The 49,250-nt window shown below is 44.7% G+C and carries 67 protein-coding genes and 1 pseudogene; 32 read left to right on the top strand and 36 right to left on the bottom strand.

What is annotated here, in order from left to right; translation table 11 throughout:
- Positions 1-192 precede the first annotated feature (192 nt).
- The 4 genes from Q0389_RS11190 to Q0389_RS11175 all read right to left on the bottom strand — a co-directional run bounded on the left by Q0389_RS11190 (position 193) and on the right by Q0389_RS11175 (position 3,220).
- Positions 193-753, bottom strand: a complete 561-nt coding sequence (locus tag Q0389_RS11190; protein ID WP_298694188.1) for an outer membrane beta-barrel protein — start codon at positions 751-753, stop codon at positions 193-195.
- 366 nt (positions 754-1,119) lie between these two features.
- Positions 1,120-1,416 (bottom strand): DUF4242 domain-containing protein, encoded by a 297-nt coding sequence (locus Q0389_RS11185; RefSeq protein WP_298694185.1) that lies wholly within the window; start codon positions 1,414-1,416, stop codon positions 1,120-1,122.
- Positions 1,417-1,517: 101 nt separating this feature from the next.
- Complete coding sequence (locus Q0389_RS11180) at positions 1,518-2,756, bottom strand: cytochrome c peroxidase (protein WP_298694183.1); 1,239 nt, start codon at positions 2,754-2,756, stop codon at positions 1,518-1,520.
- The gene (locus tag Q0389_RS11175) at positions 2,753-3,220 is read right to left on the bottom strand and encodes a doxx family protein (protein WP_298694180.1); all 468 of its coding nucleotides are present in this window, start codon (positions 3,218-3,220) and stop codon (positions 2,753-2,755) included. The genes Q0389_RS11180 and Q0389_RS11175 overlap by 4 nt, the downstream gene beginning before the upstream one ends.
- A 157-nt stretch (positions 3,221-3,377) precedes the next feature.
- Between Q0389_RS11175 and Q0389_RS11170 the strand changes: the two genes are divergently transcribed.
- From Q0389_RS11170 to Q0389_RS11150, 5 genes are all read left to right on the top strand, one after another.
- Entirely contained in the window at positions 3,378-4,745 is a 1,368-nt protein-coding gene (locus Q0389_RS11170; protein ID WP_298694179.1) for a hypothetical protein, read from the top strand.
- Between the two features lie 13 nt (positions 4,746-4,758).
- Positions 4,759-5,256 carry a DsrE family protein gene (locus tag Q0389_RS11165; RefSeq protein ID WP_298694177.1) on the top strand — a complete coding sequence of 166 codons (498 nt, stop codon included), beginning with the start codon at positions 4,759-4,761 and terminating at the stop codon, positions 5,254-5,256.
- A 63-nt stretch (positions 5,257-5,319) separates the two neighbouring features.
- Positions 5,320-6,411 carry a cache domain-containing protein gene (locus Q0389_RS11160; protein WP_298694176.1) on the top strand — a complete coding sequence of 364 codons (1,092 nt, stop codon included), beginning with the start codon at positions 5,320-5,322 and terminating at the stop codon, positions 6,409-6,411.
- Complete coding sequence (locus tag Q0389_RS11155; RefSeq protein ID WP_298694175.1) at positions 6,408-7,070, top strand: response regulator transcription factor; 663 nt, start codon at positions 6,408-6,410, stop codon at positions 7,068-7,070. Before Q0389_RS11160 ends, Q0389_RS11155 begins: the two co-directional genes overlap by 4 nt.
- Positions 7,057-8,295, top strand: a complete 1,239-nt coding sequence (locus tag Q0389_RS11150) for a HAMP domain-containing sensor histidine kinase (protein WP_298694174.1) — start codon at positions 7,057-7,059, stop codon at positions 8,293-8,295. The genes Q0389_RS11155 and Q0389_RS11150 overlap by 14 nt, the downstream gene beginning before the upstream one ends.
- On the opposite strand, the gene Q0389_RS11145 is transcribed toward Q0389_RS11150, so the two are convergent.
- Both Q0389_RS11145 and Q0389_RS11140 read right to left on the bottom strand, forming a co-directional pair.
- The gene (locus Q0389_RS11145) at positions 8,251-9,057 is read right to left on the bottom strand and encodes a sulfite exporter TauE/SafE family protein (RefSeq protein ID WP_298694173.1); all 807 of its coding nucleotides are present in this window, start codon (positions 9,055-9,057) and stop codon (positions 8,251-8,253) included. The two genes, Q0389_RS11150 and Q0389_RS11145, sit on opposite strands and share 45 nt — an antisense overlap.
- The gene (locus Q0389_RS11140) at positions 9,054-9,497 is read right to left on the bottom strand and encodes a MarR family transcriptional regulator (RefSeq protein WP_298694172.1); all 444 of its coding nucleotides are present in this window, start codon (positions 9,495-9,497) and stop codon (positions 9,054-9,056) included. The genes Q0389_RS11145 and Q0389_RS11140 overlap by 4 nt, the downstream gene beginning before the upstream one ends.
- 130 nt (positions 9,498-9,627) lie before the next feature.
- On the opposite strand from Q0389_RS11140, the gene Q0389_RS11135 reads away from it, so the two are divergent.
- Positions 9,628-9,870, top strand: a complete 243-nt coding sequence (locus Q0389_RS11135; RefSeq protein ID WP_298694170.1) for a DUF2798 domain-containing protein — start codon at positions 9,628-9,630, stop codon at positions 9,868-9,870.
- 26 nt (positions 9,871-9,896) lie between these two features.
- On the opposite strand, the gene Q0389_RS11130 is transcribed toward Q0389_RS11135, so the two are convergent.
- From Q0389_RS11130 to Q0389_RS11100, 7 genes are read right to left on the bottom strand one after another with little or no spacing between them, the layout of a single operon-like run.
- Positions 9,897-10,514, bottom strand: a complete 618-nt coding sequence (locus Q0389_RS11130) for a hypothetical protein (protein ID WP_298694168.1) — start codon at positions 10,512-10,514, stop codon at positions 9,897-9,899.
- The gene (locus Q0389_RS11125; RefSeq protein WP_298694166.1) at positions 10,495-11,034 is read right to left on the bottom strand and encodes an N-acetyltransferase; all 540 of its coding nucleotides are present in this window, start codon (positions 11,032-11,034) and stop codon (positions 10,495-10,497) included. The genes Q0389_RS11130 and Q0389_RS11125 overlap by 20 nt, the downstream gene beginning before the upstream one ends.
- Before the next feature lie 2 nt (positions 11,035-11,036).
- A complete protein-coding gene (locus Q0389_RS11120; RefSeq protein WP_298694164.1) occupies positions 11,037-11,606 on the bottom strand; it encodes a transglutaminase family protein in 570 nt (189 codons plus the stop codon).
- Positions 11,607-12,086: a GNAT family N-acetyltransferase gene (locus Q0389_RS11115; RefSeq protein WP_298694163.1), complete on the bottom strand. Its 480-nt coding sequence runs from the start codon at positions 12,084-12,086 to the stop codon at positions 11,607-11,609.
- Positions 12,083-12,832: an arylamine N-acetyltransferase gene (locus Q0389_RS11110; protein WP_298694162.1), complete on the bottom strand. Its 750-nt coding sequence runs from the start codon at positions 12,830-12,832 to the stop codon at positions 12,083-12,085. Before Q0389_RS11110 ends, Q0389_RS11115 begins: the two co-directional genes overlap by 4 nt.
- Positions 12,829-13,443 (bottom strand): pyridoxamine 5'-phosphate oxidase family protein, encoded by a 615-nt coding sequence (locus tag Q0389_RS11105; RefSeq protein WP_298694161.1) that lies wholly within the window; start codon positions 13,441-13,443, stop codon positions 12,829-12,831. Before Q0389_RS11105 ends, Q0389_RS11110 begins: the two co-directional genes overlap by 4 nt.
- Before the next feature lie 10 nt (positions 13,444-13,453).
- Entirely contained in the window at positions 13,454-13,822 is a 369-nt protein-coding gene (locus tag Q0389_RS11100) for an FMN-binding protein (RefSeq protein WP_298694160.1), read from the bottom strand.
- A 90-nt stretch (positions 13,823-13,912) separates the two neighbouring features.
- On the opposite strand from Q0389_RS11100, the gene Q0389_RS11095 reads away from it, so the two are divergent.
- Positions 13,913-15,292, top strand: a complete 1,380-nt coding sequence (locus tag Q0389_RS11095; protein ID WP_298694159.1) for a PLP-dependent aminotransferase family protein — start codon at positions 13,913-13,915, stop codon at positions 15,290-15,292.
- 13 nt (positions 15,293-15,305) lie between these two features.
- Here Q0389_RS11095 and Q0389_RS11090 read toward each other — a convergent pair whose 3' ends face one another.
- Positions 15,306-16,271, bottom strand: coding sequence for an integron integrase (locus tag Q0389_RS11090; RefSeq protein ID WP_298694157.1), 966 nt, complete (start codon positions 16,269-16,271; stop codon positions 15,306-15,308).
- Positions 16,272-16,536: 265 nt separating this feature from the next.
- Here Q0389_RS11090 and aadA1 point away from each other — a divergent pair.
- From aadA1 to Q0389_RS11075, 3 genes and pseudogenes are all read left to right on the top strand, one after another.
- Positions 16,537-17,375 (top strand): annotated as a pseudogene (gene aadA1, locus Q0389_RS11085) (ANT(3'')-Ia family aminoglycoside nucleotidyltransferase AadA1).
- A 25-nt stretch (positions 17,376-17,400) separates the two neighbouring features.
- Entirely contained in the window at positions 17,401-17,871 is a 471-nt protein-coding gene (locus Q0389_RS11080; RefSeq protein ID WP_298694156.1) for a hypothetical protein, read from the top strand.
- A 105-nt stretch (positions 17,872-17,976) separates the two neighbouring features.
- Positions 17,977-18,321, top strand: a complete 345-nt coding sequence (locus Q0389_RS11075; protein ID WP_366887906.1) for a nuclear transport factor 2 family protein — start codon at positions 17,977-17,979, stop codon at positions 18,319-18,321.
- Between the two features lie 171 nt (positions 18,322-18,492).
- Here Q0389_RS11075 and Q0389_RS11070 read toward each other — a convergent pair whose 3' ends face one another.
- Positions 18,493-18,909, bottom strand: a complete 417-nt coding sequence (locus Q0389_RS11070; protein WP_298694154.1) for a DUF4175 family protein — start codon at positions 18,907-18,909, stop codon at positions 18,493-18,495.
- An 82-nt stretch (positions 18,910-18,991) separates the two neighbouring features.
- Here Q0389_RS11070 and Q0389_RS11065 point away from each other — a divergent pair, with 82 nt between their 5' ends.
- Positions 18,992-19,291, top strand: coding sequence for a DUF1294 domain-containing protein (locus tag Q0389_RS11065; protein WP_298694153.1), 300 nt, complete (start codon positions 18,992-18,994; stop codon positions 19,289-19,291).
- 10 nt (positions 19,292-19,301) lie between these two features.
- Here Q0389_RS11065 and Q0389_RS11060 read toward each other — a convergent pair whose 3' ends face one another.
- The 6 genes from Q0389_RS11060 to Q0389_RS11035 all read right to left on the bottom strand — a co-directional run bounded on the left by Q0389_RS11060 (position 19,302) and on the right by Q0389_RS11035 (position 24,141).
- Complete coding sequence (locus Q0389_RS11060) at positions 19,302-19,709, bottom strand: hypothetical protein (protein WP_298694151.1); 408 nt, start codon at positions 19,707-19,709, stop codon at positions 19,302-19,304.
- Between the two features lie 58 nt (positions 19,710-19,767).
- Positions 19,768-21,087, bottom strand: coding sequence for a 2-isopropylmalate synthase (locus Q0389_RS11055; RefSeq protein WP_298694150.1), 1,320 nt, complete (start codon positions 21,085-21,087; stop codon positions 19,768-19,770).
- A gap of 250 nt (positions 21,088-21,337) precedes the next feature.
- Positions 21,338-22,051, bottom strand: a complete 714-nt coding sequence (locus Q0389_RS11050) for a site-2 protease family protein (RefSeq protein WP_298694148.1) — start codon at positions 22,049-22,051, stop codon at positions 21,338-21,340.
- A 3-nt stretch (positions 22,052-22,054) separates the two neighbouring features.
- Positions 22,055-22,963 (bottom strand): DUF2167 domain-containing protein, encoded by a 909-nt coding sequence (locus tag Q0389_RS11045; protein ID WP_298694147.1) that lies wholly within the window; start codon positions 22,961-22,963, stop codon positions 22,055-22,057.
- A gap of 111 nt (positions 22,964-23,074) precedes the next feature.
- Positions 23,075-23,557, bottom strand: coding sequence for a Cys-tRNA(Pro) deacylase (gene ybaK / locus Q0389_RS11040; protein ID WP_298694146.1), 483 nt, complete (start codon positions 23,555-23,557; stop codon positions 23,075-23,077).
- Entirely contained in the window at positions 23,554-24,141 is a 588-nt protein-coding gene (locus Q0389_RS11035; protein ID WP_298694144.1) for a TetR/AcrR family transcriptional regulator, read from the bottom strand. Before Q0389_RS11035 ends, ybaK begins: the two co-directional genes overlap by 4 nt.
- A 142-nt stretch (positions 24,142-24,283) precedes the next feature.
- Here Q0389_RS11035 and Q0389_RS11030 point away from each other — a divergent pair, with 142 nt between their 5' ends.
- From Q0389_RS11030 to Q0389_RS11015, 4 genes are read left to right on the top strand one after another with little or no spacing between them, the layout of a single operon-like run.
- Positions 24,284-24,814: a hypothetical protein gene (locus tag Q0389_RS11030; RefSeq protein WP_298694143.1), complete on the top strand. Its 531-nt coding sequence runs from the start codon at positions 24,284-24,286 to the stop codon at positions 24,812-24,814.
- Positions 24,815-24,866: 52 nt separating this feature from the next.
- Positions 24,867-25,400, top strand: a complete 534-nt coding sequence (locus Q0389_RS11025; RefSeq protein WP_298694142.1) for a pyridoxamine 5'-phosphate oxidase family protein — start codon at positions 24,867-24,869, stop codon at positions 25,398-25,400.
- A 28-nt stretch (positions 25,401-25,428) separates the two neighbouring features.
- Positions 25,429-25,887 (top strand): hypothetical protein, encoded by a 459-nt coding sequence (locus Q0389_RS11020; RefSeq protein WP_298694141.1) that lies wholly within the window; start codon positions 25,429-25,431, stop codon positions 25,885-25,887.
- Positions 25,888-25,900: 13 nt separating this feature from the next.
- Positions 25,901-26,413, top strand: a complete 513-nt coding sequence (locus tag Q0389_RS11015; RefSeq protein ID WP_298694140.1) for a GNAT family N-acetyltransferase — start codon at positions 25,901-25,903, stop codon at positions 26,411-26,413.
- Between the two features lie 28 nt (positions 26,414-26,441).
- Here Q0389_RS11015 and Q0389_RS11010 read toward each other — a convergent pair whose 3' ends face one another.
- Together Q0389_RS11010 and Q0389_RS11005 are read right to left on the bottom strand one after the other, a co-directional pair.
- Positions 26,442-27,008 carry a hypothetical protein gene (locus tag Q0389_RS11010; protein WP_298694139.1) on the bottom strand — a complete coding sequence of 189 codons (567 nt, stop codon included), beginning with the start codon at positions 27,006-27,008 and terminating at the stop codon, positions 26,442-26,444.
- Between the two features lie 97 nt (positions 27,009-27,105).
- Positions 27,106-28,002, bottom strand: a complete 897-nt coding sequence (locus tag Q0389_RS11005; RefSeq protein WP_298694137.1) for a DMT family transporter — start codon at positions 28,000-28,002, stop codon at positions 27,106-27,108.
- A 125-nt stretch (positions 28,003-28,127) separates the two neighbouring features.
- On the opposite strand from Q0389_RS11005, the gene Q0389_RS11000 reads away from it, so the two are divergent.
- Positions 28,128-28,670: a YbhB/YbcL family Raf kinase inhibitor-like protein gene (locus Q0389_RS11000; protein WP_298694135.1), complete on the top strand. Its 543-nt coding sequence runs from the start codon at positions 28,128-28,130 to the stop codon at positions 28,668-28,670.
- Here Q0389_RS11000 and Q0389_RS10995 read toward each other — a convergent pair.
- Positions 28,667-29,398 carry a pirin family protein gene (locus Q0389_RS10995; protein ID WP_298694133.1) on the bottom strand — a complete coding sequence of 244 codons (732 nt, stop codon included), beginning with the start codon at positions 29,396-29,398 and terminating at the stop codon, positions 28,667-28,669. The genes Q0389_RS11000 and Q0389_RS10995 overlap by 4 nt on opposite strands.
- A gap of 177 nt (positions 29,399-29,575) precedes the next feature.
- Between Q0389_RS10995 and Q0389_RS10990 the strand changes: the two genes are divergently transcribed.
- The gene (locus Q0389_RS10990; RefSeq protein WP_298694132.1) at positions 29,576-30,445 is read left to right on the top strand and encodes a DMT family transporter; all 870 of its coding nucleotides are present in this window, start codon (positions 29,576-29,578) and stop codon (positions 30,443-30,445) included.
- Between the two features lie 4 nt (positions 30,446-30,449).
- Here Q0389_RS10990 and Q0389_RS10985 read toward each other — a convergent pair whose 3' ends face one another.
- Positions 30,450-30,725, bottom strand: coding sequence for a hypothetical protein (locus tag Q0389_RS10985; protein ID WP_298694131.1), 276 nt, complete (start codon positions 30,723-30,725; stop codon positions 30,450-30,452).
- A 294-nt stretch (positions 30,726-31,019) separates the two neighbouring features.
- Here Q0389_RS10985 and Q0389_RS10980 point away from each other — a divergent pair, with 294 nt between their 5' ends.
- The 7 genes from Q0389_RS10980 (at position 31,020) to Q0389_RS10950 (ending at position 37,489) form a co-directional block, all read left to right on the top strand.
- Positions 31,020-31,448, top strand: a complete 429-nt coding sequence (locus tag Q0389_RS10980; protein WP_298694130.1) for a MarR family transcriptional regulator — start codon at positions 31,020-31,022, stop codon at positions 31,446-31,448.
- A 6-nt stretch (positions 31,449-31,454) separates the two neighbouring features.
- Positions 31,455-32,891 carry an efflux transporter outer membrane subunit gene (locus Q0389_RS10975; RefSeq protein ID WP_298694129.1) on the top strand — a complete coding sequence of 479 codons (1,437 nt, stop codon included), beginning with the start codon at positions 31,455-31,457 and terminating at the stop codon, positions 32,889-32,891.
- Positions 32,878-35,040 carry an FUSC family protein gene (locus Q0389_RS10970; protein WP_298694128.1) on the top strand — a complete coding sequence of 721 codons (2,163 nt, stop codon included), beginning with the start codon at positions 32,878-32,880 and terminating at the stop codon, positions 35,038-35,040. Before Q0389_RS10975 ends, Q0389_RS10970 begins: the two co-directional genes overlap by 14 nt.
- On the top strand, positions 35,031-35,231 hold the full coding sequence (locus Q0389_RS10965) for a DUF1656 domain-containing protein (RefSeq protein WP_298694127.1): 201 nt from the start codon (positions 35,031-35,033) through the stop codon (positions 35,229-35,231). The genes Q0389_RS10970 and Q0389_RS10965 overlap by 10 nt, the downstream gene beginning before the upstream one ends.
- A 9-nt stretch (positions 35,232-35,240) precedes the next feature.
- Complete coding sequence (locus Q0389_RS10960; protein WP_298694126.1) at positions 35,241-36,161, top strand: HlyD family secretion protein; 921 nt, start codon at positions 35,241-35,243, stop codon at positions 36,159-36,161.
- A 99-nt stretch (positions 36,162-36,260) separates the two neighbouring features.
- On the top strand, positions 36,261-36,569 hold the full coding sequence (locus Q0389_RS10955) for a tetratricopeptide repeat protein (RefSeq protein WP_298694125.1): 309 nt from the start codon (positions 36,261-36,263) through the stop codon (positions 36,567-36,569).
- 77 nt (positions 36,570-36,646) lie between these two features.
- Positions 36,647-37,489: a peptidylprolyl isomerase gene (locus Q0389_RS10950; protein WP_298694124.1), complete on the top strand. Its 843-nt coding sequence runs from the start codon at positions 36,647-36,649 to the stop codon at positions 37,487-37,489.
- Between the two features lie 23 nt (positions 37,490-37,512).
- On the opposite strand, the gene Q0389_RS10945 is transcribed toward Q0389_RS10950, so the two are convergent.
- The 5 genes from Q0389_RS10945 to Q0389_RS10925 all read right to left on the bottom strand — a co-directional run bounded on the left by Q0389_RS10945 (position 37,513) and on the right by Q0389_RS10925 (position 42,010).
- On the bottom strand, positions 37,513-37,866 hold the full coding sequence (locus Q0389_RS10945; RefSeq protein ID WP_298694123.1) for a DUF1641 domain-containing protein: 354 nt from the start codon (positions 37,864-37,866) through the stop codon (positions 37,513-37,515).
- Between the two features lie 10 nt (positions 37,867-37,876).
- A complete protein-coding gene (locus Q0389_RS10940) occupies positions 37,877-39,067 on the bottom strand; it encodes an FAD/NAD(P)-binding oxidoreductase (RefSeq protein WP_298694122.1) in 1,191 nt (396 codons plus the stop codon).
- A gap of 92 nt (positions 39,068-39,159) precedes the next feature.
- Positions 39,160-39,843 carry a response regulator transcription factor gene (locus Q0389_RS10935; protein ID WP_298694121.1) on the bottom strand — a complete coding sequence of 228 codons (684 nt, stop codon included), beginning with the start codon at positions 39,841-39,843 and terminating at the stop codon, positions 39,160-39,162.
- 9 nt (positions 39,844-39,852) lie between these two features.
- Positions 39,853-41,322, bottom strand: a complete 1,470-nt coding sequence (locus tag Q0389_RS10930; protein ID WP_298694120.1) for an ATP-binding protein — start codon at positions 41,320-41,322, stop codon at positions 39,853-39,855.
- 1 nt (position 41,323) lies between these two features.
- A complete protein-coding gene (locus tag Q0389_RS10925) occupies positions 41,324-42,010 on the bottom strand; it encodes a MerR family transcriptional regulator (RefSeq protein ID WP_298694119.1) in 687 nt (228 codons plus the stop codon).
- 89 nt (positions 42,011-42,099) lie between these two features.
- Between Q0389_RS10925 and Q0389_RS10920 the strand changes: the two genes are divergently transcribed.
- Together Q0389_RS10920 and Q0389_RS10915 are read left to right on the top strand one after the other, a co-directional pair.
- Positions 42,100-42,906, top strand: coding sequence for a peptide deformylase (locus tag Q0389_RS10920; protein ID WP_298694117.1), 807 nt, complete (start codon positions 42,100-42,102; stop codon positions 42,904-42,906).
- A 29-nt stretch (positions 42,907-42,935) separates the two neighbouring features.
- Positions 42,936-43,466 carry a carboxymuconolactone decarboxylase family protein gene (locus tag Q0389_RS10915; RefSeq protein ID WP_298694116.1) on the top strand — a complete coding sequence of 177 codons (531 nt, stop codon included), beginning with the start codon at positions 42,936-42,938 and terminating at the stop codon, positions 43,464-43,466.
- 2 nt (positions 43,467-43,468) lie between these two features.
- Here Q0389_RS10915 and Q0389_RS10910 read toward each other — a convergent pair whose 3' ends face one another.
- The 6 genes from Q0389_RS10910 to Q0389_RS10885 all read right to left on the bottom strand — a co-directional run bounded on the left by Q0389_RS10910 (position 43,469) and on the right by Q0389_RS10885 (position 46,445).
- Positions 43,469-43,807, bottom strand: a complete 339-nt coding sequence (locus Q0389_RS10910) for a hypothetical protein (RefSeq protein WP_298694115.1) — start codon at positions 43,805-43,807, stop codon at positions 43,469-43,471.
- 3 nt (positions 43,808-43,810) lie between these two features.
- The gene (locus Q0389_RS10905) at positions 43,811-44,209 is read right to left on the bottom strand and encodes a 4Fe-4S dicluster domain-containing protein (protein WP_298694114.1); all 399 of its coding nucleotides are present in this window, start codon (positions 44,207-44,209) and stop codon (positions 43,811-43,813) included.
- A 4-nt stretch (positions 44,210-44,213) separates the two neighbouring features.
- Positions 44,214-44,591 carry a NifB/NifX family molybdenum-iron cluster-binding protein gene (locus Q0389_RS10900; RefSeq protein WP_298694112.1) on the bottom strand — a complete coding sequence of 126 codons (378 nt, stop codon included), beginning with the start codon at positions 44,589-44,591 and terminating at the stop codon, positions 44,214-44,216.
- 13 nt (positions 44,592-44,604) lie between these two features.
- Complete coding sequence (locus Q0389_RS10895) at positions 44,605-44,979, bottom strand: 4Fe-4S dicluster domain-containing protein (protein ID WP_298694111.1); 375 nt, start codon at positions 44,977-44,979, stop codon at positions 44,605-44,607.
- A gap of 3 nt (positions 44,980-44,982) precedes the next feature.
- Complete coding sequence (locus Q0389_RS10890) at positions 44,983-45,435, bottom strand: TOBE domain-containing protein (protein ID WP_298694110.1); 453 nt, start codon at positions 45,433-45,435, stop codon at positions 44,983-44,985.
- A 107-nt stretch (positions 45,436-45,542) separates the two neighbouring features.
- Positions 45,543-46,445 carry a NifU family protein gene (locus Q0389_RS10885; RefSeq protein ID WP_298694108.1) on the bottom strand — a complete coding sequence of 301 codons (903 nt, stop codon included), beginning with the start codon at positions 46,443-46,445 and terminating at the stop codon, positions 45,543-45,545.
- A gap of 110 nt (positions 46,446-46,555) precedes the next feature.
- Between Q0389_RS10885 and Q0389_RS10880 the strand changes: the two genes are divergently transcribed.
- From Q0389_RS10880 to Q0389_RS10855, 6 genes are all read left to right on the top strand, one after another.
- Positions 46,556-46,951: a NifB/NifX family molybdenum-iron cluster-binding protein gene (locus Q0389_RS10880; RefSeq protein WP_298694106.1), complete on the top strand. Its 396-nt coding sequence runs from the start codon at positions 46,556-46,558 to the stop codon at positions 46,949-46,951.
- Positions 46,944-47,174 (top strand): hypothetical protein, encoded by a 231-nt coding sequence (locus Q0389_RS10875; RefSeq protein ID WP_298694105.1) that lies wholly within the window; start codon positions 46,944-46,946, stop codon positions 47,172-47,174. Before Q0389_RS10880 ends, Q0389_RS10875 begins: the two co-directional genes overlap by 8 nt.
- The gene (locus Q0389_RS10870) at positions 47,171-47,773 is read left to right on the top strand and encodes a hypothetical protein (protein WP_298694104.1); all 603 of its coding nucleotides are present in this window, start codon (positions 47,171-47,173) and stop codon (positions 47,771-47,773) included. The genes Q0389_RS10875 and Q0389_RS10870 overlap by 4 nt, the downstream gene beginning before the upstream one ends.
- 16 nt (positions 47,774-47,789) lie before the next feature.
- Positions 47,790-48,275, top strand: coding sequence for a hypothetical protein (locus Q0389_RS10865; RefSeq protein ID WP_298694103.1), 486 nt, complete (start codon positions 47,790-47,792; stop codon positions 48,273-48,275).
- On the top strand, positions 48,272-48,499 hold the full coding sequence (locus Q0389_RS10860) for a hypothetical protein (protein ID WP_298694102.1): 228 nt from the start codon (positions 48,272-48,274) through the stop codon (positions 48,497-48,499). The genes Q0389_RS10865 and Q0389_RS10860 overlap by 4 nt, the downstream gene beginning before the upstream one ends.
- A gap of 71 nt (positions 48,500-48,570) precedes the next feature.
- Positions 48,571-49,250, top strand: a 680-nt coding sequence (locus Q0389_RS10855) for a hypothetical protein (RefSeq protein WP_298694100.1), incomplete at its 3' end; no start/stop codon positions are given.

The following is a 49,250-nucleotide window of genomic DNA, read 5'->3' as shown; positions in this document are numbered from 1 at the left end:
ATATTCTATATATTTTATTTAATTTGGTAGGAGAAGCGTGGCTTCACATGATATTTGGTGCTGCTATAGAAGTTGTTCTGCTCCTGTTTGTTATATGGTACGCATTGATGTGGCCTAAACAGTAAGCATGAGCCGGATCATACGCTAAGCGAATATAAGACTCGACTCGCTACTTCAGTTTTCTTACTCCTTTTAGTACCAATAATAATTGAGTATTAATTGAAAAGAGTCTGTGTTTACTTTTACGTCATCATCTATACGTGTTGCCAAATATGTAGCCTCTGCATGAATATGGGGATAGATTTCATATCCTACTCCCAACAAAAACGCTTTTCCATCATCAACTTTTGAATTACTTGATACTTCTGAAAACCATCCTACTCCCGCTGCTGCCATCAGATAAATGTCGGATTCAGGGGTGAGATAGTAGTTCATACCTACTCCCGTCAGACAATTTCCATAGTCATTGTTTTTTGGATCGTTGTCATAACCAAATACAAAAGAAGAGTTTCGCATTAGATAGAGAGAAAATTGATCAGTGAAACCATATCCCAGTTTAATGGAGCTGGCTAAACCGACTTCAGACTCTTTACCAGTATCCCAATCATATGCTTTTTTAAAATCTGATTGCGTTTCCGCTACTCCGAGTCCAAGAGAAATCATAAAACCCTCTTTTTTATCATCGAATGCCGATAGTGAAGAAGCGACTGCCAAACTCGCCAACAATATAGCTGTCTTAAACTTTCTTTGCATGTAAATCCTTTAAATAACGTTTTTTCCATCCAAAATATGTCATAAAAGAATGAGTTAGAAATGATCAAGCTGGAGTTTTTTGTAGATAAAAATATCTAATCAAAGTCAAACAATCATAAATTGTCATGACCTCAGGAAAATCCTCTCGCCCTATGATCGTCTTCGCCGTACCGAATATCGAAGCGCTGATGGCGGGGATGGTCGATTGATTGGAGTTTCGAAGTGATTTATCAGGATCAATCGATCGCCGATATCACCTGGCATTCCGGACTCAAGGCACGTGCCGAACTGGAACAATGCGTGGCGGGGAAACCGTTCGATAATATGAGCTACTGATTGCAAACAAAGCGGAAACTCCGCCTTGTATTATTTTCGCAGTAAATCTGCGGGTGAAATGGTGCTCACTTCGGTAATCGTATCGAACGGCAATCCTACTTTTTGATGGACGTTAAAAACCGCGCTGATACTCGGTGCCATATTGAGACAAAACGCCCGCCCTTCATTAAACCCGACGTGAATTTTGAGCGAAATCACCCCCTCTTCCTCACACGCTTTCTCATACTGCTTGTAAAACTCCGCTAACCCTTCAGGCGTGATCCCCTCTGGAAACGTACCGTTGCTTTTATCATGGGTATCCATGTAAAAATGCATCGTCTGACTCATCATAAACTCCTTGTATGAATATATCGTGGACGCTTTGACGCCCGACATTCGCAGTGTAACGTTTCAGAGCCGTCCGCGTATGTGACCGAAATCACATAACTCTATCGCGACTCCTTATCCGGCGCATCGACCGCTTTTAAAAAGGCGATTAGCTGAGTAAGCTGTTTTTCGGTTACTTTAGAGCGGCTTTGATAGGTGACCATAATTTGTACCGCCTCTTCAAGCGTCTTGACGCTACCGTTGTGAAAATACGGTGCAGTTCGTACGACGTTACGCAGCAAAGGGGCTCTGAAATATCGCCCCGGTTTCTCTTTCCCCAAAAATCCGCCCGTGTTTTTAAACGCGAATGCTTTTTCTTTGAGTATCTGTTTATCGACCCCGAAATTGGGCTCGGTATGGCAGATATAACACCCTTTCGAACTCATAATCCGATAGCTATCGGGAGCTTTATAAGCTTCGAAATACCCTTCACTCAGAAGTTCAACCTCTTTTTCACCCAACGATTTCATCAGATAAGCATACCGTTCGATATCGTTTGAAAAGTTTTGTTTTCGTCCCTCCTCGGCTAAAAAAGCCAAATACGCCGTCCGAACTTTGTTGATCGTTTTGTGATCGGTCATACTCCAAATCGGATGGTGTAAAAGCGGAAATTTCCGCATCTCCTGCCCCCCCAGACCGATTCCGTTATGGCATCCGATACATCCCTTGTCGATAAAGAGATTCAATCCTGCTTGCTCATCTTCGCTCAACGCCAGAAGATCGCCCTCTAAAAACCGATCGTACCGACCTCGGGTTGTCAGTGTGTACTCGTATGCGCTGATCGCTTCGGCTGTACGTTCGAACGTAATGTTGTGATCACCGAATGCCTGAAAAAACAGTTTTTCGTACTTTCGATCCGATTTCAGCCTCTTTTCGATCAGAGCAGGGCTCGACGCCATCTCAAACGGTGCCTGCAAAGGCCCTTTTGCCTGATCTTGCAGTGTCGAACTGCGCCCGTCCCAAAAATAGTGTTTTGAAAAGACGGTATTGAGTACCGTAGGGGTATTGAGATGGCTCGGATTTTTCTGCCCCCTGTCCCCTATTGCGGTCGATCGGCCGTCCGCTCCGCCGTGCACCGTGTCGTGACAACTCGCACAGCTGATATCGCGGTTCAGGGAAAGATTTTTTTCAAAAAAAAGTTTTTTTCCCAAAACGATCCTTGCTTCTCCCATCTTCGTGCGATCACCTTGTTCCACAAGCGGTTTTAAGCCGTGTTGCAACGCTTTTTGTCTTAGCGCTTCGTCCGCATGGACTGCCGACGTCAGCCACAACGTCACCAAAAGAAATTTGAGGGAGTTCATCGCGGCACCTCATTTTCTCTAATCTGTATGACGGTGCATTTTTCCTGCCCATCGTTGTTTTCATATTTTTTGTTCCGTGTGATGCAGATGATTGCACCCGCCGTAATGAAAACAAGATTTTTGATAATGTACTGTCCGACCAGTGTCAACGCAAACGGGGCGTTGGTAAAACATAATTCAGGAAACAAGACCAGAGGCGTAAATGTCAATACCATGTGCACCATAAAGATACGAATAATATAAGGCAAATATTTTCCGGTGATAAATCCTACCCCGATAGCCACTTCCCAGACAGCAAGCAGTTCAAGACCGGGTGGAACCAGATTAAACGTCAGTGCATCGATCGTCATTTTTGCCAACGTCTCTGCCGGACTCATTCCGGGAAAAAACTTCAGTATTCCGAACCACAAAAAATTGATTCCCAAACCTATCCGCAGTATTTTTACGGCCGTTTCGAGTTTCATTGCATCTCCTTTTTAGAGACGATTGTAAAAAAATTAGTCTATACATATCTGTGACGAAAGTCACATAAAAAATACCCTCTTTATCTCGCATAGAATCTCTTTTCATTTTCTTTTCGTTGTTTCCTTACAATTTTCCCATCTGATATAAGGAAAACGTATGAAAACTGTCTCAAGATCTACACTGCTAAGTTTGATTTTGCTCGGCTCTTCCATCGAACTCAGTGCCGCAGACTGGCTGATGTTGCAAGGTTCGGAACCCGAAACCGTAGCTCCGCAGGGCGTCATTGTCCCTAATCGCAATAAAATGCCGAAAATCTGGGGATTTGCACAGGTCAACTATAAAAGTGATTCCGGAAGCGTCGCATCCTCCGGCGGAAAAACAACGACGCCGTTTTCTCTTTTGGCGCCGAATCTCGAAGACCAATCCGGATTTAATCTGTTTCGGGCCCGTTTGGCGGTACGGGGAATGGCGGATGATGATAATATGGTCAACTATTTCATCATGACCGATTTTGGAAATAACGGCATCAACAATCTCGCCAACCATGATACAGGAACCTATCTGACCGACGCATCGGTCACCCTCAAATACGTACCGTATGCCAAACTGCGTGTCGGTCGGTTCAAATATCCCGGCAGTGAAGAGGGGATGCAGGGGGTTTATTTCTCTCCGTATATTGATTTTACGACGATGACCGATCAGGAGATGCAAGAGCGCCGGATCATCAACGCTACGGCACCGCAAACCGGTTCGGCAGCCGGAGGGGCGTCCACTGTCCACTACACCACGACCTCCGTCGACACTCCTATCGGAGCGTTCAGAGACACCGGAGCGGAAATTTTCGATACTATCCCTGTCCAAGATGCATGGACGTTTAGCTATGCTTATATGTACGGGAACGGAACCGGGATTTCCAACAGCAATACCGACAGTCAAGGGACCCATTACGGATACCTGGCTCTGGAGAAAAATTTCGGCGGAGGCAAAGGATACTATACCAATGCGATGAAATTCTACATCTGGGGTCAGGAAGGAAAACGGAAATTTATCTCCAATAACACGGCACCCGTCGAAGCGGATCGTCAGCGTTACGGGGTGGGTATGACCTACTATAACCACGGGCTGCGCTTCGAAGCCGAATACATGAAGGCAAAAGGGATGATTTACGTGGGTCCTAAAGATGTCGATGCAAACGAATTTTCTCAAGACTGGGAGTTTCAGTTCGCCACCGGAAACGAAAATAAAGCCGACGGAGGCTATGTCAATCTCCAGTATGAACTGATCCCGCAAAAATTCGAAGTTTTCGGCCGTTACGACTTCATGAACCGATTGACCAACGATGCCAAGGGGGAACGCGATTTTACTACCACGACGCTGGGGGCATCGTACCGCTTCAAAGGCCCTACACGGATCGATTTCAACTATCTGATCCGCGATGCGAAAGCACCGGGAAATGCCTCTGCCCAGAGCATACTCGACCACATGGGCAATCGTGCCGAAGTCCAAATTACCTATGCTTTTTAATCAGGAGAAAACCATGAAACTAATAAATCTACTGTTCATCGCGTTGGCGATCAGTCCGCTTCACCTTTTAGCAAACGATAAAGATGACGACGATACCGTCAAAGTAGTCTATCAATGCGACTTTCCCGAAGCGGAACGCGTCCATCTGATGCTCAATACGATCAATAACGCCGTCGAGTATTACAACAAAAACTTCATTCAGTATGAGATCGACATCGTCGCACTCGGACCGTGTCTGCAATACGTCATGAAAGATTTTAACAATACCGGATTCGAAGAAAAACCCTATATCACGCAGGGAGGGCCGACAGGGGCGGGAACACGCTCTCGGCTGAAAGCACTTCAGGTGGATGGCGGAGACAAGATCAAACTCTATGCCTGCAAAAACACTATGGATAAAAACCGTGTCACCGATCAGCAGATCGAAGATTATGCCATCACCACTCCTGCCGGAATCGTTAAAATCATCGATCTGCAACGCAGCGGCTATGCCTATATCAAGGTAAAATAAAAAAGAAGCAAAAACAGTCCGTTATTTTATTTTAAAAATTTATAATTATGGACAAAGGTTATCATGAGACTCTATCAAAAATATCTAACGCTGCTGTTGTTGATTTTGCTGGCGATGATCGTCTATTTTTACATGCAAAAAAAACAGGAGTTCGTCAATAGGATCGATATCGTCCTCATGAATCTGCTCGACAAACAAATCGAGCAGGAAAAAGCCGAAAGTTTTGCCTTTTCCTTTGCACTGGCACAAAACGAGACCCTCCAAACGGCGATTGAACGCAACGATACGGACAAAGCGACCGAAATTCTCAAACGCTACACCTCGACCCTCGAAGTATTCAGCGGTTCCAAAGTCCATGCCCAAATCGTCACCAAAGATTTCATTATCTTTGCACGTAATTGGGAAAGTACCAGTACCGGACTGAGTATCAAGGCCTACCGCCCGGATCTGGAGGATATCGTCCTGACCCAAAAGCCCCATCTCTCTTTCGAAGCCGCACGGCGTCTGGTTCTCATCGCATCGATTCCCATAGTGAAAGAGAAGCATCTTATCGGTTTTATCGAAGTGATCCAAAACTTCGATACGCTGAAAAACTACTTCGCCAATTACGATATCGATCTTTTGGTCCTAATGGATGCAAAATACCGCAATCAGGCCGTTTTACTGAAAAACAACCCCCGTATCGGCAATACGATCGTCGCCAACGACGACGCGAACATCCACCATATCGCCTACCTCCAACATGCCGGATTAAACCGGCTGTTGACGCACGGCGTACTTGAAGGCGACGACTATGTCTATTTTTCCCGTGCGATTCTCAATGCCGACGGGCAGAATATCGGTTCGTTCATCCTCGTCCTTTCGAAAAAGAAGATGAAGCTCTTCAGTGCTTTCGAAGAAGAGCTGGATACATTTTTAACCTATTCGCGAAAAGATTTATACTTTTCCCTTATCAACCGTACCCCCTCCACCAACCTATGGAACAACTATACGGCCGAGGAGCTTCTTTCACTCAAAAAGTGCGTCCATTCCGAAGACAAAACCGCACTGGAGGAGAAACTGCGAACCGATCTCGACAACTACAGCAAAGACGAGCTTATCTCTTTGCTGCTCGATACAAACTCCAATCAAAAATCCAGAGGACACATAAAATGAGATTGCTTTTACTCGAAGACGATGTTATTTTAAAAGACAGTATAGAAGAATTTTTGAGTGCGCAGAACTATACCGTCGACAGTTTCGAAAACAGCGAAGATGCCTATGACGCCGTTTTTTCGGTCGATTACGATCTGCTGCTGCTGGATGTCAATATTCCCGGAACGTTCAACGGGTTTTCGTTGCGCAAGGCGTTGGCGGACGAGAACAAAAATATCCCGACCATCTTCGTCACCTCCATGTCCAGTGCCGACGCTCTGATCCAGGGATACGCGCACGGATGCTGCGACTACATCAAAAAGCCGTTCGATCTGACCGAACTCATGCTCAGAGTCCGCCATGCCCTCAAATCCAACTGTTTCAAAACACAAGACGACATCCTCATGCTACCGGACAACTACCGCTACAACGTCACGACATATGAGCTAAGCTGCAATAATGTTCCGGTTTCGCTCAGCAAGACGGAGAGTGAGATTCTGAATCTTTTTCTGATGAACCGCAATCGGGTTCTCACTCTGGAGACGTTATATGAAAAAATCTGGGACAACAACGTGGATGCGGCAAATGCCCGCGTACAGATCAACAATCTCAGAAGAAAGCTCCCCAAAGACGTCATCAAAAACATCTATGGCTTAGGATACCGTCTTGATTGTCGATGAACAGAACTTCGTCCGCCGTTACAGCCTAATCTATACGTGCATCGTCTCTTTGATTCTGCTGGCACCGCTGTATTTTTATGTCACCCATAAGATCAATATGCAAGAGGTCCGTACCGAAGTCGAACTCAAATCGATTCAATCGCATATCATCACCGCGATGGACGCTTTCGGGAACAATCCCGAGGGAACCTTCGAATTTCCGAAATTCGCGATGTACGAATCGGGTCTGTATACCAATACGTTTTCGGTCATCTATTCGCAGATCAGAGAACCCCTCCCCTCGTATATGCCGGGATATCACAGTGACGGATTCACCCGATTTTTGATTACGGCACTTCCGTCTCAAAAATACTTTTTCGCCGATTACATTATCACGAGAACCACTATTTCGTACACCGAGATTTTTCTCGAAGCGAGCGTCATCGCATTTGGAATCATCGTCCTGATCCTTTTGCTTTCCGTCTTTTTTCTCAACAGTTTTTCCGTCCCATTCAAACGTGTCAACGAAAAACTCGATGAATTTATCAAAGAATCGATGCACGAGATGAATACGCCTCTAAGCATTATCAACGTCAACGTCGACCTTTTTAACACCATGTACGAGTCCAATAAATACCTCAGCCGTATCAAATCGGCGACCAAATCTCTGGCGACGATCTACAACGATATGGATTACCTCATCAAACAAAACCGCATCGATTATAAAGACGAAATCATCGATTTTGAGCCGTTCGTCACGGAACGGGTAGAGTATTTCGAACTTATCTGCCAGCTCAACAATATCACGCTGAATCTCTCCGCAACGACCGAATCGACACAAATCCTCTTTAATCCGACGAAGTTGCAGAGGATCGTAGACAACACCCTCTCAAACGCGATCAAGTTTTCCCATAAAAATAGCACCATCGACGTCACTATCGATAAAAACAGCGACGGTGAGATAACCCTCGCTATTCAGGACTACGGTCAGGGAATCAAACATCCCGAAAAAATCACCAATCCCTACTATCGCGAACACGAGCACAAAACGGGATTCGGCATCGGCATGAGCATCGTCAAATCGATCATCGACAAAAGCGATATTACGCTGGATATCCGATCCGCCCATATGCAGGGCTCAAAATTCACCTATACGTTCCACCGTTCACTGATGATCTATCCCGAAAAAAGGACAGAAGTCTCAGATAAAGGAAGAGAGCATTTTTACGCTCAAAGCGATCAATAAAAAAGCAAAGATTTTTTTAATCGTTCCTACCGGAAGGACATGCGCCAGTTTAACCCCTATCGGAGCCGTAAAATAGCTAAATAATGCGATCACGAAAAATGCGGGCAATGATACAAATCCCACCGTCAAATGATCGAGATTCGTGTTATGCCAACCGTTGATCACGTAGCCGAGCGTACCGCTGATCGCGATCGGAAATCCGACGGCGGCACTGGTTCCGATCGCTTTTTTGAGCTCGACGTTTTGCCATACCAGATACGGGACGGTCAGTGAGCCTCCGCCGATAGAAACCATCGCCGAAACCGCTCCGATAACCGAACCCGAAGCAAACTGCCCTGCCGGATTCAACAGAGTTCGGCTCGGTTTAGGCTTTTTGTCGATAAACATCTGCAAAGAGACGTATGCCATAAAGATCGAAAAGAACACCGCCAAATACAAAGAGCTGAGTACGGAAGCCAAAAAAGTGGCAAGAAACGTTCCGATCACTATTCCCGGAGCCATCATTTTAACGACATCCCATAAAACCCCTTGACGCTTATGGTGCGCTCTTAGACTCGAGAACGAGGTCACCACGATCGTCGCCATCGATGTACCCAGAGCCATATGCACCACTTCGCTCTGCGCCATCCCCTGCATTAAAAAAATCGCCGTCAGAGCGGGAACGATAATTCCCCCTCCTCCTATCCCGAGCAGCCCTGCGGCAACTCCGACAAATGCGCCAAGCGTTATTAACAAAATTATTGTCTGTAAATCCAGTATCATAATAACCCCTTAAGATTCTTATCTATTTTTTTTAGCGCTTCACACATAATGTACAAATCGCGCTCGTCGATCCCTTCGAAGAGATTTTCCCGTGCCGTAATACTGAGCGCTGCTAATTCGACAATGATATCTTCAGCTTTTTCAGTCACTCGAACCAAATAAGCCCGCGGATCTTCCGGATGATCTGTCTTTTCAATATATTTTTTATTTTCGAGACGTTTCAGCGTCATTGAGAGATTCGAAGGTTCCATAGATGTTAACTCGCAAAGCTGCATTTGCGTCATGCTGCCTTTATCTCCAAGAATCAGCAATATTGCCCTTTGTTCGGGAGTTATATCATACGGCTTTAATTTATCATTCATCCGCTTCCGCATTTTGTTTTTGATATTAGCAATCAAAAGTCCGAAATTGCCGCAAGCCGGCTGAATAGTTTTTTCCATCGATGATTCCTTCTTACTGAATACGTTATTATAGGACAATTTTCTTAATATTATTCAAATAATAGTTATTCAAATAACATTAAGTTGTAGCATATTATACTTTTAAAAAATTCCTTCTAGGGGCAGCGCAATGATTTCAACAAAATACCTCTTTTTCGTGCAAACGTTTTTAGTTGCTACGGTAATGACCTTTATTATGTCGTTCGCCATTTCTGCGATGAATCTCGGATTTGTCAGCGGATTTATGCATATCTGGTTGCAAGCGTGGGGTGCGGCATTCATCATCGCTTTTCCGACCTTAACGGTAGTTTTCCCTACCTTGCGTGCATTAGCAATGCGTATCGCTTCTAAAAACGACAGTTACGATGAATAAGATTCTGACTGCGATTACGGTTCCCCTTATTTCATCGCCATCATCAAGAATCCGGTAAATCCGGCATTATCCTTTCCGATCAGAGGGGAGACCTGCGCTTTCATCTCTTCGAGCAGCTTTGTGTACTTCGCGTAAAATTCATACGTCGGACGGGGTTTATAAATGATATCCTGAAGATCGAAAAACTTGATGATATCTTTGGTCGTATTGGGCTTGATGAAAAAATTATTTTCTCTATCATAGTAATAGGGGATTAATGTCACTATCGACCACTTCGCCAAACCGTAACGGGCAAGAATATCCGCCATGATTTCAAATCCCTGATCTTTTTTGCCGTACAGCAATTCATAAAGCGCTATGGAGAGCATATCCTTTTGCTCCATACTCATTTGTTTAATCATATCTCGAACTTTCGGCTTTTCGAAGAGGGAAATCAGAGTCGATTTGGAGACGATTTTGGAAAAATTTTCACCGATCTCGTCAGGATTTTGAAAACGCTCGGTGGCAAAGAGCTCTTGTACACTCTTTCCGATTTTTTCCGTATTGTGACGTTTAATGATCGGCAACAGAGCTTCATCTTCAAAGCCTTTGGGATAAAAGGCGAAAAAATTAGCTTCTGCCTCTTTAAGCTTTTCGAGGTTCATCGTATGTTTCCCCTTCTATTTTTTTCTCGAACAAACATGCATCCGCCAATGCATAGTGTTCAGGCAATCCGTCGATAGAGTCCAGTTTATAATACCCCAGATATTCAAAACCGCACTTTTGATAATGCTCTATCAATCCTCTGTTTTCACCGATCGTATCCATCCTAATGCACTTTTTGCCATGTTCACGTGCATATTGCTCCGCCCATTCGACGATACGTTTTACGAAATGGTTCCCTCTAAAATCGGAATTGGTTGCGATACGGTGGATATAGACGGCAGGATCATCGTTGCGTTCGCCCCATATCTGCGGATCGCTGAACGTCGTCGCCCAGATGCAGGCTATTTGGTCGTCTATTATGATCTTCCATTGTCGGTTTTCCCGTACTTCAGTCTCGATAAGGTCGCGTTTAAACTCCGGCCAATGGACGAAGAATTTAGACTTTTGGAAATTGGTAGCGATTGTGTAGAGTCTGAAAATCTCTTCGATATCGGCAAGCGTGCTGTTTTGAATCGTCATATTTACCCTATATCCGGGAAATGCCCGATCATCTCGTCATAGTTTTTACGTGTTTTCAACGCTTCGACGACGACGGGAAGAGGCTCTGAATACCGTTCAGGCAAATCGTATTCATTTTCGCCCAATGTAAATGCCAATCTCTCATGCGGCGGGTTAAACTGTGCGTCCACCCCCGCTTTATTGCCCCGAGCATCGACTCGATACCAGCCATACTCTTTGAGATAGACGGCATTTAACCCGTGGAGGCAGTATATCCCCTCTCTATACTCACCGCAGCTCAGCCGTTGATAACACAATGCCGTTGGAATACCGTTGGCCCGTAACAAAGCGGCAAGCAAAATACTCTTTGCATAGCACCAGCCCGTTTGATATTCAAGCACCTCGCTGGCTCGCAGCGTCGTGATCCCCTCCCCCGCATCGCCCGTGTGACGTATGACGTCGCGGACGAATTCGAAACACCGCCGTACAATCTCTGTGTAGTTTGCGCACCCTTCGGCAAGTTCACGAGCTTTTGCCGCTACTGCGGGGTGATCGAAATCGATAATGTCGCTAGATTCTAGAAAACTTTCCATTTAGATTACCGCCTTTAGTTTACGACCGCCGGAGATCTCAAACCCTTCGCGCTCATAAAATGCCAAAGTAGCATCGAACTGTGGCAATGGGGGCGTCGTTACTTCGAGACGTTTCCAGCCTCTCCCCTCACCGAATTCTTTGACGGATAGAATCAAATTTTTACCGATCTCCTGCGAACGAAATTGCGGTTTGACATAGAGTTCTGCCATCGTCCCTAACGCGCCTTCGGCGTACAGCGCATATCCCTCATATACTGTCACAAAACCGATAATAGTATTCGTCTCATTATCGATGGCGACAAATACAAAGTTCTTCTCCGTCGATATAAAATCAGCCAAACGTTCTTTGGTCTCTTGGAGATCGAAATGAAACACATCGATCCCGATTCTATCCATGATTTCCTGAAGCAATTCTCCCACCAGTACAGCCGTTTGCGCGGAATGTTCATGGGTAGCGCGTTTTACAATAATATGGTTCATACAGTTTCCAATCCGAAATACTCTTTTAGTGCACTTTCATACTCCACTTCGAGTTTTTCGAGTTTCCCATCCTCGATAAGTTTCAGCTCATCATCTACGAGGATTTTACGCCCTTGTGGGGTTTGCATGATCGCAATTTTTTTCTGTGTGAAAATCGTATCGGGGCTGGTAGCGTTGAAATAGTTCGCGAGGCTAAACTCGATCCATTCCTGCGGCTGTAATGCAAAGCCGTACAGACGCTGCCACTCCCCCTGCACCATCGCACCGAGCACGTACTCCCCATCCAGTATTTCGAGTCGGAAACGATCACCGTCCTGCACGGTTTCCCCCTCTTTGATCTCCATCGGTGCTCGCAGCGCGTATCCGCCAAATCCCGTATCACAGAGGTAGTCTCTTCCCTCGACACGAACGATCAGAACCATGTGCGTTTTGGGACGACGGGTCGGATAGAGCATCGAGCGCGCGCCCGCGAAATACCACTCGAAACCGATGGCTGTGAGTGCCATCGCAAACACGCCGTTGATCTCGTAGCAGTACCCGCCGCGACGGTTCACGATCACTTTTTTCACGATATCTTCGGGTACTAATGAGGGGATTCGACCTGATTGCACCTCGGTATTTTCGAACACGATAGTGCGGAGCTGGCACTGCATCAGCTTTGTCAATGTCGTGACATCGGTACGCACTTCCCCCTCATAGCCGATGCGGGAGAGGTAGTCGGAGAGGTTAAAGTTTTCGGCTGTCATCGAGATTCCTTGGTTTGAGTATGTTTCATCAGCGATAGGGTTTCGTGATCGATAGCACTGTTTCGCCCTTTAATCCGCTCCATCATTGCATCATGACGTTCTTGGGATAAATTTTGCCCTGCTTTGACTTTGAGGGTGATGAAATCGGGCACTATCGCGTACACTCCCGTTTTTTCCATCATCTTCGTATAGATCGGATTTTCCACATCGATCGGTTCATATCTCCCTTCGGGCTGCATTTTTTCCATTAGTGCCGTGAGTCCGAAAGCTTTTTGCACGGGATCGTCGATACGGCTCACTGTTCCGCCTGCAATCACCGAGGCGAAATACTGTGTTGCGGGACATGCCGAGCGAGTATCACTAAAATACGAGGGGATATACGCATAAGATTTGACAACCGTAAAAGAGCACTGTGTACCCTCTCCTATCGCTTCGGCCTTTCGCCCCTCAAGTGCTCCGTGAAAGTAAAATTTGCCGTCCTTATAGGCGTAATTGACCGCAACGCCATAGGGGACATTGCCGCTGATAAGCGAGAGGACGCCGTACTCGCATTCACCCAAAAACGACTCGATCTCTTTTTCATCGGTGACCTCAAATTCTGAACGTCTCATAAATAACCTTTTATGTTGTCTGATAATAATCGTTTATATCGATTTTCATCATTGCTCTTGCCCATACAAATTTATTTTTTACATCAGCGTATTCGTCACCATCAGATTGGATATTCGCTACACCGTTTATATTAAAACCGGCACCAATACCATGCAACCCTTCTACATCTGGACTCCCTACGGTCACTAATACCTTATTATTATTGTTAAGAATAGCCTCCATTGTATTCATTCCAGCGACTGGAATTATTAAATAATCGTCCTTGAGCTCCACATAAGAATTCCATGTATTTACGGCATGAGGAAAATCCTTCCCTTGCGCAATAATTGTCACAACACCTTCATTTTGAAATACGAGTTTTAGTTTTTCAGATAACATAAGATACTCCCTTAAAAAAATTATGATACTATACCGCCAATCTGCACTCTTAACAAGTGACAAAATATTTAAAATCTATGAGGTCAGTTTATGTATCTCCTCGACACCGCATCCGAAACTCCTCTGCACATCCAGCTCTACGAAGCACTCAAACACGACATCATGACCACTCTTGCCGTCGGGAGCAAACTCCCCTCGATCCGCAAAATCGCCCAAGAGTACCGCATCAGCAAAAACACCGTCGAATCGGCGTACAATCAACTCTATGCCGAAGGGTACATCGAAAGCCGTCCCAAAAGTGGTTACTATATCACTGAAGCGAACTATCAGCCGTTTGTTATGTCTGAACCAAGAGCTAAAAATAATAATCCAACCACACCGTACCTCTACGATTTTTTCCCTGCACGACAAGCAAAATCTTCTTTTCCACTAAAGCTATGGAAACGGCTATTTACCAAAGCAATTGATGAAACTCTTGATCTGGGAGGATACTCTGATGGGCAAGGAGAGTACGGTCTCAGAGTCGAGATTGCACGTTATCTCACACTCTCACGCGGTGTAGTTTGTGATTCTTCTCAAATAGTGATCAGTGGAGCATTCATCGACTCCATGAACATTCTTGCCGATCTCCTCCGTGATACTCATCCGCATTTCGCTATCGAAAATCCGGGATATGCCGTCCCCCGTACTGTATTTGAACGATTCGGTTATGACATTTCACTCATAGCAGTGGATGAAAACGGGTTGTGCATCGAGGAACTGATCCGTTCTCAAGCAAATGCAGTCTATATCACCCCATCGCACCAATACCCATCAGGTGTCGCTATGCCTGTCGCGAACCGTCTGAAACTCCTCGCATGGGCAAAAGAGAATAACGGATTCATCATCGAAGATGACTACGACAGTGAACTCACCTACCGCTCCCGCCCAATCCCCTCACTCCAAGGACTCGATACCGATGATCGAGTGATTTATATCGGGACATTTTCAAAAGCGCTCTCTCCTGCTCTACGGGTTGGCTATATTGTCCTTCCACACCGATTACTAGAAAACTATAAAGCTTTTCATGGCTATTTTTCCCGCGTCAGCCTCACAACCCAAAAAACGTTGGAACTATTTTTTAAAGAGGGTCATTGGGAACGGCATCTGAGAAAGATACGAAATCTAAACCGTAAAAAGCATGATCTTATGAAATACGCTCTCATCAAATATTTGGGAAATCAAATAGAGATTATCAGCGAGGGGGGAGGTCTTTGCATCAATATCCGCCCGACAGTTCCAATAGATTTTAACCTCTTACGCCAACAAGCAGAAAAAACGGGGCTCAAGCTCTACTATACTAATGATTGTTCCCTGATTGAATGGGATGCCATACGGATGGGATTCGGGGGGTTCGAGATGGAGGAGATCGAACCTGCGGTTAGAGCGTTTGCGGAGGTGTGGCACGGAATTTGGGTTTGCAACATATAACAAATTGCATTTTTTAAAAATCAAGCGGACTCTTAACGCTGGATTGATTTAGTTCTTTGATAACATGAGTATAAATCATCGTGGTTTCAACGCTTTTATGACCTAGCAATTCTTGAATGGAGCGAATGTCAACGCCGTTTTGTAAAAGATGCGTAGCATACGAGTGACGGAAAATATGCGATGTCACCCGTTTGTGGATCTGTGCATTCGCTGCTGCCTGACTAATATTTCTTCCAAATGTTTTATCTAAAATATGATGCCTGCGTTGAATGCCAGTGCGTGGGTCCGTTGAGATGGTTTTCATGGGAAAAAGAAACTGCCATTTGGTCTCTTTATGCGCATTGGGGAATTTACGTTCCAGCGCATAAGGCAGATAAACCGAACCGAAACCATCAGCAATATCTTTTTGATGTAGTTCTTCTACCTGCAACACCTGCATCTGCAACCGCTGTTTGATTTTTTGCGGTAGTGGTACGGTACGATCTTTGAGGCTTTTGCTGTCCCAAATATAGATTTTATTAAATCCAAAGTCAATATCTTTTATTCTAAGACTCTGCACCTCTTTCATACGCAAACCGCAACCATACATAAGATACGCCATCAGTTGATACACACCGCTAAGATTTGAAATAATTTTAACCGTCTCCTCTCGTGTCAATACCACGGGAATATGCACACGCTGTTGCGCACGAAGTGCCTGAATGTTTTGATCCTTCAATGAAATACCGAGCACCTGCGTGTATAGAAACAACAAAGCATTAAATGCCTGATTCTGTGTAGTAGCACTTACTTTTCGTTCAACGGCAAGATAAGTCAAAAACGCTTCTATCTCCGTTTTTCCCATATCAATAGGATGTTTTTTTTGATGAAAAAAGATATATCGTTTTATCCACCCAATGTAGGTTTGCTCAGTTTTCATACTATAGTGTTTTAAGCGAATTTGTTCACGAACCAAATCAAGTAGTTTCTTTTTTTGCATTGTCAACTCCTTCCAATCATACAGACATAATGTCTCTTTATTACATTTTTCATCTGATAGCAGGACATAATGTCTGCATATCAAAATCAACATGACATATTCACAGAAATAATTTTAAGAAAAACAGCATATAATATGTAAAAATGTGTCAATTTGTAAGATTTAGCTTGATTTTTTTTAATAGGTGGACATTTTGAATGTCTGATTATCTTATGAATTTCTGGCAAAATAGTATATTTTGGGTATGAATAAATAGTTAAACATCATGAGGGAAGTGGTGATCGCCGAAGTATCGACTCAACTATCAGAGGTAGTTGGCGTCATCGAGCGCCATCTCGAACCGACGTTGCTGGCCGTACATTTGTACGGCTCCGCAGTGGATGGCGGCCTGAAGCCACACAGTGATATTGATTTGCTGGTTACGGTGACCGTAAGGCTTGATGAAACAACGCGGCGAGCTTTGATCAACGACCTTTTGGAAACTTCGGCTTCCCCTGGAGAGAGCGAGATTCTCCGCGCTGTAGAAGTCACCATTGTTGTGCACGACGACATCATTCCGTGGCGTTATCCAGCTAAGCGCGAACTGCAATTTGGAGAATGGCAGCGCAATGACATTCTTGCAGGTATCTTCGAGCCAGCCACGATCGACATTGATCTGGCTATCTTGCTGACAAAAGCAAGAGAACATAGCGTTGCCTTGGTAGGTCCAGCGGCGGAGGAACTCTTTGATCCGGTTCCTGAACAGGATCTATTTGAGGCGCTAAATGAAACCTTAACGCTATGGAACTCGCCGCCCGACTGGGCTGGCGATGAGCGAAATGTAGTGCTTACGTTGTCCCGCATTTGGTACAGCGCAGTAACCGGCAAAATCGCGCCGAAGGATGTCGCTGCCGACTGGGCAATGGAGCGCCTGCCGGCCCAGTATCAGCCCGTCATACTTGAAGCTAGACAGGCTTATCTTGGACAAGAAGAAGATCGCTTGGCCTCGCGCGCAGATCAGTTGGAAGAATTTGTTCACTACGTGAAAGGCGAGATCACCAAGGTAGTCGGCAAATAATGTCTAACAATTCGTTCAAGCCGACGCCGCTTCGCGGCGCGGCTTAACTCAAGCGTTAGCTAAAGGAGTTTAATGAACAAAGATAATAGATTAAAAGAACTTATTATACCAATACTTATTTCTGTAATTGGGTTAGTCGGTGGACTTTCTGGTGTCTATTTAGGGGCATCATTAGATTCCAACAGTAAAAAAGAAGCTTCTCAACTAGCTTACAAACAAGAGATAATCCAGCAACGTATTAAAATAATTGACAGAACAGCAACAATATATGGAAAAGCCCCTGGCATTTCAGGTATTTGGAAGATTTATCTTAATCAGCCTGAAAGCTCCAACGAACAAATAGAGACAAGTAAGATTTTGGCAGAGTATAATGCTGAATTTAATGCTGTAATAAATTTATCAAACATATATTTTGGTCCAAAAACTCGCAAGGCTATCAAGATGATGGCTGATAAAAAGTCCCCATGGTGGAATAAAGACAGTGATTTGGTGTCAAAATATTTAGGAGCAATGGCATCTGAGTTAAAGTATGGGCTTGAATAAAAAAGCTAACAAACCAAAGGAGACCAATCAAAAACCCACGGGCGGCTTTTTGATTGCTCATTTTAAACGTTATATACAGCTATCAAATAAACAAAAAGGAATCATATGAGAATTCAAGTAACTAGCGTGGTCGAGAAATACATCGATGCTGTTCGTCGAAATGATCCAAAGAATCTCCCAATTCATCCGGAGGTGATTGGTGTCTTTCCCATGAATACGTATCAGGGTGCGGTGGCCTTCATTGAAGCCACGGAGCGGTTCGCGAGAATCGTCAAGCATATCGAAATCATTCGTCTCGTCGTCGATGGCGAACACTGCGTCGCCCTCCTCAACATCGATACAACCTTCGGAACAATTCCGTTTGCGGAGCATATTCACGTCGTAGACGGACAAATCGTATCGGTTCGTGGCTACTACGATCCGCGCCCCATGTTGGTAGGGCAAACATGAGTGTGCATGGCTTGTCGTCCAACACAAACGGTGTCGCCTAACCCTTCCCTCGTTCCCACTCTCCTGAATACTGAATATCAGGGGTCAGGTGATACCTATAACCTCTTCTAAATTGTCATTACTAGTTTTAAACATGATTTTCTTTTACAAATTTCGTATGAACTGTATGCCCTACGCATAAATTGAGAGCAAATATTGCGATCGAATCTCGGCAATGATATCCGAAGTTTGGTGCGATTTTAAGACAAGATTTTTATTGTTTTTGAGCTCGTCTTTGATATTGGCGATGGTCTCTAACGCCGACTTTTTGTCTTGTTTGTTGAGGGTATCGGAGAGCGTATCCAACTGGCTTTTAAACTCGGCTTGCTGTTGAGCGATTCTGGTCTTTCTTTTGTTGTTGCTGTTCGACTCAATTAATTTGTCAGCTTCTTGTAACAACGCTTTGGCACTCTCTAAATCGCCGCTTTCGATCGATTTTTTCATTTTATCCATCAATGCGTTCAATTGATCTTTGTCTTGTTGATAGGCATTGGTGGTAATAGCTGTGGTACTGGCGCTATTGTTGTAAGAACTGTAAACGGCTCGCATCGTCTCTCCTCTAGAATATCTCGACTGAGAAGCAAATCACATTCCTATAATCGACAATCCTTATATGCTATAATCCCCGACGATGAAAGCTTTCGTTCTTCTTTTTTTACTTTTTAATCTCATTACATTCTTTGTATTCGGATACGACAAATATTTAGCGCGCACCAACCGTCGGCGGGTGAGTGAAAAAACGCTTTTGAGTCTTGCCGTTTTCGGAGGGAGTGCGGGAGCTGTTTTCGCCCAGAAAATATTTCGTCACAAATCGAAAAAATACCGTTATCTTTTCTGGATTATTTTAACGATTCAATTTATCCTCTTTGAAGCAATCTGGTTTTTTTCCTCCGACGCTTCTCATACGCTGCAAAATTTTTCACTGATGTAATAGTCTTTCATTAAAAATCTTTATCATCTCGGATCGTAAAATTCGCAAACGCACCTTCGACACTCATCGTATTTTTATACTTTGTTGCGGTTAGTCTGACCGCTTTTGTCTCCAGATTACAAACCGCAATACGAAAATTCGATCCCATAAAAGGTTCCACAATACAGATAATATTCCCCTCTACTTCGCGTGTCGCGTGTATGATCCCCTGTAAATTATGAAAAAAATACTTAGGATAGCTCAGAGGGGTGATTTCGACGACCTCAGCATATCTTTTTTTATCCAATGTACTCGCGATGAGAGCAGCATCTTCAAAATTATCAAACTGTATGCACCAATCATCAAAAATTTTATTAAAATGATCTAGATCTTCATCCAAAAACCCGCCTGCCGGCGATTGCAAAGCATAAATACTCACTGCCTAAACCTTAATGCTAATCAAAATAAAACATTAAAGTTTTACCATATTTACCCTTTCAGCTGTTTTCATTACGTTTCATCATCCCCTCATAAATCCCAAGCACCTCGTCACTGCTGATCTCGCCGCCTCTTTTTTGAGAGATACGCTTCACCTCTTCGGCAAGCTTTGATTGTATTTCATTAGAGACTTCAATCCCGTATATCTCTTTTAACACATACGCCACGCCCCCTTTGCCCGATTGGGAGTTGATGCGGATCGTGTCGGTGTATTCGCGTCCTATATCACGCGGATCAATTGCCAAATAGGGCACTTCCCATCGCTGCATCCCCTGCTCTCGTCGATGTTCTATCCCTTTTTTGATCGCGTCTTGATGGGTTCCCGAAAATGCCGTATAAATCATCGACCCTACATACGGATGACGCTCGGTAACGCTCATCCCCGTTATGCTCGTGATACGGCTCAATATCTCATCGACTTTGTCTACTCGTAAACACGGATCGATCCCCTGCGCATAGTAGTTGAACGCCAATGTGATGATATCGACGTTCCCAGCCCGTTCGCCGTTGCCGAGCATCGTCCCCTCGACTCTCTGCGCACCTGCCAATACCGCCAATTCCGCACTCGCTACGGCGCATCCTCGGTCATTGTGCGGATGGACGCTGATGATGACGCTCTCGCGGTTCACAATGTGTTTGCCCATCCACTCGATGCGGTCGGCATAGATGTTGGGCGAACACGCTTCTAACGTATTGGGAAGATTCAAGATCATCGGATGCTCTTTGCTCGGCTGCCATGCGGTTATCACGGCATTGGAGATGTCACGGGCGAACTCCAACTCGGTCTGCGAAAAACTCTCCGGTGAATACTCGAATACTACCTCTCCCTCAAACGTCTCTGCTTCGCGTTTGATGCACTCAACACCTTGCAATGCCAACGCAATAATCTCCTCTTTGCTCCGTCTGAAAACGACCTCGCGCTGGTTCGACGCGGTCGGATTGTAAAGGTGCATAGTGATCCGCTTCGCTCCCCGTAACGCCTCGAAACTGCGAATGATATGACGCTCTATCGAGGGGACGAGGATGCCGACCGTCACATCCTTAGGGATCAATCCCTCCTCGATCAAACGACGACAAAAATCAAACTCTGTTTGCGACGCGCTCGGATAGGCGATCTCGATCTCTTTGAACCCGAACTCGATCAACGCTTTGAAATAGGCGATCTTTTGCTCGATCCCCATCGGGTTGGCCAATGCCTGATTACCGTCTCGTAAGTCGGTACTGACCCATCTCGGGGCAACGGTGACGGAGTTATCCGCCCATTCTCGTTTATCCAATTTTACCGTTGGATACGGCGTGTATTTTGTATGCGTCTGCATAGAAGTATCCTTATATGACAATAGTGATGAAAATGCCGATGTGCGGACGTGTAACGCCGCATTCAAAGCAAAACTAAAAATTTAAAAAAGGGAAAAAAAGAAAAATTACAGCAGGTTCAGCAGGAGGAGAGAGAGGCTTGCGACAGTAGCGTCGGTAATGGGATGCGAAATAGACATAGTATGACTTTTCATGGTCTCTCCTTGTTATATTGATGATGAAATTGTAACGAATAATGATACGGAATGCAAATCAGTACCCTTTTCCTAAAATTTGATGAATATTGTATGTCATAGCCGCCAAAAAGATGACCAAGGCCATATAATACAAACTGTACATCAAACGATTTTCATCACTGATCGTATAGTATCGCTTATTCTTTTCATCCTCAGGATCATAATTCCATGCCAGTTTCAATTGCGGAAAAGCCAAAATAGCCAATACAATCAACATCGGACTGGGAAAAAAGAAGAAAAAGCCTATCAATAAAGGTACTCCCAAAAACCATATTCTAGGAGTCAATACGGCACTGATCCGTCCACCGTCAAGCGGGGAAATCGGGATCAGATTAAACAAATTAATAAAAAACCCTGAATACGCCAATGCCAGTAATAAATTACTGTCATACACCCGCGATAGATAATAGACGATTAAAGCGGCAAATGTTCCCACAAACGGACCTGCAAAACCGATATATGCCTCATTTTCTACATCAACAGGTTGTTCTTTCAGAGCTATCCATGCCCCGATAAAGGGGATAAATGTCGGTACTCCAACATTCACTCCACGTTGTCTTGCAGCCATATAATGTCCCATTTCATGAATAAAAATCAATAAAACAAATCCTATCGCATACCACCATCCAAATATAAATGAATACGCAACGATAGAGATTAGCATACTGCCGCCCGTTATGAATACTTTACCAAGTTTACCTGCGGCGAGAAGTGCCAATAAGGTTTTCATCTGCTATCCGTTTAGCTCATTGGAATTGGTATCGCTCGCCTTTTGTTTGGCTTTATGTTTTTTATACCAATATCCGCCCCCGAACAATGTTATAGCAATCACTTTGCCGAATTTCACCAAAAATGCGGCAATCAATGCAATCAAACCGAGTTTTTTAGCTGCTACTCCTGTAATCAACGCAGCCAAGCCGTATTCTGCTATTTTATCCGTGGCTAAATTGACATCGCTGTACTTTTTACCGTCGCTGAAATGGAGTTGATCGATTAAAGTTTTGCTCGTCGGTTTAAGCGCTTCTACCGACGATAACGCCGTAATGAGATTCAAACTGATATACCCTTGCCGACCTAGAACGAGAGTATTGTAATTGACTCCTTCCGCTTGATTGTCAGGAACCCCTTTTGCTTTTGTAGCAACAGACCATATCACTTCATGCGAATCATTATAATACATAGGGGTCTGTACCCATCCCGCTACATCAACCTCTGGAATATGTCGCTTTGCACGTTCTTCATTAACATGTTCCGCATTTTCTTTCATATTTTGGAGCATCTCATCCGTATTCCAGTTCTTGGCATCGTCATCTTTAATATACCCGGCATCAGTATAGTTAACGGTAATAAACCACCATGTATCAGCCGATTCCGGCATGATCAAACCATTAAACCCCTCACCAACCGAATTTCCCATGGCTCGCATGATATTAGATGCTTCAGGATTTGGTATGAATACAAATTTAGCCGGCAATTCAAGCGTTGCCTGATCGAAAATCTCAATTGTCTTAGGCCCTGTTATCATGACTTTTTCAGCCGCTGAAATAGCCTGTTGCAATTCACCTTCATACGTTTCTTGACCTAATAAAGGGAATACCATTAATAAAAACATCACTACAAATCGGCTCATACGCGATTTCATTTTTTTCCTTTATTTTCAGCTAATCATAATCAATGATTAACATTTAATAATAATGAAAAATAAATATAACGTTATTGAGATAAATTTATTCTGATATTTAAGCTGATATTGTTATTTGGCTTTGGCTATATCACCTAAAATAGCAAACATCCCATCCGTCAGTTTCATCAAGTCCATAGAAGAAAGCTCGATTTCCAAACCTCTGCGCCCCGCACTGACATAGATCGTCGGGAAATGTTCAGCTGTAGCATCGATAAATGTTTTAAGCCTCTTTTTCTGCCCCAGCGGGCTAACCCCTCCGAGGATATATCCGCTGCATCGCTCAACATCCGCACCGTTTGCCATCTCTGCCTTTTTACCCCCTGCGGCTTTTGCGATATGTTTCATCGAAAGCATAGACAAGACGGGGATCACAGCCACGGCCATCTGTTTTGCGTCGATCATGACAACAAGCGTTTTAAACACCCGTTCGGGAGGAACTCCCAGTTTTTCCGACGCTTCCTCTCCGTATGAAGCACTGTAAGGGTCATGAGTATATGAGTGCAAGCGATAATCGATCTTCGCTTTCTTGGCGACATTGACGGCGGGTGTCATGAGAGGCGCTTCTCCGATTCGAACCCGCGGATATACTCGATCAACATCTCCACCGAATCAAAATAATCTTGAGGATTGCCAGATGCTTTTGCCGAGAGAAGTGCACCTTCTAAAGTCGAAGCGGTAAAAAGAGCCAACTTGGCGGTATCGCAGGCTTTTAACTCACCGGCTTCGACCGCTTTGTCAAAAATAGTTTTAAAACCCATCCGAAAATGAGCATAAATCTCTTTCATCGTCGCATTAAAATCTTCATCCACATTAGACATCTCTTGAACAATATTCGCAATCGGACAGCCCCGTTTAAAATCCCGTCCTTCGCTCTCACGTATGACGGCAAAAAAGTTTTCCAAATAACCGCCTTTGCCGTTTACAATCGACTGATAGCGAAGATCGAAACGTTCGTCGATTTTTTCACATATCGCTGCAAGCGCCATCTCTTTTTTGTTGGCGAAAAAATGGTACATAGAACCTTTATGTACCCCTGCTTTTGCCAGGATATCGTTTAAGGCTGCACCCTGATATCCGATGGAGTAAACCTCGTCGAAAGTGGCATCGATCAGTCTTTGTCGCGTATTTTCTTTCATGTGATTGCTATTACCTAAAGCTTTCCGTATCCATACGGAAGATATATAAACGTAATTGTATCATATTGCACTTGACTGATTGGTCAACATAAAGTATAATGCCACTTGACCAAACAGTCAACATCATCCAAAAGGATACATCATGCCTCTTATTCAAACCATCGCACCCGAAGAAGCCACAGGTGAGTTAGCCGAACTCTATGCAACGATCATAGCTGCACGTGGAAGCGTCAGCAACAGCGCACAGCTTTTTAGTATTTCTCCCGAATTACTGCGCCATCAGTTGTCGTTTATCGGCTATTACATGAATCATCCTACGTTATCGATGCCGCTGTTAGCCGCGATCCGTATCATGGTTTCCAGCGCTGAAGAGTGCCGGTTTTGTATCGATTTCAATACCGGAATGCTGGTCAACATGGCGGGATGGACATTGGATCAGGTCGCTGCAATGCGCCAAGACCCTAAAACTGCCAATCTGCCGGAACGCGAAGTTGCAATGCTTTTACTGGCGATCAAAGCTATCCGTCTTTCACATTCGATCAATGAGGATGATTTGAATGCTTTGCGTGCGATGGATTGGGAGGACAAAGATATTTTCGATGCAGTCAATCACGCGGCGCGGATGCTTGCCAGCGATATTATGTTAAATACGTTCAAAGTGGAGAATGACTAATCATTTATACGAAGCTTGATATACTCTTGCTACGATTAATTGGAGAAAGAATATGGGAAGCCAAAGTAGATCATTAAACGAAGATGACAAAGCCTTTATCGCAGAACAAAAGATATTTTTCATCGCCAGTTGCAGCGGTAAAGAGGTAAACCTTAGTCCCCGCGGATATGACTGCTTTCGTGTCACCGGAGACAACGAAGCGATATTTCTCGACTACGCCGGAAGCGGTAACCGTACCGCACGTGACATCGAAAACGGCGGCGAAGTAACGGTCGTATTTTGTTCCTTCGGTCCCAAACCTCAAATTCTCCGCCTCTTTTGCAAAGGAGAAACCATCGACCGAAGCGATGAAGCGTGTCGAAATCTTTTTCCCTCGGATGACTTACGCGGTATGCGACGGTTTGTCAAACTCCATATCTACTGCGTCGAGCACAGCTGTGGAATGAGTGTCCCGCTGTATGAGTTTAAAGAAGAGCGCAAAACCATCAAAGCATGGTGTGCTAGAGATGCTGACAACGGCAAAGTCGATGAATACATCGCCGATCACGCTATTCCTGCTGATCTAAGCGAGTACCGTTGGAACTGATACTGCTAGCCCTCCACTCATGGTTTCGATGGCTGGTACTTATCAGTTTAGTCTATGCCCTCTATCGCGCCTATCGAGGGTGGTTGTACATAAACCGTTTACGGTATTTGAGAACCGTGTACGCCATAACACCGCAACGATAGCCCATATCCAGCTCATCCTCGGCGTGTGGCTCTACCTCATCAGCCCTATCACCACATTTTTTATCCATCATTTTGCTGACGCTGTCCATATCCGGGAAATTCGTTTCTTCGGAATCGAACACAGCTCCACCATGCTGATCGCGGTTCTCCTCATCACCGTCGGTTCGGCACTGGCAAAACGAAAAAAGTCTGACAGAGATAAATTTAAAACCATCGCCATTTGGTTTACTATCGCCCTTTTACTCATACTCGCTGCGATTCCGTGGGAGTTTTCACCGTTGGTCAGCAGACCGTATTTACGAGGGTTTTCTCCACTACATTCAAACTATTTTTCATTCTTTTGATACAATCTCGTCCATGAAATTCGCTCACGCCAAACCAAACGACATCCCTACTCTAACCTCCCTCCTAAACCGCTCCTATCGCGGTGAGAGTTCCCGCGCGGGATGGACGACCGAAGCCGATCTCCTGAGCGGTAAACGGATCGATGAAGCAGGAGTATCGGCACTTCTAAACAATCCCGATTCGTATTTTTTTATAGCCTTCCAAGAAGAGACGATCGTTGCCTCTATCCATGCCTATCGTGAAAACAACGCCGTTCATTTCGGTCTCTTTGCCGTCGAGCCGACCATGCAAGGAAGCGGAATCGGTAAACAGCTCCTCGCCTATGCCGAAACCGAAAGTATGAAACGGTGGAAGGTTGATACGGCAGTGATGGAAGTGATAACCCTGCGAAGCGAATTGATCGAGTATTATGAACGCAGAGGCTATGTCAGGACAGGTGCGACGATCCCGTTTCCCGAATCGGGGTTATGGGAAAAAAGGGTCGATTTTCTGGAGTTTTCCGTTATGGAAAAAAAGCTGGCATAAATCTCTTACATCAACCTGCTGAAACTTTCTAAGATATCTGAGAATCTTTTTCTGCACTCTGCGGTGCAGCATTGGCTGCACTGATCATCATTTCCAAAAGAGTGGCATTTCTTGTGTTCACACCGTTTTTTTCATTCTCCTGCTTACTGTTTAAAATATCTGCGGTTGCAATTGCCTGAGCGTGGGATACATCCTTCTTGTGCTCTTCTTTCTCTTTCTCTTCAGCCGCTTTTTTGGCCGCGATCATCTCCGCAATAAGCAGTTTTCGGTAATCATTAACCACGTTATCGATATTGATGGCATATCTCGGATTGTTATCTTTTTCATTTTGCAATTTTTGGCGCAGAGTTTCAACCAGAGTTTCGATCTTCTCTGCATTCAAATCACTTAGAAATTTTGCTGCCCCTTCTCTCGATAAATGGGATTTAAACTGTGCCAGTGCCTCATCGGTGCTGTTGATTTCATCCCGAGACTGATAGGCGACTACGGGGACGAATCTATCGATAGCTTTTCGATAGTCTGCCGATATACTGGTATCGACCACACTCTCTGCAATCGGAGGATGAATCGATTTTAATGCCACAGTCACTGTCATAATGAACTCCTCTGCATAATATAAATATATACAAGCAAAATCCGTTCTCTTTTGTGATATTTCTCACTTTTGCGTAGACCAAAATAAAAAATGGTTTCTATTCTCTGAAAAAAACCGATTTCTTCGTATTAAACAAAAAGACTGCGACAAATGCGAAAAGGCATCCGATCGCCGTGGAAAGTGCCAATCCTTCGCCGTAAACGATCCAGCTCGATACGATCGCCCCGATCGGGACGATAAACATAAATACGCCGGTACGATGTGCCCCTACTTTGCTCGCGGAGAGAAAATACAATGCCGTACTGAATGTCCCCGGAACGAGTCCGATAAACACAATCGTCCACCAGAACGTGCCGTCATAAGCACCGAAATCAAACGGATGATACGGCAATGCAAAGAGCATGTTGACGAATCCCGTGATACCGAAAACAACCAGCGTATAAAACATGGGATCGGCTTGCTTCGACGCTTTTTGCGACACAATCGTCACTAACGCCCAGACGACGGCACACCCTAGGAAATAGGAGCTCTCGATATTTAAAAACGCAAACCCTTCCGTCGGAACGCGCAAGAGGATAAGCGCGCCGAATACTCCGATGGAAAGAGCCGTGATCTGACGCGTGGAGACCTTTGTTCCCAATATTCCGATCGACATCATGTACGTGAAAAGCGGAGCCAGAGCCGTCACCATCGTCCCTCCGTATCCGGCCTGTCCGTGGGACAATCCGGCGAAGAAGAGATAATTGAACAGCGATGTCAGCATCCCCGCAACGAGCATATAAAGCCATCCCGCACGATTCGTCATCAAAGGCGTTTTGAGATACCAAATTACCGGGATAATCGTAATAAACGATACGGCATAACGCCAAAATGCCGCTACTTCCGCATTGGAGTGATGAGCCGCTACTTTGCCCGCCGTCCATGCAACCCCCCAAAAGAGCATTGCGATGATCATTCCGGCATAATACCGATTCGTATTTTTTGCGTCGCCCATAGGAGGTTTGCCTTTCTGTGTAGAGTGGCGAAAGTCTATCCCCTCTTTGCTTAGAGAGCGATAGAGACTATAATAGTATTGTTAAAACGGTGTACAACCGCCTATACTTCACATAAAGGGATACCATGCGTTTACTTCCTGTCGTTTCGACTCTACTGGTGGCGGGCTGCTCCGCACTTTTTGCCGGAAATTTTACCCTTCACAGCAACGATCTCTCCGGTCAGCTCACCAAAACGCAAGAGTTTGCGGGATTTGGATGCGACGGACAAAATATCTCTCCGGAGTTACATTGGAACGACGCTCCGAAAGGGACGAAAAGCTTTGCCGTCACGGTCTATGATCCCGATGCCCCGACCGGAAGCGGCTGGTGGCACTGGGTCGTGTTCAATATCCCCGCTTCGGTGACATCTCTCCCATCAGGTTTCGGAGATACGGCTAAAAAACAGATGATTCACGCGACGCAGAGCGTTACCGACTACGGTAAAACGGGATTCGGAGGGGCCTGCCCTCCTAAAGGGGATCGCCCCCACCGCTATCTATTCACAATCCATGCCCTCGACATCGAGCATCTCGATCTGGATGAAAAAGCCTCTCCCGCATTGGCAGGCTATATGATCAACGCCCACTCCCTCGGCAAAGCGGCTATCGTCTCCTATTACGGGCGCTAATCCTCTCCCACGGGGGGAGCGTTATGCATCGGGAGATCAAACAGCAATAGTTGTGCTTCCCGATCCGTCGTGATCTCAAACGACTCTTCTCCCAGAATTTGCAGTTCGTCCCGCGCTTTTAGTGTATATCCGCACGCTTCCAGTTCGCCGCTCATCACCAATAGTAATCTTCCGTGTCCCGGTTTGCAATTATCCGAAACGAGAGTGTGTCCGATATACAGATGCGCTTTTTTGATACAGGCATCCTGACGTATCGCTAAAGAACCTTTTCGTCCGTCTCCGCTGACCAGCAATTCCCACCGATTCATACTTTCCGCATCGCATTTATGCTGTTCGTAGCGGGGGGTTAGCCCTTTAGTATGAGGATAAATCCATATTTGAAACAATTCGGTCCGATCCTGATCGGAAGGGTTGAACTCCGAATGCTCCACGCCGCTTCCCGCAGACATATACTGAATCTCGCCCGCGCTGATGATACCGTGGTTTCCTTCCGAGTCTTTATGCTCAAGCATACCGTGAGTCACGATCGTGATAATCTCCATATCGCGATGAGGATGCATGCCGAAACCGGAACCCGGCTCGATAATATCATCGTTAATCACCCGCAAAACACCGAATCCCATTCTCTCGCGGTTATGATAGTCGGCAAAACTAAAACTGAACCGACTGTGAAGCCATCCGTGTTCGGCTATTCCCCGTTCATGGGCACGATGGAGAGTCACTTGCATTCTATCCCCTTTTTATCATGGATCTATCTGCTCAACTACTGCGGATTTGGGTAATCCTATTGGATTGATTATACATTAAAAGAGACACTTCCGATCTATTCATGCTAGAATTCCCGTCATGATAATCCTACCTTACTATCACGTTTTTACACATTGTCAGATTCAAAAGCCTCTTCGATGAACGATACCCGCCGCGGCATCGGTCTGATGCTCATAGCCTCTTTTTTATTTGCTTTGACAATGGTGTTCGCCAAACTCCTCTCCCACACGATGGGATCGGTTGAAGTGACGTTTTGGCGCAATGCCTTCGGTTTGCTCCTCATCGGTGCCATGATCCTCAAAAAACCGATTAACAATATCGGAGGCAAACCCTATACTCTGATTTTTCGCGGTGTTATCGGTACGATAGCCCTATTGGCTTTTTTCTACACCATCAGCGCGACAACCCTCTCCAATGCGATCGTATATGCCAAAACCGAGCCTATATTCACCGCGATTCTCGCTTTTTTTCTGCTGGGCGAAACCCTCAAACGTAATGCCATTTTTGCTATCGGGATCGGTTTTATCGGGGTAGTATTCCTCAGCGGGATGCATTTTGATTATATCCATTTGATGGGGCTTCTGACCGGCTTGTTCTCCGCATTGGCCTATACGAGCGTACGGAGCTTGAAAGCCTACTATGACGAGCGAATCGTCGTCTTGTCGTTTATGGCTTCGGGTGTAATCATCCCCGCAGGATTGATGATACTCTCACCCTACGTCAACTCGGAAACTTTTGCCTTTGCCCTGTGCGAATTCGTAAAACCCTCAGGGATGGAATGGTTATGGATCATGTTGATGGGAGTGGCTGCGGCGTACGGACAAATCTATATGACGCGTGCCTATTTTTATGCCAAAGCGGGAATCGTCAGTACCGTCAGCTATTCGGTCGTTTTGTTCGCATCTTTATTCGGAATCATCCTCGGAGATCTTCTCCCTGCCCCGATGACGATTGCGGGGGGAGTTTTAATCATCCTCAGCGGCCTCATCCTCTCACGGACAAAATAGAAAATTACAACTTGATTTTATCGGCGATCTCATCGCCCAACTCATCGAGAGGCATCTTTTCATGGCTTTGGATGATCTTTTGTTTTTTAGTCTCGCTCTCGTTTGTATCCTGCTTGATAGGAGCGGTCTCTTTTTCTTCGACCTTTTCAATCGGTTCAGGACTTTGCGTCGTTGTATTGACGTCTGTTTTCCCCCGATTTTCCAGATATTCATCGAGAAAAAACGCTTTAAACATGATAAACGCGACGGCGGCTAATATGAAATAGACAAATAAACGCATATTATCCCTTTTTTCTATCAATAATTATATTCTTCCTATAGTAACAAATTTTTGTGAACGAAAAGGGCATTTTAGTGAACCGTTCACCATGTTTGTGTTTTTAAAAGCCATCAATTGCGTATTTTCGCTCTATCTTCATCCGTACGGATATCTTGGAACATCCCTATACTTTATACTAAATTGTTATGCTATCCATAAAAGAACAAATATACTTATCAACATAATAGTTATCATAATAACTATTTAAGGTTCACTGCTCTACAATCCCGAATATTTTTCGAGGGGGAGGATATTATGGGCTTTGCATCAGACAAGTCGATCGGCTTTTTAATAGCAAAAGCGAGAAATGTACTCAAAAACGAATACGAAAAAGAGCTGAAACCCTACTCTTTGTCGTATGCTCATCGGATCATACTGATCCGGTTGTGTGAAAAAGACGGTCTGACTCAAAAAGAACTGGCTCAGGATACCTATTTCGAACAATCCAATTTGACGCTAATGCTCAATACCCTGGAACAAAAAGGGTTGGTAGAGCGTGTCCAAAAAGAAAATGACCGTAGAGCCTATCTGATCAATATTACTCCTAAAGGGAAAAAGCTGAAAAAGCCGCTGATCCAAATGGGAGAACGTATTATGGAAAAAGCCCTAGAGGGTATAAATGAAGATCACAAAGCGGAGCTGACCGATCTGCTCCAATCGATTTATGAAAATCTACAAAAGTAAACTACAATGAAACACTTCAGTTTTATGTTCCTTGTGTTGCCGGCACTCTTAGTGACCGGATGCGTACCGGCGATCCAAAAAGCCGCCCCTATGGCAGACAATACTATCACCGACGATTTGGAAAAATCACTCACCCTTTTCAACGACTCGGACGGACACCTCGTAAGCGATTGGTGGAAAGGGTACAACGATCCTCAACTCGATACATTGATGGACAAAGCGCTCGCGAATGCTCCGACACTCAAAAGTATCGAAGCCCGCTATGCTCAGGCAAACACTATCATCGCATCCGTCGAATCGCGGAATTTGCCGCACCTCTCTGCCGATGCGAGCGTTATACGAGAACGTTTCAGTCTAAATCATATTTTCCCTGCACCGTTGGGAGGTAACTATCATACCCAATACCAACCGTCGTTAGTGCTCGATTATGATTTTGATTTTTGGAATGCCAGAAGCTCCCGTATCGCCGCCGCCAAAAATCAGGCTATGGCACAGAGAGCCTCTATCGAAGCGGCAAAAGTCGCTCTTTCTAACGCTATCTGCGCAGCCTATCTCTCCTGGAATTACGACGAACGCAAACTGGATGTTTTGCGTTCTTTGGAAAAAACGGCAGCCGAAGAGCTCAAAATCGTCCAAAAACAGCAGCGTTTGGGATTGATCGACGCGACACAGATTAATGTCCAAAAAAGTGCTCTGTCGGGAATAACGCAACGGATTGCCGAGCTCAAACGTACCGTCGAAGGGAAAAAAGAGTCTATCTGCGTTTTAGGAGGATTTCTCCCCTCCTATGCCGATACCCTCAAAGCGCCGAGTATCAACAACGCCTTCGCCGTCCCGTTGCCGAAAGAGATTCGGATGAACCTGTTAGCCCATCGTGCCGATGTCGCAATCACAAAGTACATCGCGTTGAGCAAAAGCCACTCGATCGATACGGCCAAAGCACGATTTTATCCCGACATCAGTCTCTCGGGATTGCTCGGATTCACCTCGTTTAGTTGGGCAAAGCTGTTTGATAACTCATCCTATAGCCCATCCGCCGGTATCGCACTCTCGCTTCCGTTATTGGACTGGGGAGAACGTAACGCCAACCTGCAAAACAGCGTGAGCGACTACAATGCCTCCGTCTATGACTATAACGATGCCGTTATCAAAGCGGCGAACGAAGTGGTCGTATTGCTCAAACAAACCAAACTGATCGAGTCGCAAATCGACCTCCATCACGATGATATGAATGCCAAATACGCCAATGTCTCGATCCGACGCAAACAGTTCTCACTGGGACTGAGTGATAAGCTTCCGCTTCTATCGGCAAATAAAACAGCCTATGAGAGCGAGTTGGAGGCGTTAAGTCTGGATGAGGCCAAAGCACAGCTGCAAATCGGCCTTATAAAAGCTCTCGGGGGCGGTTATACCGATGCAGGAGAGAACAATGCAAGCAAATAGTGCCTTTCTCGCCAACGTAAAAAGTTTTCCATGGCAACGGGGATTTTATGAGTGGTGGTCCAACGATGCGCCGACACTTATTTATATGGCAAAAGCGACGCTTGCAGGGCTATTGGCGTTATGGATTTCGATGACGCTGAATCTACCCGATCCGCGGACGGCAATTTTTACCGTTTTTATCGTTATGCAGCCTCAAAGCGGTCTGGTATTTTCCAAAAGCTATTACCGCGTACTAGGGACGACGGCAGGTGTGGGGATGTCTCTGGTTTTAATGGGGATGTTTGCGCAGGATCCGGTATGGTTCATCTCGTTTTTTGCCCTATGGATCGGGATTGCTACGGCTGCGGGATTTAAATACCGCAACTTTCAATCCTACGGATTCGTTTTGGCCGGATATACGATGTGTATCGTTGCCCTCCCCGTCATCGAAACGCCGCTGGATATTTTCGAAATCGCGACATCCCGTTTTTCGGAAGTTCTTGTCGGTATTATCTGTGCGACGCTGATCAGCGATATCATCTTTCCGCGCCGTCTGCTCGATTCGTTGATCGCCAGCGAACGCGAACGATTCGTCAACGTTATCACGACGTTAGCCGATCCTAGAGAGGTATTTGCACCGATCAGTGAATCAAACGGCGGAGTTGCCCGATTTTCCAGCGGGGTCGTCGGTCTAAACGCCGTCCGTATCAACAGCAGTTTTGAGAGCGGGGCCGATCAAAAAGAGCGTCAGCACTATCAGCATCTGAATCATCAGTACATGAACCTCTCGACGACGTTTCATTCACTAAAAAGTATCCTCACGGCGATTAAAATGCGTGGAGGAAAAGAGGCGTTTGCGACCTTGGAAGCGTTATACGAACCTATCGCAACGGCGCTAAAGACCCTCCCCGCTTCGCCGATGACACCTGAGGAACTCGAAGGTGTCGTACAAAAGCTCTTGGAAGTCAAAAACACGATTCAAGAAGATTTTGAGACCAAATACGCCGCGATCCGTGAAACGATGGATGAAGAGTGGGAGGATCAATTCACCTCCGCAGGGTATCTGATGATCCGTTTGCTCGATGAGCTCCACAGCCATTGTGCCACCTATCTCTCGCTTCTCAAACACCGTATGTCGGGAAAAACATCGCTGGAACTTAGCCGTGCGGTACGGTTCTCTACCCACACCGACAATGTCCTCGTCGGACTGGCCGCTTTACGCGGAAGCGGAGTGTTGTTAGTGACCATGATGTTCTGGATTTGGACGGCTTGGCCGTTTGCCACCTTGACGATCACCTTGGCGGTCGTTATCGGATTGCTTTTGGGAACGTTGCCGAGTCCGCTGGACGGTGTCGTCAACTTTTTCAAAGGGGCGGTACTTGCCCTGATGCTGGCAGCTTTGTACGATTTTTATCTGATACCGCAATACACCTCGGACATGCTGACCCTGAGCTTGTTGATCGCTCCGGTTCTAGCCTTTGTAGGGTGGATGACAACCAAACCGAAACTGGGGATTTTCGCATTCGGATTCGTCTTTATGTTTATGAGCCAATGCGCCCTCGATCCGTATTACAAAATCGAGCCGACCAAATTTATGGAGGCGTCCTTGGCGTCGCTCATCGGGATTATGTTCGGCGGATTAGCCTATCTATTGGTCAATTTCTGGTCGTGTTCTCTGACACAGCAGCGTGTTGCGAAGATTCTACGCCGTCAGATCGTCAATCTATGCGACGGATCGATCGGTGTGGAACGCAGTGCCCTGGAGAGTACCGGACGCGATCTGGTTCAACAGTTCTCGACCCAGGGGCGTTTGAATATGCGTTCAAGCCGTCTTGTGTATGAGTGGCTCCTCTCGACACTGGAGATCGGACGGGCAATTTTGGCCATTCGTCGAAGTCAGCAACGGCTGTACAGCCATTATCGCCATCCGAAAATCGAGGCGTCGCTACTGTGCATCAAAAGCTTTTTCGATGCTCCGTCTCTAGAGCTGAGAAAGACGCTGCTGCAAAGTCTCTCGGAGACGATCCGAATGCTGCGCAATGAAAATATACCGACGGAGAATATACAAATGAAACGGATGAAAAATTTGATCACCGAACTGGCGCTCATCCATACCGTTTTGCAAAACGATCTCTCTTTACCGATCGCTACGGAGGATTCATGCCGTTAGATATCACTTTGTTCGGTATCCAAATGCCGACGTTGCTTCCTATCTTCGTCGTTACGGCGATATTGCAGATTTTATTGGATCGGTTGATGTCGGATGCCGGCGTGTATCAGCATGTATGGCATCCGGGGCTGTTTCGGACGGGAATTTTCGTCTGTTTGTTCACCATTCCGTGTTTAATGATTTACCGTTAAGGAAATATTATGAATAAAAATAACCGATATACGAAGCTTATCCGCTACGTCATTACTTTTTCAGTCGTCTCTTTGGCCGTTTTTCTCGGTCTGATGCTTTGGCATAACTATATGAACAGCCCATGGACACGTGACGGGCGCGTCCGCGCCGACGTCGTCATGATCGCCCCGGATGTCAGCGGACTGGTCTCACAGGTAAACGTCGTCGACAACCAATTCGTCCACAAAGGGGATATCCTCTTTGAAATCGACAAAGAGCGTTTCAAACACGCCCTGCATGCCGCCGAAGCAATTGCGCAAACGCGCAAAGCCGAATACGACATGAAAAAACACCAGGCCGCGCGCCGCAACGCCGCCGATAACGACGTCGTTTCCGCCGAAAACCGTGACGATACGTCGTTCGATGCCCAAATGGCGTATGCCAAATATCAAGAAGCAGTCGCACAGGTCGAAACGGCGAAACTCGATTTGGAACGTTCCAGCGTACGCGCTTCGACGGACGGATGGGTTTCGAATCTCCTCCTTCGTAAAGGAGATTATCTCGATGCCGGAGAAAAACACATGGCGATTATCACCGCCGGATCGTTTTGGGTATACGGGTACTTCGAAGAGCATAAACTCTCTTTGATCCATATCGGAGATGCGGCGGAGATGAAAATGCTCGGCACCAAATATACCCTCAAAGGGCATGTCGAAAGCATCGCCAGAGGGATCAGCGACCGCGATAACTATACCGACGGTCGCTTACTCGCGAACGTCAATCCGATCTTTACCTGGATCCGTCTGGCACAACGTATCCCCGTACGTATCCATATCGACAGCATTCCCGAAGGGATGGTTCTCTCTGCCGGGATGACCTGTTCTGTCAGTCTCCATCCCAACAAAGCCGGTGTGGCCACACCGGCTACAAAGGAGACACCTAAAAAATAATCGCTATTTTTAGGGTCATTTTTTAGTCAAAACGGCCCATCTGAAGGTCAATCGAGTGTCTCAGGACAAGCAACTATATCATTTAACAAGGATTATATTATGAAACCGTCATTTAAACTTTTGTCATCGCTCATGATTATGGGCGCCGTATCTTCGTGTTTTGCCGATACCTATCAAGAAGCGCAAAACGCCCTGACAAACCACAACTATGAAAAAGCGCTTCAGTACTTTACCCAATCGTGCGACAACGGCGATTCCAAAGGGTGCTTCAGTCTCGGAAATATGTATGAAAAAGGGGAAGGAGTCGGTCAAAACAAATACCAAGCCGTCGCACTTTATACCCAGGCATGCCGTGCTGGGAATCCATTGGGTTGCAGCAATATGGCACTTAGCTACGACACCCCGTGAATTTTGTAATCGTTTAGATTGAAGTATCGAAAATCAAAACATTCTATTTTCCCGAAAGGGAAAAAGCGAGGAAAACTGTGAAACGATTTTTTTCTACTATGGCAATGGGACTTATGATCAACGGAACCGTTTTATCCGCAGAGCCCATCGTTATAGTAAACGGAGAGACTATCAGCTCCGAAGATGTGGATAGTGTTTTGACCGAAGGGACGCAGGGGCATTTCGACTCTCTTCCGGTCGATAAACAAAACGAACTGCGCCAACGTATCATCGAAGGGCTTATTACCCAAAAATTAATCTTTGACGACGCCCAAAAAACAGGTTTACTGGATTCAAAAGAGTATAAAGAAGAATTTCAGACGTTGGTTCGAACGTTAAAAGTCCAGCTCGCCGCAAAAGTATGGGAACAACAACAATTCGATGCGGTCAAAATCGATCCCAAAGAGATAAAACAATATTTCGATCTAAATCCCGACGAATTTATCGATAAAGAGAAAATTCATGCCCGCCATATTTTGCTGAAAAATAAAGAAGAAGCCAAAGCTATTATAGAAAGTATGAAAAAACTGACCGGCGAAAAATTAAAACGGGAATTTATCACTCAGGCCAAACTCAAATCGATCGCTCCCAGCGCAAACAAGGGAGGCGATTTAGGCTACTTTAGTCGCGGACAGATGGTCGCCTCTTTCAACGACGCCGCCTTTTCCATGAAGGTCGGAACCATCTCCGACGCTCCGGTACAAAGCCGGTACGGATACCATATTATTTATATCGAAGATCGCAAAGCCGCCAAAAAACTGGGATATAACACTGCCAAAAATTTTATTGAAGAACGGTTGAAAATGGACAAGTTTAAAAATATTATGGATAAAAAAATGGCTTCATTGCGAGAAAAAGCAAAAATCACTTATACCAAATAATCTTTTCCCCTTTCGGGGAAAGCCTATAATTGTTTACCAATTCCTTTAGTCAGATTTAGCATAAATGCCAATCCTTGACGAACTTCTTCATCTTTCATTAGTTTCAAAAGACCAAATAAAGAAGGTGTACTGTTTTTTGCTGTTTCACGTTTAGCAAAACGAACAGCATTTTCCGTAATAAATCCAACTGCCGCAAGATTATCCACAGTATTAACCATTTTTTCTATCATAGGTTGTGTTGTCATCTCAATATTATCTGAAAGAACAGCCAATAGATCGATCAAATTATCGATACGCCCGGTTTGTACCAACATAGTCATTTTATCTTCTAGCAACTGCATCTCCGCAGTTTTTGCAACGTGTATTGTGTCACTCATGAATTTTCTCCTATAACATGCCGCGTGCAGCAGCCCAATATAAACCTTTATTAAAACCTAATCGCATAAAACTCCCCAACTTACTGCATGGTGTCGGCTTGACATCTTCTGCATAGTCATACCACAATGGCATACCGCACGTTAATCCCATTTGTGCAACAGCAATTACTTTTCCGTCATACGATTCAGTCGGATATCCATAACGCAATTCCGCAGCAATATTATCAGCAACAACATCTGTCTGATTGTGTATCGTTCCACCGGCTTTAGAAACCGGTAAATCAACCGTATCACCTAGCGTATATACGTTTTTCAATCCGATAACTTTCAACGTTTTTTTATCTGTCGGCAACCATCCCTCATTATCCAACGCTTTTGAAAGCCCTGAATCACGAATCACCTTAGCAGCTTTAAATGGAGGAGTTGACATCAAAATATCAAAAGAGATTGATTCTCCTTCCTCTGAATACGCAATTTTACTTTCCGGATCTACTTTAGCGAGGGTAAACCCGGTTTGGTGCCTGACGTTGATACTATCAAAAACACTCGGTAGGACTTTGGAAGTCGGTGATTGTAAAAACAATCCATTTTCGACGGCCTGTGCTTTCGTCGGATACGTGTAGACAATCTCAATATTTTCCCGTACTCCGCGTTCCGTTAAATAATCATGTAACATCATCGTCGTCTCTACAGGGGCGATTCCGCATTGATGGGGAATATTTGGGGTTTTGGGAAAGTTAACAGTAACGAGAATTTTCCCACTCTTTATTTTTGCAAATTTTTCTGCAATCTTTTTAGCACCTTCATAGGTATAAAACCAATCTCCACCTTCAACTAAACCCGGTATGCGTTCTGCAGCAACTTCACATCCCGTAGCCAATATCAGAAAATCATAATCATACTTTTTGCCGCTCTTTCCTTTAACATAATTCGCTTTCGTATTAATTTCAACCGCAGGATCGACAAAAAAATCGATCTCTGGCATTAATAAAGAACGCTGATCACGTATAAATTCATGCCCTGCAGCTTTTTGAAACGCTACATACATTGCACCTGGACGATAATAATGATTTTTGGAGTCGGATATCATCACCAGTTCCACTTCATCACGCTCTATTTCAGGCATTAATTTTTTAGCAAGATTATTTGCCGTCATTGTTCCAGCTGTACCGCCGCCAACGATGAGAATTTTCTTCTTCATGCTGTACTCCAGTGTTATAATTTTTGAACATTGGACGATAACAAAGAAGAATAGGGAAAGGATAAAAAAAGAATAAGGTTATAATAAGAGACTTAGGAAATGGAAAGACGATATCCCAATCCTTTAAAATTTTCTATCAATTCCGGATATGTTTTTTTTCGTAAAGCAACCACTACCATCCTAATCGCATCCGGAGTTGCACTGCCATCCCATATTGATTTTTCGATCTGATCAAAACTAATAACACCGTAACGATTTTTTAGCAATAGCTCAAGAAACTGCAACTCTTTTTTAGTCAATTTGATTGCTTTTCCATTGTGATGCAGCATCATTTCATGCGGATGATAAAAAAAGCCTCTTCCCATATCGCACATATTTGACACACTATTCTCTTCTGGGAAATGAGAAGCCACTGCAACTAAGAACTCATCAATATCAATCGGTTTTTTTAGATAAAAATGGACACCGGCCTCAACCGCTCTGTTAAGATATGGATTGGTATTAAATGCCGTCATAACAATACGAAGTGTATCGTTAGAGAGAGTAGCTATTTTCTCTAAAAACGTCAATCCATCCACTTCAGGCATTTGAATATCAGCCACAACAATATTCGATGGAGACTCAATGAATTGTTCAAGTGCTTCCATCGCATCCGACGCACTGCGAACTTCTTTAAAATAGAGTTGTAATACGCGGACAAGCCATTTACGCGTACTTGACTCATCTTCTACTATCAATATGCTTAAGCCTTGAAGCCGCGAATGTATCGTTTGCATTGATTAAGTCTATTCCTTTGATTGCAATAAAATAGTAAACTCAGCACCATGTTTTTGATTTGTTACCGTAAGTCTACCTTTCATATGATGTTCAATAATGATTTTTGACATATATAATCCTATACCACTCCCATTTTCACGTGTACTAAAATATGGATCAAATATCCGTTCCATATTTGACTCGTCAATACCCCCTCCATTATCCTCTATTGAAACAATGATGTTGCGATGATCTTTTTTTAGCCTGATATGAATAGCACCGTCTTGACGGTTGCTTCGCATAATTGCAGTCATCGCATTGTGTACAATATTTAAAATAACTTGCCGAAACTCATTAGGAAGCCCAAAAACGGAAATGTCCATTTTGTTTTCAAAATATATTTGAATCTCGATAGCGCTTGATTTAAGTTGCAAATAAATCAAACGTACAGCATCATCGATTGCACTTAAGACATTAAATTCTTCTTTTTGTTTTGACGGTCTGAAAAAAGTACTAAAATCATCGATAGTCTGAGACATATAACTGAGTTTATCCATCATTTCTGTTTCAATTTCTTTTAGAAACTCTTGTTTAAGCCCTTGTTTCGAAGTGATATGACGCATGCCTTGTACAATGATACCTAATGTATTCAGAGGTTGACGCCATTGATGTGCAATCGAATCGATCATCTCTCCCATAGCTGCAAGACGAGATTGATGACACATTACTTCGTACTGTTCTGTTCTCTTCGCAACTTCAGTTTCGACCTGACGTTTTAGTTCCTCTTGGTAACGAACATCTTGGGTAATATCCGAAGTAATCATCAAAATTTCATTACGGCTTTTCAGATAACTTAACGACATACTGGCATTAAGATTCTCTCCAGATTTAGTGACACACACTTTACGAAAATTCTGAATACTTCCATTTTTAATCGCATGTTCGACAGCTAGTTTTGATGCATCGGCATATTCAGAAGAAGAGAGGGAAATACATGAGTGGTACTTCAATTCCTCCATGGTATACCCCATCATTTTTTGAAAAAAACGGTTAGCATACAAAAACATCCCATTATGATCTAAAATAGATATCCCATTTGCCGCTAGATCAAAAACTGCTTGCAGCTCTTCTTTTTTGGAAAGAAGGTCATTCTGGCTCTCTTGAAGCTTGGTTTCGACACCAATAAAACGTGTTACATCTACAAGATATAAAAAATGATACAGAGGGTCATTCGTTACTTTAGCGTAAACATCAAAACGATTCTTTTTCCAACTAATTGTTGTCACAGAAATCGTTTTAGATAATATTTCTTCAATTTGAGACACTATCGCTTCATTAAACAACGATAATAGAGTGATTCCAAATATCGTATCTGTTAATTCATAATCCGCGAGAATGTCGCCATATGCTTCACAGACAACGTTATTGTTATCAATGACAAAAACAATCGTATTAGGAGGGGCAAATGCGCATTCAGGAAACAACCGTCGCATCTGCATGTTATAATTTTTTCTCGTCTATCTCGTTTTGAAGAACCTTGAGCATCTCTTGATGGGTATAACGGCTAAAGAGATAAGGTTTGGCATTGAAAAGCATTTCAAACATGATTTTCCATAAAGTAGAAAAATTTTCGTCTGTCCGCTTTTTGCACAGCTGCGTCTGAATATCATGTTCGAGCTGTGCCAGTTCGCGTGCATGAACGACGTATCGGCGCAGCTGGGTATAATCGACTCCCACTTCGATGAAATCTTCGACAAGACGTATGATCGAAGATTCTTTTTCCGTAAAATCATTCATTCCCGTAGGGACGAGAAACCCGTCTTCGAGGAGCTGATCCAGCAATGTTGTATCCACGTCGAAATGCTCAGCGAATTCCTCTTTCGTAAAACGGCGCGCTTCTTCGGGAACGGCACTGAGCGTCTGCATCAGCGGTGCAAGCATCGCAAACGAACTCGAAAACGACTGATTTTTATGTTTAAGAATACTGCGGATCTGTTCTATGGAGCTTCCCATCTCCATCTGCATATATTTGATGTATTTGAGAAGCTCGACATGTTCGTCATTGTATCGGTGAACATTCGATTTAAGCTTATGCGCTTCGGGTAAAAGCCCCTCTTTGATGTAATACAATATTGTCGATTTCGGGATATGCGTCAATGCGACCAGCTCCGATATCTTATACTCCATAGCCCCTCTTTTTAATACCTGTCTAAGAATGATACCCTATAATACAAAACGTAAAGTTAAACTTAACGTTTTTAAATCAAGGTCACCGTATGATCCAACCCTTACTCAAATATCCCGATTCCCGAATCCGTTTGATCTCGGCAAACGTCCGTTTTTTCAACGACGAATTGCACGAATGGATTACCGACATCATCGATACGATGAAAGCAAACGATCTCGACGCGCTCAGTGCGATTATGATCGGTATCCAGTATAACATTATCGTGATTAAAAACGCGGATACTTATACCCCTTACGTCAATGCGCGTCTGATTAAATGTTCGGGTAATTCTACCCAGACCGAGCGAAGCATCTATTACGACGCGATCAGCGTCGATGTCGATCGTTATGAAAACGTCACCGTGATCTACGAAGACGAAAACGGCGAATCGCACCATTGCGACCTTGCCGGAGAAGCGGCCCGCACGTTCCAGCACCAGCTCGATTACTCTTTCGGAAGCACTTTTGTCGACCGTGTCGACAAAGAGATGAAACAGCGGATCAACGATCATCTGGAATTCGGGCTGATCGCCAACGGAAGCGCCTGCCCGATGGTCTTCGTCCGCGACTATTTCAAACGGGGAGCCAAATACGTTATGGGGCTGATCTTGGCGAGTTTTATCCTACCGTTTTTCGTCTCACCCGAAATTCGTACCATGACGTATACAGCGGACATTTATCTTCTGCTTGCGGTTCCGGTGTTGATGGTTGCCTATTTTTTCTATGCCCTGTACGAGTCCAGACTCTATAAGCAGTGTACCAGCTGCCAAATCGGCAATATCATCGGTACGACGGCGATCATGAGTGTACAGCTCATTATCGTCGCTCTCGGCGTCTTTTTCTGGGTTAAACCCTGAAATTCAATCAATAACGAAAGGAATATCACATGGCACACATTCAACTTCCCGAATTTGAGGATATGACCCCCGCAATTCAGGAAAAGGCACGCCCGATTCTCGAAAAGACAGGAAAACTCGGCGAAATCTTCAAACTTCTCGCACTCGATGAAAAACTTTATTTTGCAACGGATGGAATGATCCAACGCTTTTTGCTGGATGAAACGGAACTCTCTTATGAGATCAAAGAATCGATCGCACTGCTGATCTCCAAAGAAAACGGCTGTAAAATGTGCGTCGACGTCCACAAAGGAATTGCCAAGATGCTCGGTTTGTCCGAAAAACGGATTGAAGAAGTTTTAAACGGTGTCGAAGCGATCGAAACGTCCGAAAAAGAGAAAGCCCTGCTTACGTTTTGTATCAAAGCTTCAAAAAAAGAGAATTACAAGATTCTAAAAGAAGAGATCGATGCCCTTAAAGCACTGGGATATACCGATATCCAAATAGTGGAAGCGGTAGCGATCACAGGGTATTTCAATTATATCAATACACTGTCGAACGTTTTTGCTTTGGGAGAATAAATTCAGGAGAGTTGAGCGATTAGCAGCGAAGCGCGGACGGAAGCTTTAAACGTCTTCATCCGTTCTTGCGTGATGATGACCATCGCCATCTCTCGCTCTTTTTTAATCTGTGCATATAATGCCGCGCTCGGCGCCTGACGACACTTCGCAATCAGTTCATGAACCCCTTCGTCGAATATTTCGCTTTCATACGGTTCCAGAGCATCATAAAGACTCATAAAAACAGCCCGCTTTTCATCGTCCATTTTACACGAATCATCGGTAATTTTGAGAGCAACCGTCACCGCACAATCGCGCCCGAACGTATCAAGACCGGCAGCAACTTTTGCGATGGCACTCACCGATCACCCTACTTCTTGAAGTTCTTCAGGCTCTTCTTGAACCAATTCGCCTACACCCCGTTTTTCAAGAGGGATATCGGCACGGAATTTTTTCTCTTTGTACGCCGGAGATTTCACTACGCCGTCTTTGGAGACACCGAGTTTGTAAATCTCTTCATTTTTGAAGTATTCGTCAAACTCTTTGGTAAAAGGCATATCCCATGTAATACACCCGATACTCGGGCAAATCGCCGCACATTGCGGGTCATCATATATATCGACACACTCGACGCATTTGTCCGGCTGGACATAGTACTGTTTTTTTCCGGTCGGGTTGTTCATATCGTCTACAATCGCATTGACAGGGCATTGTTGCAAACACGCATCACATGTAATACAGGTATCATTGATAATTACTGACATAATTTTATTCCTTATCTTTGGATGTATGGACAATACGTTGCAGCCACGGCGGCGGATTGCCCAGTAACAGCTCTTGGAGTTTGACGATCGTCTCATCGATTCGATCGTTTTCCCCCGAGCGCATCGGATATATTTTGGCGGCCAACACCATTTTAGAAGCGGTCGGCCCGATTTGGGAGCAGTACATGATGTCTGCCTCTTTTACCGTACTGATTTTATACGCCAGCTTTTCGTGTTCGTCTTCGATCTCGTCTTTTGAACTGTCCAGCGTTTTGACGTACTCTGCACGCTCGTGGGTAATGCGATAAAGCTCGAAGCTTTTCGACCACCCGAAATGCTGATTGACCGTTACACCGTCCGATGAAGCAAACGCGATAAGCACGACGTATCCTTTATTAGACCGCTACCGCTTCGCGCGCTTCGCGCGCAGCGATAGAGATATCTTCACGGAAAGTTTGCGGTGCAACTTCCGGAGTCAATACACCCCGTTTTTTGCTTGAACCGATAACATACTCCGAACTGTTCATATAATAGTCGTTGTACTCTGCAGTGTACGGCATATCCCATACGATACATCCTTCAGTAGGACACTCGGCGGCACAGGCAGGTGTTTCGGCATGACCGACACACTCGATACATTTTTCCGGTTTTACATACGTATATTCCCAATCCTCACGCGGTGAATCGCCTTCGCTAGCAATAGCTCCGACAGGACATACTTCGACACACGCGTCACAGTTAATACATAAATCGTTAATAAGAACAGCCATTTTTTACTCCTTCGTGGCTTGATATATTTTGTCTTTGCAATTTTCGTACGAGACCGTATCCAATAGCGGAGTCAGTTTGATATCTACCGCTTTTAACAACAAAGTGACGTTGCACCCTTCGCAAAGTTCCATACGGTTGAACGCATCGGTTGTGATCAGGGAGTTAAGCTTTCCGCACGGAGTCTCGACACTCACTTCGCTTAGAACCATCCCCTTACGAAAATGTTGCAATTCACCGGAGATATGGTTCTCGATGGAAACACTCTCGTCTTTATCCCCTTTGTAAAGCGCTATCGCCGCTTCCTGAACACGACATTCCACTTCATCCCCAATACGCAGCCATTTGGGAACTTCGGTTTTCAGCAATTTCAAATCCGTTCCGTTAACACGAACCGTAATACAGCTGAAAAACTCATCGCTTCGGATATCTTCTACTTTTGCAATCAATTTATTCATGTCAGTTCCTTCCATGATATAAACGCCGATGGAATAAAATCCCATTCGGCTACGCTAACACTGAGTTTTCTTCGGCAGAAAGCCCATGGGTTATGCACTGTTTCCTCCTACCAGAGATAAATCACAATCTTTTTATCGATAACATTTTCAAACTGTTCCAAAATCATCCCTGCGGTCGAGGTAGGTCCGAGATGACATCCCGAACAGGCTCCCAGATAACGGAGCCAGATTTCTGGAGTGTCTCCGCTGACATAATTGACCAACTCCACTCCGCCGCCGTCACTGGCTAGGATCGGCGCAAGATTTTCGCTGATAACCATCTCTACTTTGGCCCGTTGTGACGATTCATCCATCATCCGAAATGCGACATTTATGTCGGATGCTTCTACTTGATTACTCACATAGGTTAAAAGCGATTGCGCTTGAGACTCTCCCGCGTGCGCCGCTTTGATCATCCATTTCATCGAATTCAGGATATCCTCATTGCGAAGTAAAATCGCCAGTTTAAGTTGTGCCGTGGCCATATCGGCTTCTGCCGCAACCGTATAATACTGAATCGATTTTTGCGCATCGGGAGAAGTTCCGATTCCGTTTTCGTACATTCCCCCGAGATAAAATGCGGCGACTTCGTGCCCCTGGGATGCGGCACGGTCAAAGAGCGTAAAAGCTTCATGGATGTTTTTAGCGACTCCGAACCCTTTGACATACATGGTTCCCAGATTCACCATCGCATCGGTATTCGTGTTCGACAACGATTCCCAAATCGCTTTCGCTTTTAAAAAATCTTTTGCATCGTATGCCGCAATCGCTTGCTCCATCAATGATTCTGCTTCCATCTTTTCCCCTTTTATCCGCTGTAGATAGCGATCGAGGTTTCGTTTCATATCGTCCATCGCCTCTTCATACGTATCACCGTATCCTTTGACATCGGGGTATTCACAGCTATAAATCTCATAACCATCCCCCTCTTCATTACTAAAATAATGATAATGGGTATGTAACTCTTCCATCGTACACTTCTTTTTAATACAGTTCGGTGCAATTGCCGTTCTAATTGAGTGAACGAAATATGCATAGACAGAATTTAATGACCAAAAACATAGTTTATAAGGAGGAGATAATGATCGCGATTCCTGTCGAATCAAATGCGGATGAAACAATGAGTACCAAACTCTTCGGCAATGCCAAATTCTTTGCTCTGGTTGATCCATCCACGCGTGCACACACAATCGTCCCGAACGAAGGTTGCGGAAACGGCATCAAAACTGCCAATTTTCTGCTGGAAAACGGAGCTTCATCAGCCCTATACGGATTTTTAGGCGACGGACCGTTTCACGTTATGGTGCGCGGCGGAATGGATGTCTATTGGCTCGGTAAAGAGACCATGCCTTTAAGCGATGCTATCGAAACGGCTCTTTCCGAGAGTCTCGTTCACGTCACTCCCTCTAATGCCAAAGAGTATCTGGATCCGGGAACCAATGCCGGAGCTTGCGAATGCGGGTGCAGCCATGACTGAGATTATTACCTCCGAAATGGAAGAGATCCGCAGACTTATCGTCGAAACGGTCGCCAAACGCAATGCATTAAAACTGGCCATGCAAGAATGGTACGAAAACAATTCGGGAAAACGATTCGGTCAAATGACCGATTTGATTACGGTCGATTCGACCCTTTCTGAATTGGACAGCCATTACAAACGGCTATGGGATTATCACAACAGCAAATCAAGAGCTTCATGAATAACGCGTATGCCAAGTCGGCGCGCTTGCTCGAAGACATTACCGAAATCGAGCAGTATCGCCGTATTCTAGACAAAGATACTGTTAAGAGCGGAGAACCCCACTGGGCCAGCATGGGTAAAAATACCATAACGCTGTTTCAGGTGCTGATCGATCAGGATCTGACTCATCTGGTCATGGTTTTACGCCATTATCCCAAATATATCGAAGCGGTGTGTGAACATTTTCGCTATGCCTACAGTTACAGCGAAAACAGTGCCAATATCGATGCGGCATCCAAACTGCTGGAGATGGGTGAACCCTATTTCACTAAACAGTTTGTCCGCAATGTCATCCGAAAACTCCCGCGCATCACGGGTGATGACCGTGAAGAGTTGCAGCAGTTTATCGATACGCTTAATGAGACCCGGCACCGTTGGCACCCGATCGTGACAATGCATTATCGCAATCAATGCAAACGAAAAATCAACGAAATGGCACTCCATCCTCTGCAGAGGATCGTGCTCGAAAAAAAATTGGCTATGATTCCTGAAATGATCACGTATGATTACGAAGCATCCGATAGAGATTCCAATCTCGATATACCCTATATGAATTAACCGAAGGAGCCGATTTATGAATGAAAACCTACGAAGCGAAGTACTCAAACATGCCCGTGTGGCGTTTGAACGCGCCTGTTCTTTACGGGAGGATGAGCGTATCGAAGTGTATTTGCATGAAGACAAAGTCAAAACGTCCGACGTATTGAGCGAAGAAGACAATATCGTCTACGGCCCGAACCGTATTTTGTGTTATCAGGTATGGGGACACGACTACCTCGAAGAGGAGATCCGTGCATGGATCGATCATGCACGTTTAGAGATCGATCCCAAACCGTTGGAAGAGAGTATCATCGAGGTATTGAACACAATCGCCGCTTCCAAAAATGTCAGCGCCGACGAGATCAGTTCATACGAAGTTTTTGCCAACCTCCGCATGGAACAAATCGAGCAGATCGAACATGCGATTATCGAATACTGGTGGGACAACAAAGAGGTTGAAAATGCCAAATCGCTGGCTCTCGAACAGATCAATGAAGCATTAAAGAGTATGGAAGGATGATCCTTACTCTGCGCTCTTCGGCGGATACCGTACACATCGACATAACCGTAGAACACTTCAAACGGCTGCGCGATCCGCACATCAGCGAAGCAGAAATTTCCAAAATTGCCACTGCATGCAACTGCGATGCCGCATTGTTAAAAGAGTATACAGACGATCTCAAACGCGCTATGAGAGAGACGATAGAACTTGACGGATCGTGTGATTATTCCGACCATCTTTAACTATTCTTCAATAATTTTCTTAATAATAAGTGATATAATTCAAAATTAATTCAATTATTAGGAATTTTTTTATGTTATCAAAACTTGCATTTAACATGACAAAAGTAGGACTCTTTGCATTTATGCTTGGAGGATGTACGACGATTACACCGCATGAATCTCTCAAAAATGCCCTCAATAAAACGTTTGACTCGACAGGGTACAACTATACATCCTCAACACGCATCAGCAAAATTGTTTTTCCTAAAGATGAGACCGACAGTACATCTGAAGAAGAACAAACGGCTACAGAAAAACGTTCAGCACTTTACCTGCAAAAAGGACTTGCGGTGCTTCGCGGATTCTCATTTGGGCTCAACGGTGCCGTCGATTATACCGATAGCATCAAATCGGAAGCAACCTATGATTTTCACTACAATCGTGACAATGTCGAAGCTTCTATAAAACTCCCGTTCTTGTTTGATTACTCCACAAAAACACTTTATATGGGAAAAACATTTTTAAATACCATCTTTCCTGTGAAAGAAGCGGATGAGGGGAAACTGATACGCTTTGATCTCAACGACACGCTGATCAGCACCCTCATAGGGGAAGAGTCAATGAAACAATTTGACGAGTCCAAAGCACGCAGTCTCAATAAAGCGATGAAAGAGGGGACGCTCAAAGCGTTTAGCGATATTAACGGAACCTATTTTCATTCCGTCCCTCTGACGCCTGATGAGAAACGGATGGGCAGCGTCCAAAAAGTACA

Origin of the sequence: uncultured Sulfuricurvum sp., assembly GCF_937936435.1 — a bacterium.
GTDB lineage: Bacteria > Campylobacterota > Campylobacteria > Campylobacterales > Sulfurimonadaceae > Sulfuricurvum.
The sequence above is the reverse complement of the archived record's forward strand: the minus strand, read 5'-3'. Positions and strand labels throughout refer to the sequence as shown.

Coding starts and splice junctions, on each gene's coding strand:
- Q0389_RS11010 (WP_298694139.1), bottom strand. CDS start 27,008: ATGACAGTGACTGTGGCATTAAAATCGATTCATCCTCCGATTGCAGAG.
- Q0389_RS10995 (WP_298694133.1), bottom strand. CDS start 29,398: ATGCAAGTGACTCTCCATCGTGCCCATGAACGGGGAATAGCCGAACAC.
- Q0389_RS11055 (WP_298694150.1), bottom strand. CDS start 21,087: ATGCAGACGCATACAAAATACACGCCGTATCCAACGGTAAAATTGGAT.
- Q0389_RS11045 (WP_298694147.1), bottom strand. CDS start 22,963: ATGAAATCGCGTATGAGCCGATTTGTAGTGATGTTTTTATTAATGGTA.
- Q0389_RS11080 (WP_298694156.1), top strand. CDS start 17,401: ATGAACAAAGATAATAGATTAAAAGAACTTATTATACCAATACTTATT.
- Q0389_RS11025 (WP_298694142.1), top strand. CDS start 24,867: ATGGGAAGCCAAAGTAGATCATTAAACGAAGATGACAAAGCCTTTATC.
- Q0389_RS10865 (WP_298694103.1), top strand. CDS start 47,790: ATGAATGAAAACCTACGAAGCGAAGTACTCAAACATGCCCGTGTGGCG.
- Q0389_RS10885 (WP_298694108.1), bottom strand. CDS start 46,445: ATGGAAGAGTTACATACCCATTATCATTATTTTAGTAATGAAGAGGGG.
- Q0389_RS11165 (WP_298694177.1), top strand. CDS start 4,759: ATGAAACTAATAAATCTACTGTTCATCGCGTTGGCGATCAGTCCGCTT.
- Q0389_RS10905 (WP_298694114.1), bottom strand. CDS start 44,209: ATGTCAGTAATTATCAATGATACCTGTATTACATGTGATGCGTGTTTG.
- Q0389_RS10925 (WP_298694119.1), bottom strand. CDS start 42,010: ATGGAGTATAAGATATCGGAGCTGGTCGCATTGACGCATATCCCGAAA.
- Q0389_RS11030 (WP_298694143.1), top strand. CDS start 24,284: ATGCCTCTTATTCAAACCATCGCACCCGAAGAAGCCACAGGTGAGTTA.
- Q0389_RS11020 (WP_298694141.1), top strand. CDS start 25,429: ATGGCTGGTACTTATCAGTTTAGTCTATGCCCTCTATCGCGCCTATCG.
- Q0389_RS11130 (WP_298694168.1), bottom strand. CDS start 10,514: ATGAACCTCGAAAAGCTTAAAGAGGCAGAAGCTAATTTTTTCGCCTTT.
- Q0389_RS10940 (WP_298694122.1), bottom strand. CDS start 39,067: ATGAAGAAGAAAATTCTCATCGTTGGCGGCGGTACAGCTGGAACAATG.
- Q0389_RS11190 (WP_298694188.1), bottom strand. CDS start 753: ATGCAAAGAAAGTTTAAGACAGCTATATTGTTGGCGAGTTTGGCAGTC.
- Q0389_RS11000 (WP_298694135.1), top strand. CDS start 28,128: ATGCGTTTACTTCCTGTCGTTTCGACTCTACTGGTGGCGGGCTGCTCC.
- Q0389_RS10955 (WP_298694125.1), top strand. CDS start 36,261: ATGAAACCGTCATTTAAACTTTTGTCATCGCTCATGATTATGGGCGCC.
- Q0389_RS11125 (WP_298694166.1), bottom strand. CDS start 11,034: ATGACGATTCAAAACAGCACGCTTGCCGATATCGAAGAGATTTTCAGA.
- Q0389_RS11185 (WP_298694185.1), bottom strand. CDS start 1,416: ATGAGTCAGACGATGCATTTTTACATGGATACCCATGATAAAAGCAAC.
- Q0389_RS10970 (WP_298694128.1), top strand. CDS start 32,878: ATGCAAGCAAATAGTGCCTTTCTCGCCAACGTAAAAAGTTTTCCATGG.
- Q0389_RS11175 (WP_298694180.1), bottom strand. CDS start 3,220: ATGAAACTCGAAACGGCCGTAAAAATACTGCGGATAGGTTTGGGAATC.
- Q0389_RS11120 (WP_298694164.1), bottom strand. CDS start 11,606: ATGGAAAGTTTTCTAGAATCTAGCGACATTATCGATTTCGATCACCCC.
- Q0389_RS11145 (WP_298694173.1), bottom strand. CDS start 9,057: ATGATACTGGATTTACAGACAATAATTTTGTTAATAACGCTTGGCGCA.
- Q0389_RS11110 (WP_298694162.1), bottom strand. CDS start 12,832: ATGACAGCCGAAAACTTTAACCTCTCCGACTACCTCTCCCGCATCGGC.
- Q0389_RS10870 (WP_298694104.1), top strand. CDS start 47,171: ATGAATAACGCGTATGCCAAGTCGGCGCGCTTGCTCGAAGACATTACC.
- Q0389_RS11170 (WP_298694179.1), top strand. CDS start 3,378: ATGAAAACTGTCTCAAGATCTACACTGCTAAGTTTGATTTTGCTCGGC.
- Q0389_RS10935 (WP_298694121.1), bottom strand. CDS start 39,843: ATGCAAACGATACATTCGCGGCTTCAAGGCTTAAGCATATTGATAGTA.
- Q0389_RS10860 (WP_298694102.1), top strand. CDS start 48,272: ATGATCCTTACTCTGCGCTCTTCGGCGGATACCGTACACATCGACATA.
- Q0389_RS11135 (WP_298694170.1), top strand. CDS start 9,628: ATGATTTCAACAAAATACCTCTTTTTCGTGCAAACGTTTTTAGTTGCT.
- Q0389_RS11035 (WP_298694144.1), bottom strand. CDS start 24,141: ATGAAAGAAAATACGCGACAAAGACTGATCGATGCCACTTTCGACGAG.
- Q0389_RS11100 (WP_298694160.1), bottom strand. CDS start 13,822: ATGTTATCTGAAAAACTAAAACTCGTATTTCAAAATGAAGGTGTTGTG.
- Q0389_RS11015 (WP_298694140.1), top strand. CDS start 25,901: ATGAAATTCGCTCACGCCAAACCAAACGACATCCCTACTCTAACCTCC.
- ybaK (WP_298694146.1), bottom strand. CDS start 23,557: ATGACACCCGCCGTCAATGTCGCCAAGAAAGCGAAGATCGATTATCGC.
- Q0389_RS11140 (WP_298694172.1), bottom strand. CDS start 9,497: ATGGAAAAAACTATTCAGCCGGCTTGCGGCAATTTCGGACTTTTGATT.
- Q0389_RS10920 (WP_298694117.1), top strand. CDS start 42,100: ATGATCCAACCCTTACTCAAATATCCCGATTCCCGAATCCGTTTGATC.
- Q0389_RS10945 (WP_298694123.1), bottom strand. CDS start 37,866: ATGAGTGACACAATACACGTTGCAAAAACTGCGGAGATGCAGTTGCTA.
- Q0389_RS11005 (WP_298694137.1), bottom strand. CDS start 28,002: ATGGGCGACGCAAAAAATACGAATCGGTATTATGCCGGAATGATCATC.
- Q0389_RS11180 (WP_298694183.1), bottom strand. CDS start 2,756: ATGAACTCCCTCAAATTTCTTTTGGTGACGTTGTGGCTGACGTCGGCA.
- Q0389_RS10875 (WP_298694105.1), top strand. CDS start 46,944: ATGACTGAGATTATTACCTCCGAAATGGAAGAGATCCGCAGACTTATC.
- Q0389_RS11160 (WP_298694176.1), top strand. CDS start 5,320: ATGAGACTCTATCAAAAATATCTAACGCTGCTGTTGTTGATTTTGCTG.
- Q0389_RS10990 (WP_298694132.1), top strand. CDS start 29,576: ATGAACGATACCCGCCGCGGCATCGGTCTGATGCTCATAGCCTCTTTT.
- Q0389_RS10890 (WP_298694110.1), bottom strand. CDS start 45,435: ATGAATAAATTGATTGCAAAAGTAGAAGATATCCGAAGCGATGAGTTT.
- Q0389_RS11155 (WP_298694175.1), top strand. CDS start 6,408: ATGAGATTGCTTTTACTCGAAGACGATGTTATTTTAAAAGACAGTATA.
- Q0389_RS10965 (WP_298694127.1), top strand. CDS start 35,031: ATGCCGTTAGATATCACTTTGTTCGGTATCCAAATGCCGACGTTGCTT.
- Q0389_RS11065 (WP_298694153.1), top strand. CDS start 18,992: ATGAAAGCTTTCGTTCTTCTTTTTTTACTTTTTAATCTCATTACATTC.
- Q0389_RS11105 (WP_298694161.1), bottom strand. CDS start 13,443: ATGAGACGTTCAGAATTTGAGGTCACCGATGAAAAAGAGATCGAGTCG.
- Q0389_RS10880 (WP_298694106.1), top strand. CDS start 46,556: ATGATCGCGATTCCTGTCGAATCAAATGCGGATGAAACAATGAGTACC.
- Q0389_RS10960 (WP_298694126.1), top strand. CDS start 35,241: ATGAATAAAAATAACCGATATACGAAGCTTATCCGCTACGTCATTACT.
- Q0389_RS10915 (WP_298694116.1), top strand. CDS start 42,936: ATGGCACACATTCAACTTCCCGAATTTGAGGATATGACCCCCGCAATT.
- Q0389_RS10980 (WP_298694130.1), top strand. CDS start 31,020: ATGGGCTTTGCATCAGACAAGTCGATCGGCTTTTTAATAGCAAAAGCG.
- Q0389_RS11070 (WP_298694154.1), bottom strand. CDS start 18,909: ATGCGAGCCGTTTACAGTTCTTACAACAATAGCGCCAGTACCACAGCT.
- Q0389_RS11090 (WP_298694157.1), bottom strand. CDS start 16,271: ATGCAAAAAAAGAAACTACTTGATTTGGTTCGTGAACAAATTCGCTTA.
- Q0389_RS11050 (WP_298694148.1), bottom strand. CDS start 22,051: ATGAAAACCTTATTGGCACTTCTCGCCGCAGGTAAACTTGGTAAAGTA.
- Q0389_RS10985 (WP_298694131.1), bottom strand. CDS start 30,725: ATGCGTTTATTTGTCTATTTCATATTAGCCGCCGTCGCGTTTATCATG.
- Q0389_RS11075 (WP_366887906.1), top strand. CDS start 17,977: ATGAGAATTCAAGTAACTAGCGTGGTCGAGAAATACATCGATGCTGTT.
- Q0389_RS11095 (WP_298694159.1), top strand. CDS start 13,913: ATGTATCTCCTCGACACCGCATCCGAAACTCCTCTGCACATCCAGCTC.
- Q0389_RS10930 (WP_298694120.1), bottom strand. CDS start 41,322: ATGCAGATGCGACGGTTGTTTCCTGAATGCGCATTTGCCCCTCCTAAT.
- Q0389_RS10975 (WP_298694129.1), top strand. CDS start 31,455: ATGAAACACTTCAGTTTTATGTTCCTTGTGTTGCCGGCACTCTTAGTG.
- Q0389_RS10895 (WP_298694111.1), bottom strand. CDS start 44,979: ATGGCTGTTCTTATTAACGATTTATGTATTAACTGTGACGCGTGTGTC.
- Q0389_RS11115 (WP_298694163.1), bottom strand. CDS start 12,086: ATGAACCATATTATTGTAAAACGCGCTACCCATGAACATTCCGCGCAA.